45 protein-coding genes, 1 tRNA gene and 1 other RNA gene (2 of these 47 cut by a window edge) are annotated in these 57,671 nt (G+C 73.4%); 16 read left to right on the top strand and 31 right to left on the bottom strand.

All coding sequences use genetic code 11. The features are described from left to right. Together CP973_RS06190 and CP973_RS06185 are read right to left on the bottom strand one after the other, a co-directional pair. Window positions 1-1,691, bottom strand: partial view of a DEAD/DEAH box helicase gene (locus CP973_RS06190; protein ID WP_150238272.1) — the 5' portion only. Its footprint begins 106 nt before the window's first position; only the first 1,691 of its 1,797 coding nucleotides appear in the window; its start codon is at window positions 1,689-1,691; its stop codon lies beyond the left edge, outside the window. A 42-nt stretch (window positions 1,692-1,733) separates the two neighbouring features. Further along, window positions 1,734-3,296 (bottom strand): MFS transporter, encoded by a 1,563-nt coding sequence (locus CP973_RS06185; RefSeq protein WP_167538273.1) that lies wholly within the window; start codon window positions 3,294-3,296, stop codon window positions 1,734-1,736. Between the two features lie 150 nt (window positions 3,297-3,446). Here CP973_RS06185 and CP973_RS06180 point away from each other — a divergent pair, with 150 nt between their 5' ends. Further along, window positions 3,447-4,049, top strand: a complete 603-nt coding sequence (locus tag CP973_RS06180; RefSeq protein ID WP_167538272.1) for a chemotaxis protein CheB — start codon at window positions 3,447-3,449, stop codon at window positions 4,047-4,049. An 89-nt stretch (window positions 4,050-4,138) separates the two neighbouring features. Continuing rightward, window positions 4,139-4,210: transfer RNA gene (locus tag CP973_RS06175), tRNA-Cys, on the top strand. A 62-nt stretch (window positions 4,211-4,272) separates the two neighbouring features. Here the strand turns inward: CP973_RS06175 and CP973_RS06170 are convergent. From CP973_RS06170 to CP973_RS06140, 7 genes are all read right to left on the bottom strand, one after another. Next, complete coding sequence (locus CP973_RS06170) at window positions 4,273-6,600, bottom strand: xanthine dehydrogenase family protein molybdopterin-binding subunit (RefSeq protein WP_150238270.1); 2,328 nt, start codon at window positions 6,598-6,600, stop codon at window positions 4,273-4,275. Beyond that, window positions 6,597-8,852: a 2Fe-2S iron-sulfur cluster-binding protein gene (locus CP973_RS06165; protein ID WP_244409297.1), complete on the bottom strand. Its 2,256-nt coding sequence runs from the start codon at window positions 8,850-8,852 to the stop codon at window positions 6,597-6,599. The genes CP973_RS06170 and CP973_RS06165 overlap by 4 nt, the downstream gene beginning before the upstream one ends. Then, complete coding sequence (locus tag CP973_RS06160; protein WP_030184521.1) at window positions 8,849-9,745, bottom strand: FAD binding domain-containing protein; 897 nt, start codon at window positions 9,743-9,745, stop codon at window positions 8,849-8,851. The genes CP973_RS06165 and CP973_RS06160 overlap by 4 nt, the downstream gene beginning before the upstream one ends. Before the next feature lie 378 nt (window positions 9,746-10,123). Further along, entirely contained in the window at window positions 10,124-11,836 is a 1,713-nt protein-coding gene (locus tag CP973_RS06155; protein WP_150238268.1) for a beta-N-acetylhexosaminidase, read from the bottom strand. Window positions 11,837-11,900: 64 nt separating this feature from the next. Further along, a complete protein-coding gene (locus CP973_RS06150) occupies window positions 11,901-12,767 on the bottom strand; it encodes a carbohydrate ABC transporter permease (protein WP_150243187.1) in 867 nt (288 codons plus the stop codon). Window positions 12,768-12,817: 50 nt separating this feature from the next. Further along, a complete protein-coding gene (locus CP973_RS06145) occupies window positions 12,818-13,777 on the bottom strand; it encodes a carbohydrate ABC transporter permease (RefSeq protein WP_150238266.1) in 960 nt (319 codons plus the stop codon). Continuing rightward, window positions 13,774-15,072: an extracellular solute-binding protein gene (locus CP973_RS06140; RefSeq protein ID WP_150238264.1), complete on the bottom strand. Its 1,299-nt coding sequence runs from the start codon at window positions 15,070-15,072 to the stop codon at window positions 13,774-13,776. The genes CP973_RS06145 and CP973_RS06140 overlap by 4 nt, the downstream gene beginning before the upstream one ends. A 298-nt stretch (window positions 15,073-15,370) precedes the next feature. Between CP973_RS06140 and CP973_RS39865 the strand changes: the two genes are divergently transcribed. Continuing rightward, window positions 15,371-15,796 (top strand): SSI family serine proteinase inhibitor, encoded by a 426-nt coding sequence (locus CP973_RS39865; protein ID WP_167538271.1) that lies wholly within the window; start codon window positions 15,371-15,373, stop codon window positions 15,794-15,796. A 160-nt stretch (window positions 15,797-15,956) separates the two neighbouring features. On the opposite strand, the gene CP973_RS06130 is transcribed toward CP973_RS39865, so the two are convergent. Continuing rightward, window positions 15,957-16,250 carry a DUF3039 domain-containing protein gene (locus tag CP973_RS06130; RefSeq protein WP_030184509.1) on the bottom strand — a complete coding sequence of 98 codons (294 nt, stop codon included), beginning with the start codon at window positions 16,248-16,250 and terminating at the stop codon, window positions 15,957-15,959. After that, window positions 16,237-17,418 carry an MFS transporter gene (locus CP973_RS06125; protein WP_150238260.1) on the bottom strand — a complete coding sequence of 394 codons (1,182 nt, stop codon included), beginning with the start codon at window positions 17,416-17,418 and terminating at the stop codon, window positions 16,237-16,239. The genes CP973_RS06130 and CP973_RS06125 overlap by 14 nt, the downstream gene beginning before the upstream one ends. 865 nt (window positions 17,419-18,283) lie before the next feature. On the opposite strand from CP973_RS06125, the gene CP973_RS06120 reads away from it, so the two are divergent. From CP973_RS06120 to CP973_RS06110, 3 genes are all read left to right on the top strand, one after another. Then, a complete protein-coding gene (locus CP973_RS06120) occupies window positions 18,284-19,540 on the top strand; it encodes a helix-turn-helix domain-containing protein (protein WP_150238258.1) in 1,257 nt (418 codons plus the stop codon). 14 nt (window positions 19,541-19,554) lie between these two features. After that, window positions 19,555-19,932, top strand: coding sequence for a hypothetical protein (locus CP973_RS06115; RefSeq protein ID WP_150238257.1), 378 nt, complete (start codon window positions 19,555-19,557; stop codon window positions 19,930-19,932). A gap of 137 nt (window positions 19,933-20,069) precedes the next feature. Next, on the top strand, window positions 20,070-20,990 hold the full coding sequence (locus tag CP973_RS06110) for a LysR family transcriptional regulator (protein WP_150238255.1): 921 nt from the start codon (window positions 20,070-20,072) through the stop codon (window positions 20,988-20,990). Between the two features lie 253 nt (window positions 20,991-21,243). Here the strand turns inward: CP973_RS06110 and CP973_RS06105 are convergent, their stop codons facing one another. After that, complete coding sequence (locus CP973_RS06105) at window positions 21,244-21,834, bottom strand: YqgE/AlgH family protein (protein ID WP_150238253.1); 591 nt, start codon at window positions 21,832-21,834, stop codon at window positions 21,244-21,246. Between the two features lie 298 nt (window positions 21,835-22,132). Between CP973_RS06105 and murA the strand changes: the two genes are divergently transcribed. Beyond that, window positions 22,133-23,479 (top strand): UDP-N-acetylglucosamine 1-carboxyvinyltransferase, encoded by a 1,347-nt coding sequence (gene murA, locus CP973_RS06100; protein ID WP_030600154.1) that lies wholly within the window; start codon window positions 22,133-22,135, stop codon window positions 23,477-23,479. A 602-nt stretch (window positions 23,480-24,081) separates the two neighbouring features. On the opposite strand, the gene CP973_RS06095 is transcribed toward murA, so the two are convergent. From CP973_RS06095 to CP973_RS06065, 6 genes are all read right to left on the bottom strand, one after another. After that, window positions 24,082-24,363 (bottom strand): HU family DNA-binding protein, encoded by a 282-nt coding sequence (locus tag CP973_RS06095; protein WP_004571953.1) that lies wholly within the window; start codon window positions 24,361-24,363, stop codon window positions 24,082-24,084. A 306-nt stretch (window positions 24,364-24,669) separates the two neighbouring features. Then, window positions 24,670-26,103, bottom strand: coding sequence for an NAD-dependent malic enzyme (locus CP973_RS06085; RefSeq protein ID WP_150238251.1), 1,434 nt, complete (start codon window positions 26,101-26,103; stop codon window positions 24,670-24,672). 499 nt (window positions 26,104-26,602) lie between these two features. Beyond that, window positions 26,603-29,032: a HelD family protein gene (locus tag CP973_RS06080; protein ID WP_208853137.1), complete on the bottom strand. Its 2,430-nt coding sequence runs from the start codon at window positions 29,030-29,032 to the stop codon at window positions 26,603-26,605. Between the two features lie 327 nt (window positions 29,033-29,359). Beyond that, window positions 29,360-30,100 carry a zf-HC2 domain-containing protein gene (locus tag CP973_RS06075; protein WP_150238249.1) on the bottom strand — a complete coding sequence of 247 codons (741 nt, stop codon included), beginning with the start codon at window positions 30,098-30,100 and terminating at the stop codon, window positions 29,360-29,362. Continuing rightward, window positions 30,097-30,681: a sigma-70 family RNA polymerase sigma factor gene (locus tag CP973_RS06070; RefSeq protein WP_167538270.1), complete on the bottom strand. Its 585-nt coding sequence runs from the start codon at window positions 30,679-30,681 to the stop codon at window positions 30,097-30,099. Before CP973_RS06070 ends, CP973_RS06075 begins: the two co-directional genes overlap by 4 nt. A gap of 271 nt (window positions 30,682-30,952) precedes the next feature. After that, window positions 30,953-31,582, bottom strand: a complete 630-nt coding sequence (locus tag CP973_RS06065) for a CGNR zinc finger domain-containing protein (protein WP_150238245.1) — start codon at window positions 31,580-31,582, stop codon at window positions 30,953-30,955. Window positions 31,583-31,724: 142 nt separating this feature from the next. Between CP973_RS06065 and CP973_RS06060 the strand changes: the two genes are divergently transcribed. Next, the gene (locus CP973_RS06060) at window positions 31,725-32,501 is read left to right on the top strand and encodes a methyltransferase (protein WP_150238243.1); all 777 of its coding nucleotides are present in this window, start codon (window positions 31,725-31,727) and stop codon (window positions 32,499-32,501) included. Between the two features lie 153 nt (window positions 32,502-32,654). Here the strand turns inward: CP973_RS06060 and CP973_RS06055 are convergent, their stop codons facing one another. Together CP973_RS06055 and CP973_RS06050 are read right to left on the bottom strand one after the other, a co-directional pair. Further along, window positions 32,655-33,911 (bottom strand): uroporphyrinogen-III synthase, encoded by a 1,257-nt coding sequence (locus CP973_RS06055; protein ID WP_244409296.1) that lies wholly within the window; start codon window positions 33,909-33,911, stop codon window positions 32,655-32,657. Window positions 33,912-34,050: 139 nt separating this feature from the next. Further along, complete coding sequence (locus CP973_RS06050; protein WP_150238241.1) at window positions 34,051-35,451, bottom strand: nitrate/nitrite transporter; 1,401 nt, start codon at window positions 35,449-35,451, stop codon at window positions 34,051-34,053. A 314-nt stretch (window positions 35,452-35,765) separates the two neighbouring features. Here CP973_RS06050 and CP973_RS39860 point away from each other — a divergent pair, with 314 nt between their 5' ends. From CP973_RS39860 to CP973_RS06030, 4 genes are all read left to right on the top strand, one after another. After that, on the top strand, window positions 35,766-35,909 hold the full coding sequence (locus CP973_RS39860; protein ID WP_167538269.1) for a lasso RiPP family leader peptide-containing protein: 144 nt from the start codon (window positions 35,766-35,768) through the stop codon (window positions 35,907-35,909). A 307-nt stretch (window positions 35,910-36,216) separates the two neighbouring features. Beyond that, window positions 36,217-38,094 carry an asparagine synthase-related protein gene (locus CP973_RS06040; RefSeq protein WP_150238237.1) on the top strand — a complete coding sequence of 626 codons (1,878 nt, stop codon included), beginning with the start codon at window positions 36,217-36,219 and terminating at the stop codon, window positions 38,092-38,094. A gap of 5 nt (window positions 38,095-38,099) precedes the next feature. Next, window positions 38,100-38,357: a lasso peptide biosynthesis PqqD family chaperone gene (locus CP973_RS06035; RefSeq protein ID WP_150238235.1), complete on the top strand. Its 258-nt coding sequence runs from the start codon at window positions 38,100-38,102 to the stop codon at window positions 38,355-38,357. Continuing rightward, complete coding sequence (locus CP973_RS06030; RefSeq protein WP_150238233.1) at window positions 38,354-38,764, top strand: lasso peptide biosynthesis B2 protein; 411 nt, start codon at window positions 38,354-38,356, stop codon at window positions 38,762-38,764. Before CP973_RS06035 ends, CP973_RS06030 begins: the two co-directional genes overlap by 4 nt. Before the next feature lie 33 nt (window positions 38,765-38,797). On the opposite strand, the gene CP973_RS06025 is transcribed toward CP973_RS06030, so the two are convergent. Both CP973_RS06025 and CP973_RS06020 read right to left on the bottom strand, forming a co-directional pair. Beyond that, window positions 38,798-39,325, bottom strand: a complete 528-nt coding sequence (locus tag CP973_RS06025) for a DUF4232 domain-containing protein (protein WP_167538268.1) — start codon at window positions 39,323-39,325, stop codon at window positions 38,798-38,800. Between the two features lie 91 nt (window positions 39,326-39,416). Further along, window positions 39,417-40,439, bottom strand: coding sequence for a LysR family transcriptional regulator (locus CP973_RS06020; RefSeq protein ID WP_425281938.1), 1,023 nt, complete (start codon window positions 40,437-40,439; stop codon window positions 39,417-39,419). 133 nt (window positions 40,440-40,572) lie between these two features. Between CP973_RS06020 and CP973_RS06015 the strand changes: the two genes are divergently transcribed. Continuing rightward, complete coding sequence (locus CP973_RS06015) at window positions 40,573-41,877, top strand: MFS transporter (protein ID WP_150238227.1); 1,305 nt, start codon at window positions 40,573-40,575, stop codon at window positions 41,875-41,877. Window positions 41,878-41,970: 93 nt separating this feature from the next. On the opposite strand, the gene ssrA is transcribed toward CP973_RS06015, so the two are convergent. The 5 genes from ssrA to ftsE form a co-directional block, all read right to left on the bottom strand. Beyond that, window positions 41,971-42,340, bottom strand: a transfer-messenger RNA (tmRNA) gene (ssrA, locus tag CP973_RS06010). Between the two features lie 110 nt (window positions 42,341-42,450). Beyond that, window positions 42,451-42,960 carry an SsrA-binding protein SmpB gene (gene smpB / locus CP973_RS06005; RefSeq protein WP_150238225.1) on the bottom strand — a complete coding sequence of 170 codons (510 nt, stop codon included), beginning with the start codon at window positions 42,958-42,960 and terminating at the stop codon, window positions 42,451-42,453. Between the two features lie 18 nt (window positions 42,961-42,978). After that, window positions 42,979-44,163: a S41 family peptidase gene (locus tag CP973_RS06000; RefSeq protein WP_150238223.1), complete on the bottom strand. Its 1,185-nt coding sequence runs from the start codon at window positions 44,161-44,163 to the stop codon at window positions 42,979-42,981. Between the two features lie 67 nt (window positions 44,164-44,230). After that, window positions 44,231-45,142: a permease-like cell division protein FtsX gene (gene ftsX / locus CP973_RS05995; RefSeq protein WP_150238221.1), complete on the bottom strand. Its 912-nt coding sequence runs from the start codon at window positions 45,140-45,142 to the stop codon at window positions 44,231-44,233. 32 nt (window positions 45,143-45,174) lie between these two features. After that, complete coding sequence (gene ftsE / locus CP973_RS05990) at window positions 45,175-45,864, bottom strand: cell division ATP-binding protein FtsE (protein ID WP_003986514.1); 690 nt, start codon at window positions 45,862-45,864, stop codon at window positions 45,175-45,177. A gap of 294 nt (window positions 45,865-46,158) precedes the next feature. Between ftsE and CP973_RS05985 the strand changes: the two genes are divergently transcribed. Next, window positions 46,159-46,347 (top strand): hypothetical protein, encoded by a 189-nt coding sequence (locus CP973_RS05985; RefSeq protein ID WP_003986515.1) that lies wholly within the window; start codon window positions 46,159-46,161, stop codon window positions 46,345-46,347. Between the two features lie 174 nt (window positions 46,348-46,521). Here the strand turns inward: CP973_RS05985 and CP973_RS05980 are convergent, their stop codons facing one another. The 4 genes from CP973_RS05980 to CP973_RS05965 all read right to left on the bottom strand — a co-directional run bounded on the left by CP973_RS05980 (window position 46,522) and on the right by CP973_RS05965 (window position 52,362). Beyond that, a complete protein-coding gene (locus CP973_RS05980; RefSeq protein WP_150238219.1) occupies window positions 46,522-47,457 on the bottom strand; it encodes a hypothetical protein in 936 nt (311 codons plus the stop codon). 347 nt (window positions 47,458-47,804) lie between these two features. Continuing rightward, window positions 47,805-48,917, bottom strand: coding sequence for a peptide chain release factor 2 (gene prfB / locus CP973_RS05975; protein WP_150238217.1), 1,113 nt, complete (start codon window positions 48,915-48,917; stop codon window positions 47,805-47,807). 110 nt (window positions 48,918-49,027) lie between these two features. Next, on the bottom strand, window positions 49,028-50,368 hold the full coding sequence (locus tag CP973_RS05970) for a serine/threonine-protein kinase (protein WP_150238215.1): 1,341 nt from the start codon (window positions 50,366-50,368) through the stop codon (window positions 49,028-49,030). 227 nt (window positions 50,369-50,595) lie between these two features. Continuing rightward, window positions 50,596-52,362: a serine/threonine-protein kinase gene (locus tag CP973_RS05965; RefSeq protein WP_150238213.1), complete on the bottom strand. Its 1,767-nt coding sequence runs from the start codon at window positions 52,360-52,362 to the stop codon at window positions 50,596-50,598. A gap of 479 nt (window positions 52,363-52,841) precedes the next feature. Between CP973_RS05965 and CP973_RS05960 the strand changes: the two genes are divergently transcribed. Beyond that, a complete protein-coding gene (locus CP973_RS05960; RefSeq protein ID WP_150238211.1) occupies window positions 52,842-56,249 on the top strand; it encodes an FtsK/SpoIIIE domain-containing protein in 3,408 nt (1,135 codons plus the stop codon). A gap of 233 nt (window positions 56,250-56,482) precedes the next feature. Further along, window positions 56,483-57,671: the 5' portion of an ABC transporter substrate-binding protein gene (locus tag CP973_RS05955; RefSeq protein ID WP_150238209.1), read on the top strand. It continues 245 nt past the right edge of the window; 1,189 of the gene's 1,434 nt are visible here — the first part of the coding sequence; its start codon is at window positions 56,483-56,485; its stop codon lies beyond the right edge, outside the window.

Below are 57,671 nucleotides of genomic sequence, written 5' to 3'. Positions count from 1 at the left end.
GTGTGGATCACGCCGTGCGGCTTGCCGCTCTGGTGGACATACGCGCCGACCAGGGTGTTCAGCTGCTTGCGCAACTCCAGCAGCTCCTTGTGCGTGACCACCGGGCGCCGCTCGGCGGGCAGCTCCAGCAGGTCGGCCTCCTCGGCCGGCTTCTTCTTGCTGTGCGCGATCTGCCGCGCCTGCCGCTTCTGGAGCAGCATCTGCACCTGGTCCGGCTCCAGCAGTCCGGGGATGCCGAGGTAGTCCTGCTCCTCCTCGCTGCCCGCGTGCGCCTGCATGCCGAACTCGGCGCCGTCGTAGAGCACCCGGTCGAAGACCGCCTCGGACTCCAGCGCCTCGAACGAGAACTGCTCCTGCTCCCCGGTGTCCTCGTCCTGCTGCTTGTTGGCCTCGTCCATCTCCTTCTCGGACTCGGCGTACGGGTCCTCCTCACCGTCCTTCTTCGGCTTGTCCAGGACGTGGTCGCGCTCGACCTCCATCTCGTTGGCGAAGGAGAGCAGCGAGGGCACGGTGGGCAGGAAGACGGACGCGGTCTCGCCGCGCTTGCGGGACCGTACGAAGCGGCCCACGGCCTGCGCGAAGAACAGCGGGGTGGAGATGGTCGTCGCGTACACGCCGACCGCGAGGCGCGGGACGTCGACGCCCTCGGACACCATGCGGACCGCGACCATCCACCGGTCGTCGGAGCGCGAGAAGTCGTCGATGCGCTGCGAGGCGCCGCTGTCGTCGGACAGGACGAGGGTGGCGCCCTCGCCCGTTATCTCGCGGATCAGCTTGGCGTACGCGCGGGCCTGCTCCTGGTCGGAGGCGATCACCAGCGCGCCGGCGTCCGGTATCGCCTTGCGGACCTCGGTCAGCCGCTGGTCGGCGGCCTTGAGGACCTTGGGCATCCAGTCGCCGCGCGGGTCCAGCGCGGTGCGCCAGGCCTGGGAGACGGCGTCCTTGGTCATCGGCTCGCCGAGCCGGGCCGCGATCTCGTCGCCGGCCTTGGTGCGCCAGCGCATGTTGCCGCTGTACGACAGGAAGATCACCGGGCGCACGACGCCGTCGCCGAGCGCGTTGCCGTAGCCGTACGTGTAGTCGGCGGCGCTGCGCCGGATGCCGTCGTCGCCCTCCTCGTACGTCACGAAGGGGATCGGGTTGGTGTCGGAGCGGAACGGTGTACCGGTCAGCGCGAGCCGCCGGGTGGCCGGCTCGAACGCCTCCAGGCACGCCTCGCCCCAGGACTTGGAGTCACCGGCGTGGTGGATCTCGTCGAGGATGACCAGCGTCTTGCGCTGCTCGATGCGGTTGCGGTGCAGCATCGGACGCACGCCGACACCCGCGTACGTGATCGCGATGCCGTGGTACTCCCGGCCGAGCGGACCCGCGCTGTACTCCGGGTCCAGCTTGATGCCTACGCGGGCGGCGGCCTCCGCCCACTGCTTCTTCAGGTGCTCGGTGGGCGCGACCACGGTCACCTGCTGCACGACGTGGTGGTGCAGCAGCCAGGAGGCGAGGGTGAGCGCGAAGGTGGTCTTGCCCGCGCCGGGCGTCGCGACCGCGAGGAAGTCGCGCGGCTGCGTCTGGATGTACCGGTCCATCGCGGCCTGCTGCCAGGCGCGCAGCTTGTTGGCGGTACCCCAGGGGGCCCGTCCGGGGAAGGCCGGGGACAGGTGGTGGTTGTTGGTGGCGCTGGTGGTGGTAGTCACGGTCTCCGTCGGGCTGGCTCGGCGATCGGCAACCGCGTCAGCCTAACGCTCCGCGGAGGCCTCCGGCGTGCGCGGCCCGGGCACCGGCGCCGTCCTCCCGCCGCCGCGGGCGGCCGGCGCGCGCCCGTCACCGGCGGGCTTCAGACGCGTGGCCACCCACGATCCGGTGAGGGCCACGGCCGCCATGGTGACGAAGACCGCGGCGAAGGCGGCGGGCTGCCCGGATGCGGCGTTGGTCACGTCCGGCGTGGCGTGCGTGTCGACCGCGCCGCCGCCGAAGGCGCTGAACAGCAGCCCGCTGATCCCGACGAACGTGATGTTGCCGAGGGCGTCCGAGACCTGGAGCGAGGCCGAGTTGCTGCCCGCCTCCTCCGGCGGCGACAGCTTCAGCAGCAGCACACTCCCGCTGGAGATGTTCAGCCCCATGCCGTACCCGGCCACGACCCACGCCACCGCCACGATCCACACCGGCACGCCGGGGACGAGCACCAGCGGCACGATCAGGATCGCCGCCGTCATCAGCACCATCCCGATCCCCATGATCCGCTCCCGGTACGGTTCCAGGCGCGGCCGGCTCTGGGTGTACGAGCCCAGGGCCCAGGTGAGGCCGCCGCCGGTCAGCGAGAGCCCGGCCAGCGTGGTCGACAGACCGCGCTCCGTGACGAGCATCAGCGGGATGAAGCTCTCGGCGGCGAGCAGTGAGCCGGCCGCCAGCCCGCGGATCAGAACGACGGACGGCAGCCCGCGGGCCGCCCGGAACGTCCCCCTGGGCAGCAGCCGTACGACGGCGGGCACCAGCAGGGCGAGCCCGGCGGCCACGGGCAGCACGGCGATCCAGTCGCGCCGCTGCGCCGCGTACTGAAGGAGCCCGGCGCCCACGGCCACCGCCAGGGCGAGCAGGATGCGGCGCCGGTCCATCCGCTCCTCCCCCTTGCGGGGCGGCAGCTTGCGCAGCGCGGGCAGCATGACCGTGAGCGGCAGCAGCACGAGTACGGGTATGGACAGGAACACCCAGCGCCAGCCCAGCTGCTCGGTGACCGACCCGGCGACGAGCGGCCCGACGATCACGGGCAGCACCCAGGCCGCCGAGAAGGCCGCGAGCACGGACGGCCGCAGCGCCTCCGGATACGCGCGGGAGACCACGACGTAGAGGGCGACGATCACCAGCCCGCCCCCGATCCCCTGCACCCCGCGCCCGGCCACGAACAGCCACATCTGCTGCGCCGACCCCGCGACCACCAGCCCCGCGCCGAAGGTGGCGATCCCGGTGAACAGGGGTGCGAGCGGCCCGCCCCGGTCGCACCACTCCCCCGACAGCGCCATCGCGAACAGGCTCGCCGTGAAGTACGCGGAGAAGGCGAACGCGTACAGCTCGATCCCGTCCAGGGCCTGGCCGACAGCCGGCATGGCGGTGTTCACCGCGCTCGCCTCGAAGGCGATGAGCGAGACGACGGAGATGATGCCGAGCGTCAGCGCCCGGTAGCGCCGCCCGAGCACACCGCCAGGGGACGGATCGGGCGGCGCGGCGGCCTGGGCCGGAACCGGGGTCCGGCCCGGAGCCGGCCGGGGATCATCGAGGGCATCACGCGGGTCCACGGCAGTCATGCGGTCAGCGTAAGAGGCACAACCCGACCGCGCCCCTGTCGCGGGACGGAGATCGTCTCGGCCGTTGGAACTAGGTGCGCCGCCCCGGGGGGCACTCGGGTACGTCGCCTGGGTGTGTCGCCCCGCAAGGCACTCCCCTAGGCTCCCGATATGGCGCCGCCGGAACGCATCGACGAAAGCTGTGCCGTAGTGGCCATCGCCGCCTCCGCGGGAGGGGTGTTCGCGCTGCTGGAGCTGTTCGGCTCGTTCACCTCGGGCCCACCGGTACCGATGCTGGTGGTACAGCACCTGAGCCCGCGGCACCGCACGGTGCTCGACTCCGTCCTCCAGCGGAAGACCCGGGTGCCGGTCACCATGGCCCGGGACGGCGAACGGGCCGCCCCCGGCCGCGTCTACCTGGCACCCCCCGACCGCCACCTGCTCATCGAGCCGGACGGCACACTGCGGCTGGCCGACACGGCGCGCGTGAACAGGGTCAGGCCCGCGGCTGACCGGCTGTTCACCTCACTCGCCGAGCACTACGGGCAGCGCGCCTGGGTCTTCGTGCTCAGCGGTACGGGCTGCGACGGCGCCCAGGGCGCGCAGGCCGTCAAGGACCGCGGCGGCACCGTGGTCGTCCAGGACCCGGACACCGCCCAGTACCCCGGCATGCCCGAGGCCACCCTGCAATCCGGCGCCGTGGACCACGTACTCCCGCTCCACGCCATCGAATCGATGATCCGTTCCTTCGCCCACCCCGCCCCGGACCCGTGAACACCACATTGCAACCTCATGGCACCCCGCCCGGAACCCTTGCCCCTCCCCCGGCCCCGCGGCCTAGTCTCGAACCAGCTCACCAACACGGCCGTGTGCCCGAGCGGTTGAGGGGCCGGACTGCAAATCCGGTTACGTCGGTTCGAATCCGATCACGGCCTCGGTCATGGATGAAGGCGGCCCCGTACGCGTACGGGGCCGCCTTCACGCGCGTTCGGCGCGGCTACTGCTGCGCCACCTGCGCCACCGCCGCCTGCGGGCGGATCGGGAGGCGGCCTATCGGGCGGCCGGTGGCGGCGCGTACGGCGGAGGCCACGGCGGCCGGGGAGGTGACGACGGGGACGGCGCTGGCCGGTTTGGCGCCGAAGGGGGCCACCACGTCGCGTTCCTCGACGAGTTTGACGATGCGGATGTCGGGGGCGTCGAGGGCCGTGGGCAGGGCGTAGCCGGTGAGGTCGGGGTGGCGGATCTGGCCGCGGGTGGTGCGGAGGTTCTCCATGAGGGCCGCGCCGAGGCCTTGGGTCACGCCGGCTTCGATACGGGCGCGGAGCTGGCGGGGGTTGAGGACCCGGCCGACGTCCTGGGCGACGGTCATCTCGACGACGCGGACGGTGCCGAGTTCGATGTCGACGTCCGCGACGCAGCGGATGGCGCAGAAGGCCAGACCCACGAAGGCGTCGCCCTGGCCGGTCTCGTCCAGGGGCTCGGTCGGGTGGGGGCGGCACTGGGCGGTGGCCCAGAGTTCCTTGCCGTCGAGGGCCTCGGCGACGGTGGTGCTGAGCACCCCGTCGTACGAGGTGATCTTGCCGTCGGCGATCTGGAGGAGTTCGGTGGACATGCCGAACTTGTGGGCGAGGGGCTGGAGGAGCTGGGTGCGCACCATCTTGGCGGCGCGTTCGACGGCGCCGCCGGAGACCCAGGTGTGCCGACCGTGGCAGGCGCGCCCGGCGGGCGGCTGGTCGGTGTCCACCGGGGCCACGTGCACCTCGTCGATGCCCAGGGTCTCCTGGACGATCTGGCGCGCGAGGGTGGAGAAGCCGGAGCCGGTCTCGACCGCGGCGCACAGCACGGTGGCGACGGAGCCGCTGACCTTGACCGTGGCGGTGGAGACCTCGTCGGCGCCCTCCGCGCCGAGCATGTGGACCATGCCGAGCGCGTAGCCGACGCCGCGGCGCACCGCGGACGGCTCGCCCGCGCCCTCCAGGCCGCCGGGCAGCAGCCAGTCCTCCTCGGGGGTGTCCTTGGGGAGTTCGGGCAGCGGCTCGTCCTTGACGGCGCGCAGCAGTTCGGCGACCGGCGCCGGGCAGGTGACGGTCTGGCCGGTGGGCAGCAGGTCGCCGGTGGCCATGACGTTGCGCAGCCGCAGCTCGGCCGGGTCCATGCCGAGCTTGGCGGCCAGCTTGTCCATCTGGCCTTCGTAGGCGGCGCACACCTGCATCGCGCCCTCGCCGCGCAGGTGCCCGGACGGCGGGTTGTTCGTCCGGACCGCCCAGCCCTCGACGAAGGCGTGCGGGACGACGTACGGACCGCAGGCGAAGGAGACGGCGGCGGCCAGCGCCTCGGCGGAGGTGTCCGCGTACGCGCCGGCGTCCATCAGGATCTGCGCCTCGACCTTGACCAGCTTGCCCTCGGCGTCCGCGTGGTGGCGGTAGCGCAGGAGGGTGGGGTGGCGGTGGGCGTGGCCGAGGAAGGACTCCTCGCGGGTGGCGGTCAGTTTGACCGGGCAGCCGGTGCGCAGGGCGAGCAGTCCGAGGGCGAGCTGCATGCCCGGGTCCTCGCGGTCCGCGGTGGCGCCGGGCACGCCCGTCACGACGATACGGACCCGTTCCGGCGCCAGCCCGAAGCAGGCGGCGGCCAGGTCGCGGTCGGCGTGCGGGTCGGTGGAGGCGGTGTAGATCTCGACGCCGCCGTCCGGGCGCGGCACCGCGAGCCCGGCCTCGGCGCCGATCGGCGCCGGGTCCTGGCGGCCGATGCGGTACAGGCCCTCGACGATGGTCTCGCCCACCACCTCGGGGTCGCCGAAGTGCAGCGGGATGTGCCGGATCAGGTTGCCGTCCGGGTGCAGCGGCTCGGCCTCGAAGGCGAGTTGCGGGTCGGTGACCGGCTCCAGTACCTCGTACTCGACGGCGATGGCGGCCGCCGCCAGCCGGGCGGTGTCGGGGTGGTCGGCGGCGACGGCGGCGATCGGCTCGCCGTGGTGGCGGACCACGTCGTGGGCGAAGACCGGGCGGTCGGGCGTGCCCCGGCCGTGCCCGGGGTCGCCCGGCACGTCCGCGTGCGTGACGACGGCCCGTACGCCCGGCATCTCGGCGGCCGGTCCGGTGTCCACCGACAGGATGCGGGCGCTGGCGTGCGGGGAGCGCAGCACCGCCGCCCACAGCAGGCCCTCGGCCCACAGGTCGGAGGCGTACGGGAAGACGCCCTCCGTCTTGGCGGGGGCGTCCGCGGACGGCAGGGAGACGCCGAGGCCGTGCGGCGGCGGCTCGGCGGGGAGGGGGACGCCCGCGGCGGGCGTGGCGGTGACGGCGCCGCCCTCGGGTGTGCCGGTCATGCGGAGCCTCCGGACTGCGGATCTGCGCCCGGGCCGTGGGGGTGCGGCCCGTGGGGGTGGTGGCCGTGGGATGCGGGGCCCTGCGGATCGGCGGGGCCCGCCTGGTGCGGGATGCGCGGGGTGCCGGGCTCGTCGGGGGCGGCGGCCGCGGCCTCTTCGGCGGCCGCCGCGGCGTCGGCACGGTTGCGGACGACCTCGTTGACCGCGTCGAGCACGCCCCGGTAGCCCGAGCAGCGGCACAGGTTGCCGCACAGCGCCTGACGCGTCTCCAGCTCGGTGGGCGCGTGGTTGCCCTCCAGCAGGTCGTGGACGGTCATCGCCATGCCGGGGATGCAGAAGCCGCACTGGACGGCGCCGGACTCGGCCAGGGCGCGCTGCACGTCGGAGGGCGCGCCGTTCCGGGCCAGGCCCTCGACCGTACGGACCTCGCTGCCCGCGGTGGTCGCGGCGGGCACCAGGCACGACGCCACGAGCCGCCCGTCGACCTGTACGGAACAGGCCCCGCACTCCCCCTGCGAACAGCCGTCCTTGGCCCCGGCGAGCCCGAGGCGCTCGCGCAGCACGTACAGCAGCGACTCGCCGATCCAGGCGTCGGTGACCGGGCGGTCGGTGCCGTTCACGGTCAGGACGTAGGAGATGTGGGGGTGTTCGTCGTGGGGGGTGGGGAGGGTGGTGGGGTCAGGGTCGGGGGCTGGTTCGGGGGTGGTGGCGGGGACGGGGTCGGCTGCGGCCGGGTCCGCCGTCGGGGCCGGTGCTTCGGAAGCGGACTCGGGCTCGGGCTGCGGGGTCGCGTCCTGCTGATCCGTGGGTTCGGCGGGAGCTTCCTCGGGCGCTTCCGTTACGGGCACGTCCGCTTCCGGCGCGGCGGGCGCGCCCGGGACCGCGACGGGCTCCGGAGTCGGCAGGGCGTCGGAGGCCGGAACGTCGGAGGCAGCCTCGGAGGCCGCGGTGTCGGAGGCCACCTCGGGGGCTGCCTGGGGGGCCGCCTCGATGTCGTCCGGGGCCGGGGCGGGGGCGGGTTCCGGCGCGGCTTCGGGGACGGCCTCGTCGAGTACGTCCGAGGCGTCGCCGGTGTCGGCGGTGGTGTCCGTACGGGCTTCGGCCGGGCCGGGCTCGCCCGTACCGGCCTCCGTACGCACGTCAGCAGGCGCCTCGGGGTGCGCCTCAGCCGTATCCGCCTTAGCCGTACCCGCCTCAGCCGTACCCGCTTCGTCATCCGCAGGAGCTTTCCCCTGCGCATCGGCCGGGACGTCATCCGGAGCTTCGGCCTCCGGAGCTTCGGCCTCCGGCTCAGGGGCCGGCTCCGGCTCCGGCCGCACCTCCTCACGCGGCGCCGGCGGCCACTGCGCCAGCGCGTCGGCGGGCAGCGACCAGTTGCCGCCGCCCAACGTGCCGCCCTCGTACGGGCCTTCGCTCGCCGGAGGCACCCCGTGGGCCGGGTCGTAACCGGGCGTCACCTGGTCCGCCGGCCGGTGCTGCTGCGGTGACCGGTGCTGCTGCGGCTGGTGTGCGGGCTGGTCGTACGGCAGGTGGCCGGCGCCCGGGTGCTGGTCCGTGGTGAAGTTCCAGTGCCCGGTCGCGGCCGGGTCGGCGGGGAGGTGCCCGTGTTCGACGTGGCCGTACGCGTTCCCGTAACCGGAGGCCGGGTTGCGGTCGTCGCCGAGGAGGTACTCGCCGGACTCCTCCAGCACCTCGTCCGGGGCGGTGGGGATCGCCCACTGGCCGGTGGTGCCGCTGCCGCCGTCCGCGCCCGGCCAGGCGTCGCGGGACGCGGCGTCCTGGCCGGCGTCGGTGTAGTGGCCGTGCGGGCCGGGGTCCGGCATGCCGTGCGCGGGCAGGCCGGTGGCCGGGGCGTCCGCGAACGGCATCGTCCACTGGCCGGTGGCCGCCGGGTCGGTGGCCGCGCCCGGGGCCGGCGGCGCGAAGGAGGACGGCGGGGTGTAGCCGTGGCCGGGCGCGGCGAGCGGGTCGGCGCCGTATCCGTCGTGGCCGGGCACGCCGCCGTGGCCGTCCGGCGCGCCGGGGGCCTGGTGGGGGTCCGGGTAGGCGGGGTAGCCGTAACCGCCCGGGTACGGGCCGCTGGTGAAGCCGTCCGGGAGCTGGACGAAGGCGGTGGCCTCCTGCTCGTACTCGTTGCCCTGGGGCAGCGGCTCCCACCGCTGCCGGTCCTGCGGCCGCACCACGCGCAGCGGCTGGGTGTCCTCGGGGCTGTTGCGCCCGTCGGGACGGTCGGGGCTGTCGGCGTCGCTCACGAGAGCGCCCTCCCAAGTGCTCGGCGGGCCAGGGCCGCCACCGTACGGCGCAGGTGCAGCGCGGCGGGCGGCAGGGTCTGCGGCTCGGTGCCGTCCGGCGGCGGGGGCGGGTCGGGGATGCAGGCGGCGGCGACGTAGTCGCCGAAGGCGGCCAGCGCCTCGGGGACCAGGGTGCGTTCGCCGTCCCAGTCGATGATGGAGGCCACCCACTCCTCGGCCTCCAGGGGCCGCAGCGGCATGGCGGCCACCGCGCCGACCGCGCAGCGCACACCGCGCCGCGCGGGGTCGAGGACGAGGGCCACCGAGGCGGTCGCGCGGCCGGGGCCGGTGCGGCCGGTGGCCTTCAGGAAGGTCTGCGGGGCGTGCAGCAGCGGCACCCGTACGTAGCCGACGAGTTCGCCGGGGCGCAGCATCTCGCGGCCGGCCAGCAGGTGGCTGACCGGGATCTCGCGGCGGGCGCCGCCGGGCCCGGCGATGACCAGGTTGGCTTCGAGGGCGGCGAGCACGGGGAGGGTGTCGCCGGTGGGGGCGGAGGTGACGATGTTGCCGCCGAGGGTGCCCGCGTTGCGCACCTGCGGGGGGCCGGCCGCGCGCGCCGCGGCGGCCAGGCCCGGGATGAGGGCGGCGAAGTCGGGGCGGCCCATCCGCGCGAGGGTCAGTCCGGCGCCGAGGAGGGCGTGGCCGTCCTGGTACTGCCAGCCGCGGATCTCGCTGATCCGGCCGAGGCCCACCAGGCCCGCGGGCCGCAGCAGCCCGGAGTTGACGGCGGCCATCAGGTCCGTACCGCCCGCTACGGGCACGGCGGTGGGCATGGCGGTGAGCGCCGCCACGGCCTCGTCGAGCGAGGCCGGCAACGCCACGGATGACGAAGCCTGCGGTGCGTGCGTGGTCAACCCAGCTGCCCCTTCCCCGGTGTCCCGGCTGTTCCGCTCCGCCGTACGGTACGTGCTCACGGTCCGGACGTGGCAACTCTGGCACATCTTTGCAGGCCCGCGGCGCCAGGGCCCGCCTTCGGGGCGCGCTCGCACGGCATCGGGCGCCGCCGGCGCGGGACATGGCCGGTGTTCGGGACGTACGGGATGTTCGGGACGCGAAGCGGAGTGGGGCTCCGCCGTGCCCGCGGGCGCCGGCGGCCGGGGGCCGTGGAGCGCGCGGGCGGGCGCGCTCCGAGGGACTTACCGGACATACATCACCTTGACCGCCGTGAGTGCGTTGCGCGGGAACCACCGTCCCAGCAACCGGCCGCTCCGGCCGCCCGCATCCGCCCCGGCTCACACGTTTGGGGGCGACCCCTCGATCGGGCGTCCGAGCAACCCGGGGCGCCGCTGCCACGGGAGGGGGCCGCCGGGCGGCCGGTAGTCGACGCCGAGGGCGTCCAGGCGGCGGTAGTGGGCGGCCATCCGGCGGGTGAATCCGGCGTGGTCGCGCTCCGCGGGCGGCGGCAGCTCGGACCAGGCGACCTCGGCGAACGCGGCGAGCCGCGGGAAGACCTGGTAGTCGAGGCGCTGCGGGGTCTCCATCACCTCGGTCCAGACGTTGGCCTGGGTGCCGAGCACGTGGGCGGCCTGTTCCGGGGTCAGCCGGGGCGGTACCGGCTCGAAGCGGTAGACGTCCTCCAGGGTCCGTACGTAGCCGATCGGCACGGGCTCGTCGGGGCCGTCGTGCTGCCGGTGGTCCAGATAGACCTGCTGTTCGGGGCACATGACCACGTCGTGGCCCGCCTGCGCGGCGGCGATGCCGCCCGCGTAGCCGCGCCAGGAGGACACCGCGGCGCCCGGCGCCAGGCCGCCTTCGAGGATCTCGTCCCAGCCGATCAGGCGGCGGCCGCGGTCGGCGAGCCAGCGGTCGAAGTGGCGGATGAACCAGCTCTGCAGGCCGTCCTCGTCGCCCACGCCCAGTTCCTCGATGCGGGCCTGGGCGTACGGCGACGCGCGCCACTGGTCCTTGGGGCACTCGTCGCCGCCGATGTGCACGAAGCGGGAGGGGAAGAGGGCGAGGACCTCCTCCAGGACCCCTTCGTAGAAGCGCAGGGTGTTGTCAGTGGGCGCCAGTACATTCGGATTGACGCCCCACGTGTCCCAGACCTTGAGGGAGTTGGTGTCGATGACGTCGGTGTTGCCCAGTTCCGGGTATGCCGCGATGGCGGCCTGCGAGTGGCCCGGGATGTCGATCTCCGGGACGACGGAGATATGCCGCGCGGCGGCGTAGGCGACGATCTCGCGGATGTCGTCCTGGGTGTAGTAGCCGCCGTGCGGACGGTCGTCCCACAGGGGTGAGGCCCGGTGGCCGAGCTTGGTGCGCTCCCGCCAGGCGCCGGCCTCGGTCAGCCGCGGGTAGCGCTCGATCTCGATGCGCCAGCCCTGGTCGTCGGTGAGGTGGAGGTGCAGGACGTTGAGTTTGTGGGCGGCGAGCAGGTCGATGTAGCGCAGCACGCCGTCCTTCGGCAGGAAGTGCCGTGCGACGTCGAGCATCATGCCGCGCCAGGCGAAGCGGGGCGCGTCCTCGACGCGTACGGCCGGTACGGGCCAGTGGTGGCCGGGGCGCAGGGGCGCGCGGCGGTGCGCGTCGGGTCCGAGCAGCTGCCGCAGCGTCTGGGCGCCCCAGAAGGTGCCTGCCGCGCCGCCGCCGAGGAGGGTGACGCCGTTGTGGTCGACGGTCAGCCGGTAGCCCTCGGGGCCGAGCGCGTCGGCGGTGTCCGCGTCGACGCGCAGGCGGACGACGCCGCTGCCGGAGCCGTCGCGGTCCGTACCGTCCCCGCCGGTTTCCGTACGGTTCCGCCCTCCGCCGCCGGGCGGCAGCGGCAGGCCGGTCGCGGCGCCGACGGTGCCGCGCAGCCAGGCGGCGGTGGTCTCCGTACCGGGTCCCGCGTCCAGGACGGTGCCCGGACCGAGGAGGAACGCGCCGTCGTCCGGGCGGGTTTCGCGTGGCTGCGGTATCAGGCCGGTCGCCGCCCGGGCGGCGTCCGCCGTCACTGCGTCGTCCATGTGCTGAGCCTTCCGTCGTGGGCTTGAAGGGGGGCGGGAGTGGTGCGCGCGGTCAAGAGCGTCGTCAGTCCTTCACCGCGCCGCCGAGGCCCGACACCAGCCTGCGCTGGACGAGCACGAAGAACACCAGCACGGGCACGGTCATCACGGTCGACGCCGCCATGATCCCGCCCCAGTCGTTCTCGTCCGGCTTGAAGAAGACCAGCAGGGCCATCGGGAGCGTGGAGTTCTCCGTCGCGCTGATGATGAAGGACTTGGCGAAGAGGAAGTCGTTCCAGGTGCTGATGAAGGAGAAGACGCTGGTGGCGACGAGGCCGGGGAAGACGAGCGGGAAGAGGATCTGCCACAGGAAGCGCGAGCGGGACGCGCCGTCCAGACAGGCGGCCTCCTCCAGCGCCTCGGGTACGGCCTTGACGAAGCCGCGCAGCATCCAGATCGCGAAGGGCAGGGAGAAGGCGAGGTGCGGCAGGATCAGTGAGCCGAGGGTGTTCAGGCCGATGCCCGGTACGGCGTCGCCGACGTCGCGCATCAGGAAGAAGAGCGGGATGGTCAGCGCTTCGACCGGCACCATCTGCGCGACCAGGAACATGATCAGCAGGGTGGTGCGGAACCGGAAGCGGAATCGGGTGACGGCCGTCGCCGCCAGGAAGGCGATCACCGCGGAGGCGATCACGACGACACCCGCCACGAACAGGCTGTTGAGGAAGTACCGCCCGAAGTCCTGCTGCTGGAAGACGCGCCGGAAGGCGTCCAGCGAGGGGTGCAGCGTCCAGGGCAGCGGCTCGGTGGACTGCACCTCGCCCGCCGGTTTGAAGGCGGACAGCACCATCCAGTAAAGGGGGAAGGCCACGGCTGCGGCGAGCAGCAGCGCGCCCGCCTCGGCGGCCAGCCGCCACGGCCGCCGGATCAGCGGCGTACGGGCCGTGGCCACCCGGTTCCGCGGCGTACGGGCCGTACGCGCCGTTCCCTCACGGGCCGTACTCACAGTTCCTCCCCCTGTCGGCGCAGCAGGCGCAGGTAGACGAGCGTGACGGCCAGCAGGACCAGCAGCATCACGATGCCGATGGCCGAGCCCAGGCTGTACTGGGACGAGGCGAACGCCTTCTGGTAGGCGTACACGTTCAGTACGAGGTTCTGCCCGGCGATGCCGCCGCCGTTGGTCATCACGTAGATCTGGGTGAAGACCTTGAAGTCCCAGATGACGGACTGGATGGTGACGACGACCAGGATCGGCCGCAGCATCGGCGCCATGACCGAGCGCCAGATGCGCCACTGCGACGCGCCGTCCAGGGCCGCGGCCTCCAGGACCTCGCCCGGGATGGCCCGGATGCCCGCGTAGACGGTCACCATCACGAACGGGAACGAGCACCACACGACTTCCATCAGGACCAGCGCGAAGGCGCTGTAGCGCCCGTAGGTCCAGGACAGGTCGCCGAGGCCCAGCACCCGGTTGACCGGCCCGAAGTCCGGGTCGAAGAGGAAGACCCAGACGGTGGAGCCGGTGATGGCGGGGGTGGCCCAGGCGCCGAGCGCGGCCAGCATCAGGGCCAGCCGCGGCACCGCCCGGATCCGGGTGAGCAGGACCGCGAACGAGCAGCCGACCGCCAGCGTGCACACCACGCAGGCCGCGGCGAACAGCACGGTGGCGAGCAGCACCTGCCAGAACTGGCCGTCCCCGAACAGTTCGGCGTAGTTCGCCAGCCCCTGGAAGCTGGTCGGTTCGCCGCCGCTGACCTGGGCCTGGGTGTATTGGAGGAACGAGATCAGACCGAGCTGGTAGATCGGGTAGACCAGCAGTCCGCCCAGGACGACCAGCGCGGGCGCGAGGTAGAGCCACGGTGTCCAGCGGCTCCCGCGGCGGGACGGCGGCCGTCCGCGGCGGGCGCCGGTGAGCGGCGTCCGGCCGCCCCCGGCGCGTGCTTCCTTGACCGTGAGCGTCACTTCTTGAACGCCTCGTCCATCTTCTTGGCCGCGTCACCGGACGCCGTGGCGACGTTCTTCCGGCCGCTGACGATCTCCTGGTACATCGTCGGCAGTACCAGCGAGGCGTCGATGGCGGCCCAGGCCGGGGTGACCGGCACGAACTTGGCACCCGCTTCCAGCGTCCGCACGAAGGGCTTGACGAACGGCTGCTTCTTCGCCGCCTCGGCCCGTACGTCGGCGTACGTCGGCAGGAAGCCCATCGCGTCGAACAGCCGCCGCTGGGTGTCCTTGCCGGCCAGCCGCTTCATCAGGTCCACCGCCAGCGTGCGGTGCGAACTGCTCTTCAGGACACCGATGTTGTTGCCGCCCGCGAAGGCCGGGGCGATCGAGCCCTTGGTGGTGCCGGGCAGCGGCACCACCGCGTACTTGCCCTTCACCTTGCCGTCCTCCATGGCCTGGTGGCTGAAGTCGCCGCCGATTGCCATGCCCGCCTTGCCGGCGGCGAAGGCGGCGACGGTGTCGTTGCCGCCCATCTCCGCGCACTTGGCGGCCGGGCAGTTGGCGTCGCCGAAGAGGTCCGTGTACGCCTTGATGCCCGCCTGCGACTTCTCGCTGTTCACGGCGGCGGTGAAGTCCTTGCCCTGTCCGGTGGCCAGCTCGCCGCCGTGCGCCCAGAGGAAGGGCAGCGCGCCGTAGGTGTACGCGCCGCCGACGGCGATCCCGTACAGCTCGGGCCGCTCCGCGCGGATCTTGCGCGCGGCAGCGGCGACCTCGTCCTGGGTGGTGGGCACGGCGATGCCCAGCTCCTTGAACACGTCGGTGCGGTAGTACAGCGCCCGTACGCCGACGAACAGGGGCGCGCCGTAGATCTTGCCGTCCACGGTCACCGACTGCCTGGCGGTGGGATCGGTGTCCTTGGCCTCCTTCCAGGCGCCGAACTCCTGGCTGACGTCGGCCAGTCCGCCGTCCTGCACGTACCCGGCGGTGTCGGTGTTCCCGTACTCGATCACGTCGGGGGCGCTCTTGGGGTCGTTGAAGGCGGCCTTGATGCGCTGGGCGCGGGTGTCGACCGGGATGTAGTCGACCTTGACGTCGGCGCCCTGGTGCGCGGCCTCGAAGTCGGCCACCGCCTTGCCGACGACCGCTTCCTTGGGCTTGTTGTTGACCTCCTGGAAGAGCCAGACCCGCAGCGTGCCGGTCTTCGCGTCCTCCTTGGCGCCGCCGCCGGAGGTGGACGGGGCGCAGCCGGCGGCGGTGGCGACGGCGAGGACAAGTGCTGCCGCGCGGGCGGCTGTTCGGGCGGAGAGCTGCATTGGGGACCCCCTGAAGGAACGTTGCAGCATACGCAACGGGCGTTTCGCCATGCACAATCCTCAGGAGGCTAAGCGCGCCGACGCTCCCCGACAAGAGCCGATCAGGCAACGGCGCGGGCGACACGCCGCCACTGGCCCACAATCGCGGCCGTTTGGTCCCGGTACGTCTATCTATGAATCAGATGTCCCTCCTCTGCTACCAGAAGCAGCACCGGGCGCCCCGCGAGGAACCGGCTCCCGGCCGCAGCCCCTGACAGCAGCACCCAGCCGCACTTCACACAAAGGACCGACCGCATCCATGCGCGCCAGACCCGTACGCACCGCCCTGCTGACCGCCGCCGCCCTGGGGCTGCTGCCCCTCGCGGCCATCCCCGCCGCCGCGCACGCCCAGCCGCAGACCGGCGGCCGCCAGCACATCGCCGTCCACGAGGGCACCGACCCCTCCGGGCCCCTCCTCGCCGCCGCCCACCTGTACTGCTTCCCGGCCGGCGGCGACCATCCGGACCCGGCGGGGGCCTGCCTCAAGCTGGCCATGGCCAACGGCGACTACACCCGCGTCCCGGCGGAGCACCGCGCCTGTCCGCGGATCTACCAGCCGGTCACGGTCGTCGCCCACGGCACGTGGCGCGGCAAGACGACCTACTACCAGCGCACCTATCCGAACCAGTGCGTCGCCAACGCCGAGAGCGGCGACATCTTCAACCTCACCCCCTGGCGCGACTGACGCGCCCCGCACCGTACGGCCGAGGCCCGGCCCCCACACGGGGACCGGGCCTCGGTACCACGGCACAACGCGCGCGGCCCGCTCCTCGTACGGGAACGGGCCGGACACGCGCAGGGCGGGCGGGAGCCGCGCGGCAGCGCGCCGGCTCCGGCCGGACGGACTACTTCTTGCCGCCGTCCTTGCCGCCCTTGTCCTTGTCGCCACCGGCGCCCATGGACTCGTAGATCTCCTTGCACATGGGGCAGACCGGGTACTTCTTCGGGTCACGGCCCGGGACCCAGACCTTGCCGCAGAGGGCGACGACGGGGGTGCCGTCGAGCGCGCTCGCCATGATCTTGTCCTTCTGGACGTAGTGGGCGTAGCGCTCGTGGTCGCCGTCGCCGTGCGACGTCTGCGGCGTCGGCTCTACGAGGGTCCCCGTACCTGCCCCGCGCTCGGGCTCAAGAGTGCTCATAACCGCCAAGGGTACCGACGCGCGCGGCGTGCCGGGAGCGGCGGCCCGCCCACAGGTGGAGCACGAGTCCGAGGCCCGCGACACCACCCGCCGCCCACGGCAGCATGTACCCCTCGGCCCCCGCCGCGAGGGCCAGCCCGCCCAGCGCCGAGCCGACCGCGCTGCCCAGGTAGAGGGCCGAATTGTTCAGGGCGAGGGCGACCGTGCCGCGGTCGTCACGCAGGGCGAGCAGCCGGTGCTGCTGCGGCACCTGGAGCGCCCAGCCCGCCGCGCCCCAGAGCACCAGGGCCGCGGCCGCGCCCGGCAGCGCGGCGGAGGCCAGCACCGGCAGCAGCACCTGGGCCACGGCGACCGTCACCAGCACCCCGCCGACCAGGGCCGCGGCCTTCCCCGTACGGTCCACCAGCGGCCCGGCGGCCACGCTTCCCGCCACCCCGCCGATCCCCCAGGCCCACAAGTACGGACCGACCTCCCCGACGCCGCCCGCGGAGGCCAGCACCGGCGCCAGGTACGTATAGAGCCCCAGGCTCGCCACCGCCGCCAGAAACGAGACGCCCACGATCGGCGCCACCTCCCGGTCCGCGACGGCGGCCAGCCGGGCCCGCGCCGCCACCGGCGGATCGGCCGGCACCGGCGGCAGCAGCCCGGCCAGCCCCACCAGGGCGACCGCCCCCAACCCCGTGACCAGCCACATCGTCGACCGCCATCCCGCGTGCCCGGCGAGCAGCACCCCCACCGGCACACCCAGCACGGTCCCCGTACTCATCCCGCCCATGACCAGCGCCAGCGCCCGCCCGCGCCGCTCCCCCGGCACCAGCGCCGACGCGGCAGCCGTGGACAGCGCCGCGTAGACCCCTGCCCCGGCCCCCGCGACGACCCGGGCGGCGAGCAGCGCCCCCAGCGAGGGGGCGAGGGCGGTGGCCGCGTTCCCCACCGTGAAGACGGCCAGCGCCACCACGATGACCGTCCGCGGCCGCACCCCCGCCATCAGCCCCGCGACCAGCGGCGCGGCAATCGCATACGCCAAGGTGAAGACCGTCACCATCTGTCCCACGAGCGACACGGACGTCCGGAGATCACCCGCGACCACGGGCAACAGCCCCGCCATCACATACGCGTCCAGCCCGAGGGCGAACGCCCCCAGAGCCAGCAACCAGACCTTGCGCATTGCCGTCAACTCCCCTGGTTTTCCTGCTACGGCGCATCGACCGGGGAAACGTAGGGGGCCTCCGGGGGGTGGGGGAAATGTTGGTGGGGGTGATTTATGCGTGGGGGGAATGAGTGGGGGGATGGACAAGGAAAAAGAGGCCCGTGGCTGCGTCACCAGCGAGGCACTTCCCAGGTGTGGCGCTCGACGTGACCGGCGAAGAGACAGCACCCTGCCGGGCCGGGCCCTGGGCCGGTCGCCGTACAGTCGGGCAACCCCAGCAGCTTCGTCCCGGTTCCCAACCAGGTGGCCCACAGGGCATGCCCGCACTCCAGGGAGTCCAGGAAGCCGAAGTGGGTCCCCCTCATGGCGACCGAAGAAGAGGCACTGCACCGCATCATGCACGTGGCCCGCAGGCGCTCTGCTCTGCGCTGCCACGATCAGGTCGTACGGCAGTCGGCGCCGGTTCGTGCAGCGCATCACGGAGCCGGATACGGCGAGCGTGCGGGGGCTGCATGACGGCCGGTGCAGCGTCGGCACTCGCACATCGGATACTGCGGGCCCTCCATGAGCACTACTGGGTCGCCCTCGCGGACCGTAATGGTCCGCTCCCACGTACGCCCGGAGTCACGGGACACGCGCAGCGTCATCAGCACACGCTGCCCAGCGTTCGAAACAAGCGTTCGCGAGTTTTCTTCAGGCTTGCGCTCTTGCCCAGCGTTTCGGATTGCCATGTACGGGCCCTTTCGCCGTTCTTTGCCGCACCACGTGCAGCAACTCCGAGTAAATAACGGCGTTTCGGGGAAACCCATGGCATCGATGCGGCAGTCTTGACGCAGCTCCGTGCACGGACATCCACGAAGCCCGGACCGCAGGGAGGAGTCTCATGGGACTCGCAAACCGGCGCAGGGCCCTGGGCCATAGCCAGGAGACATTGGCTGAACTGCTCGGCGTGGACCGCACGACGGTCTGCCGCTGGGAAAGCGGCAGGATCGCCCCGCAACCACCCCAGCGACGAGGCTTGGCGATCGCCCTTGAGATCGGTCTCTCGGAGCTGGACGGCCTTCTGGCATCGGCACAAGCGGCAGCACAGGAAATCACCGGGCCTCCTCGGTCCGGTTCCCCTCCGAACACGGGAGATGCCGACGAAATGATCCGCCGCGAATTCCTTCGCATACTGACCGTCAGCGGGGCCTTGTCCGCTCTGCCGGTCGATGAGGCAGACGCCCTCACGGAAGCTGCCCACCGGGGAACGGCCGGCAATTTCGCCAGAATGAACGGCCACCTGTGGCAGGTCTACCAAATGGCCCGGTCCAAAGGTTCGGTGTACCCCGTCGTTCGCGACCGGCTGGCAGCACTGACGCAGGCTCTCGCGGGAGATCGTGGTGGCGCTCGTCAACTGCTGAACGCAGCTGCCGACCTCTTTCAACTGGCCGGTGAAGTGGCGTTCGACGGTGACCGATACTCCGACGCCGTCACCTCGTATGCGCTCGCAGCGTCGGTCGGCAAAGACGCGGGATCGTATGACCTGTGGGCCTGCGCCCTCGTACGCCACGCGTACGTGGAGATGTCCGAACAGCGCTATCGCCAAGCGGCACAGTTGCTCACCGCGGCCGAAAAGCTCGCGGTAAGGGGCGACAGCGGCCTCTCCACCCGTCACTGGGTCGCGTCGGTCCAGGCCGAGGCGTACGCCGGTCTCGGTGATCTGGACGCGTGCGAACGTGCGATGGGCCGGGCCGAGACCGTCCGTGACCTCACCGGGGACAGCGCCAACGGTGGATGGCTTCGGTTCGACGGTACGCGCCTGGAGGAAGAGCGAGGGGCGTGCTACGTCCAGCTCGGCCGCCTCGACCGCGCGGAGGAGGCTCTGCAGGGCGCGCTGGGGCAGACAGCTCTGGCTTCCGGACAGTCGTACCGGCGCAGAGGCGCAGCGCTGACCGGACTGGCGGTCATCGCCGCGAAGCGCCGGAACGCGGAACAGGTCGTCGCGTACGGCCGCGAAGCCCTCGATCTGGCGCGAGCCTCATCATCCGGCTACGTCGCCCGTAGACTCCGAGTCCTGTGTGACGAATTCGGCCCCTCGCACCGCGATCACCGCGTAGCGGAGCTGGGGGCGGAGATCGCCAGGCTGAGCACACCGTGACTAGAGAGGTTGGCATGTCGCAGACCGAAGGTGCACGACTGTTCCGGGAAGCCTGGATCACGGGAGTGCGTCGGCATTTCCCCGGTGAGCCCAAGGCGGGCTACGTCACTCCGTGGGATGACACACCGCAATGGGAACGCGATGCCGCTGGGGCCGTTTACGAGCAGGTGCGCCGATTCGTCGAGGTCAGCGGCGGCCGTACGTCGAAACTGTCGCGCGAGCAGAAGAGCCGGTTCGTCGCGATCTGCTGGACGGCTCAGATGTTCAAGCACTTCGAGGACCCGAAGCCTGGCTATGTGGCCGACTGGCCGGATCTCCCGGTCTGGCAGCAGGAGACGGATGCGGACATCTTTGAAGCCATCGAGGAAATCGGGGAAAAGGCGCTGGGCTGACCACTCGTCCAAGCCGGCCCGGGAAGTCGAAGCATCCTCCGGATGTTCGGGAAGGTGACCCGCACAAAGGCATGCGTGCTCGACAGGAGCAGCTGCGGATGAGTGCCGGACCGTTCCAGCGGAGGGTGAAACACGTCATGAACGAGACGGTGAACGCGGACCCGGCCCCGGTCGGACCCCGAGGTGCGGACGGCCTGGACGGTATAGAGCTACGGCATCTGCGGGCCTTCATGGCCGTGGCCGAGGAACGCAGCTTCACGTATGCCGCCGACCGGCTGCGGGTCGGGCAGCCGACGCTGACCCGGACCGTACGGGCTCTGGAGGAGGCCCTCGCCACCCGGCTGCTGGACCGCACCACCCGGCGGGTCGAGCTGACCGACGACGGCCGTCGGCTCCATGCCGAGCTGGCGCCCCTGCTGTCCCGCCTGGCCGCCGCGCTGCGGGCGCCCGGCGGGCAGCCACTGTTGCGGCTCGGTTTCACCTCACTGCTGCCTGCCGCCTGCGCCGGGCTGAACGCGGCGTTCGAAGCGGCGACCGGGGCCGGGGTGCGGCTGGTGCGCCGGGACACGCCGCTGGCGGGGCTGGACACCGGGGAGGCGGACATCGCGGTGCTGCGCGGGGACGCCCCGCCGGACGCGGATGTCCGTACCCGGGTGCTGCTGCACGAGCCGCGGGTCGCCGCCGTCGGCCGGCTCGGCGCGGCCGCGCCCTTGGCGCGCCGCCGCGTACTGGACTGGGGTGAGCTGGCGGATCACCCGCTCGTGGTGAACACCGTCACCGGCAGCACCCGTCCCGAACTGTGGCCCGAGGACCGGCGTCCGCGACTTGCCTGCACCGCGGACAATTTCGACGAGTGGCTGGAGGCGGTGGCCGCCGGGCACGGGATCGGGGTGGCGCCGCAGGAGGTGGCCCACCGGCACACCCACCCGGGCATCCGCTTCGTACGCCTGAAGAACGCGCCGCCGGTGACCGTACGCCTGGCCCTGCCCGCACGCGGCGCCCATCCCCTGGCGGAACGGTTCTTTGGGATGGGTGGGGAGGGGAGGGCGGTGAGTTAGGGGGCGAGGGGGTGGGGTGGGGTGGGGGCGCGGGCAAACCGGGCCGCTCTACAGGCCGTTCGGCCACATCCCCCCCAGCGGGGGCTTACCCAGGGGTGGCCGCACGGAACCCCCGCCCCAGCCCCCCGTGGCGGCCCGTCGGTTCACGGTCGGCTGGGCCGGCAGTGCACAATCGGCCAAGCCCTCAGCTCGCAGTCGGCCCAGCCGTCAGTTCACAGTCGGCCCAGCCCTCAGTTCACAGCCGGCCCGGCCGTCAGTTCAGCGACGGGTCGTCCGGGTACGTCGCCACCATCGCCAATTCGTTTCGCTGGCGCCGCAGAACCGCTCTCCAGAGCTGTTCCGGGTCCGGGGAGGAGACGTCGCCCGGTTCGGACTCGACGACGTACCAGGCGCCCTCGGCCAGTTCCTCTTCCAGCTGGCCGGGGCCCCAGCCCGCGTAGCCGGCGAAGATGCGCAGGCTGCCGAGGACCGTGGAGAGGAGTTCGGGGGGCGCCTCCAGGTCGACCAGGCCGATCGCCCCGTGCACGCGGCGCCAGCCCAGCGGTCCGTCGCCGCCGGGCGTGCTCTCCGGCGATTCCGGGCCGCCCGGCACCACGGCCACGCCGAGGGCCGAGTCCAGGGAGACCGGGCCGCCCTGGAAGACCACACCGGGCTCGCCGGCGAGGGGCGCCCACGGCTGGAGGATGTCGCCGACGCCCACGGGCGTCGGGCGGTTGAGGACCACGCCGAGGGACCCCTCCTCGTCGTGGTCGAGCAGGAGCACCACCGCGCGGTCGAAGTTCGGGTCGGCGAGCGCCGGTGTGGCGACGAGCAGCCGCCCGGTGAGCGAGGACACCTCGGTCATGGGGACATGATCCCGCACATCGCGCCGTGGCGGGGAGTCAACAGCGGGACCCGCACGAGAGCAGCGCAGGGCGTACGACGGCAGCCCCGGCGCACGGTTCCGCGCCGCGGGCGGCACACCGGGACACACCCGTACGGACCATCCCGAATGTCGATTACAGAACAAAGGCGGACGGTAGCGCAGGGTGTTGTGACAAAGCCATTACATGCCCCGGACCGGCTCCGGCCTACGGGCAACCCCTCCGGCGCGCTTACCATTTCCCCTTGGCCCCCTGTCCGTCTCCAGGAACGCGAGATCCATGACCGTCTCTACCGACGACGTACTGCTTGTCCACGGCGGCACCCCGCTGGAGGGCGAGATCCGGGTTCGCGGCGCGAAGAACCTCGTGCCCAAGGCCATGGTCGCCGCCCTGCTCGGCAGCAGCCCGAGCAGACTGCGCAATGTGCCCGACATCCGCGACGTACGCGTCGTACGCGGCCTGCTGCAGCTGCACGGCGTCACGGTCCGCCCCGGCGACGAGGCGGGCGAACTCATCCTCGACCCGTCGCACGTGGAGAGCGCCAACGTCGCGGACATCGACGCGCACGCCGGGTCCTCGCGCATCCCGATCCTCTTCTGCGGCCCGCTGCTGCACCGCCTCGGCCACGCCTTCATCCCGGGCCTGGGCGGCTGCGACATCGGCGGCCGGCCGGTCGACTTCCACTTCGACGTGCTGCGCCAGTTCGGCGCGACCATCGAGAAGCGGGCGGACGGCCAGTACCTGGAGGCCCCGCAGCGGCTGCGCGGCTGCAAGATCCGCCTGCCGTACCCGTCCGTCGGCTCGACCGAGCAGGTGCTGCTGACCGCCGTCCTGGCGGAGGGCGTCACCGAGCTGTCGAACGCGGCCGTGGAGCCGGAGATCGAGGACCTGATCTGCGTGCTGCAGAAGATGGGCGCGATCATCTCCATGGACACCGACCGGACCATCCGGATCACCGGTGTCGACAAGCTCGGCGGCTACAACCACCGCGCCATCCCGGACCGCCTGGAGGCGGCCTCCTGGGCGTCCGCGGCGCTGGCCACCGAGGGCAACATCTACGTGCGCGGCGCGCAGCAGCGCTCGATGATGACCTTCCTGAACACCTACCGCAAGGTCGGTGGCGCCTTCGAGATCGACGACGAGGGCATCCGCTTCTGGCACCCGGGCGGCTCGCTGGACGCGATCGCCCTGGAGACCGACGTGCACCCCGGTTTCCAGACCGACTGGCAGCAGCCGCTGGTGGTCGCCCTGACGCAGGCGTCCGGCCTGTCCATCGTCCACGAGACGGTGTACGAGTCCCGGCTCGGCTTCACCTCGGCGCTCAACCAGATGGGCGCGCACATCCAGCTGTACCGCGAGTGCCTGGGCGGCAGCGCCTGCCGCTTCGGGCAGCGCAACTTCCTGCACTCGGCCGTGGTCTCCGGGCCGACCAAGCTGCAGGGCGCCGACCTGGTCATTCCCGACCTGCGCGGCGGCTTCTCGTACCTGATCGCCGCCCTCGCGGCGCAGGGCACCTCCCGGGTGCACGGCATCGACCTGATCAACCGGGGCTACGAGAACTTCATGGAGAAGCTCGTGAGCCTGGGGGCGCACGTGGAGCTGCCGAACGGGGCGCTCGACGCCTGATCGGCGCGCCGGAGGATCTGACGCAAGGGGCGGCCACCCACTCGGGTGGCCGCCCCTTCGTGCTCGGTGCGACCGATGCCCACATTTGCGTGAGCGAATGATTGAATCGGAGCCTTTCGGTCGGTTCCCGGCGGCCCCTCCAGCTCCGGCGCGTTGCGCTTGCGACGGGACGGCGGAGCGGCCGAGCGGATTGGGTGGCCCTCGACGGGTATACGGCTCGGGCCGATCGCCCCGGGCCCGGGCGGCCCCCTCACCGCCGTACGGCCCCGGGCTGGGACCGCCGTCCCACCGCCATACGGCCCCGGGCCGCCGCCCCACCGCCGTACGGCCCTGACCCGGCCGCCCCGCCCGGCCTCCACCCGGCCGCCCCGCCCGGCCTCGCACCCCCTCGTACGCACCCCAGGCCACCCCCCCACACCCGAACCCCCTCATCGCCCTCTACGGCCCTGTAGAGCAACAGGCGGCACAAGGGCCCCACAGGCCCCATTTCCGGCCCTCCTGGGGCCCGCCGCGGGCTCCGGACACGCAAAGGGGCGGCCGTTCCCCCGGGGGGAACGGCCGCCCGCACGCCTTTGGTGACCGGGGCCTGCGGCCCCAGCGGCTTACTTGCCCTTGGCGGCTTCCTTGAGCTTCGAGCCCGCGGAGACCTTCACGCTGTAGCCGGCCGGGATCTGGATCGGGTCGCCGGTCTGCGGGTTACGCGCGGTACGAGCGGCACGGTGGGTGCGCTCGAAGGTCAGGAAGCCGGGGATGGTGACCTTCTCGTCGCCCTTGGCGACGACCTCGCCGACGGTCTCGGCGAGCGCGGCCAGAACGGCGTCGGCGTCCTTGCGGGTCACCTCGGCGCGGTCGGCCAGAGCGGCCACCAGCTCACTGCGGTTCATGTTTGTACTCCCGTGTTCTTCTTGCCAATGAGGCGTGAGATCGAAGCCGATGCTGCCAGGGCCCTTGGACGGTGCCCGGACCCGGGTCTGCTGACAGACCCTCGCGCCCGGGTACGCATCCTGCCCCCACCTGCGGCGGTAAAGCCAATCCGGCACCCAGGAGGGTCACACGAAAAGCGCCACTGCCTCATAGTGGTGACGTCCCGCACCGTGCCTCACCGGGCCGGCCCCGCAGGGTGGCGACCGTTTGCTGCCCGCCACCCTATGGGGGGCCCACAGGCCCGGTGGCACGCGACGCGCCGGGCGTCAGGCCGTCGTGGCGGCCGTCACAGCCTCCCCGGCGGCCTTCGCGGCTTCCTTCACCGCACCGGCCACCGCGCCCGCGACCTTCTCGTTGAAGACGCTGGGGATGATGTAGTTCGCGTTGCGCTCGTCGTCCAGGACGACGTCCGCCAGGGCACCGGCCGCGGCCAGCATCATGTCCGTGTTCACCGTACGGGACTGGGCGTCCAGCAGGCCGCGGAAGACGCCCGGGAAGACCAGCACGTTGTTGATCTGGTTCGGGAAGTCGGAGCGGCCGGTGGCCACGACGGTGGCGGTCTGCCGCGCGATCGCGGGGTCCACCTCGGGGTCCGGGTTGGCGAGTGCGAACACGATCGCGCCCTTGGCCATCTTGGCCACGTCGTCGCCGTCGAGGACGTTGGGCGCCGAGACGCCGATGAAGACGTCGGCGCCGACGATGGCCTCCTTGAGGGTGCCGGTCTCGCCCTCCGGGTTGGTGTTGTCGGCGATCCAGCGCAGCGGCGAGTCGGGGTCGGCGCCGACGAGGTCCTCGCGGCCCGCGTGCACCACGCCGTGGATGTCGGCGACGACGGCGTGCCGGACGCCGGCCGCGATCAGCAGCTTGAGGATGGCCGTGCCGGCCGCCCCGGCGCCGGACATCACGACCCGTACGTCCTCGGTCTTCTTGCCCACCACGCGCAGCGCGTTGGTCAGCGCGGCGAGCACCACGATGGCGGTGCCGTGCTGGTCGTCGTGGAAGACCGGGATGTCCAGGGCCTCGCGCAGCCGGGCCTCGATCTCGAAACAGCGGGGCGCGGAGATGTCCTCCAGGTTGATGCCCGCGAAGCCGGGGGCGATGGCCTTGACGATCTCCACGATCGCGTCGGTGTCCTGGGTGTCCAGGCACAGCGGCCAGGCGTCGATGCCGGCGAAGCGCTTGAAGAGGGCCGCCTTGCCCTCCATGACGGGCAGCGCGGCCTTGGGGCCGATGTTGCCCAGGCCCAGCACGGCGGAGCCGTCGGTGACGACCGCCACGCTGTTGCGCTTGATGGTCAGGCGGCGGGCGTCGTCGGGGTTGTTGGCGATGGCCTGGCAGACCCGGGCGACGCCGGGGGTGTAGACCATGGACAGGTCGTCACGGTTGCGGATCGGGTGCTTGGACTGCATCTCGATCTTGCCGCCGAGGTGCATCAGGAACGTACGGTCGGAGACCTTGCCGAGCGCGACGCCCTCGATGCCGCGCAGCTTCTCGACGATCTCGTCCGCGTGGGCGGTGGAGGTCGCGGCGATGGTGACATCGATACGGAGCTTTTCGTGGCCGGAGGCGGTCACGTCGAGGCCGGTGACGGAGCCGCCCGAGGACTCCACGGCCGTGGTGAGCTGGCTGACCGCCGTACCGCTCGCGGGAACCTCCAGCCGCACCGTCATCGAATACGAGACGCTAGGCGCCGTTGCCATGGCCGACTTCCTCTGCTTTCCCTTGTTTCTCTCTGCGCGCCGCTCCGGGGTCCACGGCGGGACCGGGCCGGAGCGCGAGGACCGATCGTCCCACCTACCAGCCGGTACACGGTAACCAGCCCCCGTTTACGGAAATGTTCTTCCACATTACGAGAGAACCTCGGCAGGCGGAAGACCCGGCCGCCAACCACGGATGAACGGTGCGCGAACGGCGACGACGCTGGTGCGCGAACGGCGACGGGCGCCTTCCGAAGTGATCGGAAGGCGCCCGTCGGGGTGCTTCAGTGACACCGACCCGCCATGCTCGCCTCGCGGCAAGTGGTCGCTCGTAGCGACTATGGTTGGGCCCGGGGGCTTGGATCGGGCCGGTGCCACCACCAAGGCTAACAAACCATCCCTGGAAGCGAATCCCGTCCCGCCACCTTCTTTCCCGGCGGCGCGGGACTCCCCCGCCCGGCCCTGCGGAGACTCCCCGCCCGGCCCGGTGGATCGTCCGCGGTCAGTCCCTCAGCAGGTCCGGCACCCCGTCCTCGTCCGGTTCGTCCCGCGCTCCGGACAGTACGGTCAGCTGCTGGGTGGCCCGGGTCAGCGCCACGTACAGCACCCGCAGCCCGGCCGGCGACTCGTCGGCGATCTCGGCGGGCGAGACCACCAGCGTCGCGTCGTACTCCAGGCCCTTGGCCTCCAGCGAGCCCAGCGCCACCACCCGGTCGCCCAGCTCCGCCACCCAGCGGCGGGCCTCCGCGCGGCGGTCCATCGCCACCACGACGCCGACCGTGCCGTCCACCTCGTCCAGCAGCCGCCGGGCCGCGTCCCGTACGGAACCGGCCAGATCGGTGTCGTCGGCGACCACGAAGCGCGGCGTCAGGCCCGTGGAGCGGACCGCCTCCGGCGCCGTCATGCCCGGCATCGCCAGCGCCAGCACGCGTGCCGCCAGCTCCGCGATCTCCGCCGGGTTGCGGTAGTTGACGGTGAGGGTGAAGCGGCGGCGGGGGCGGGTGCCCAGCGCCTCGTCGCGGGCGGCGGCGGCCTCGTCCGGATCGGACCAGGACGACTGCGCGGGGTCGCCGACCACCGTCCAGGTCGCGTGCCGGCCGCGGCGGCCGACCATCCGCCACTGCATGGGGGTCAGGTCCTGCGCCTCGTCGACGATGACGTGGGCGTAGTCCGTGCGCTCCTCCTCCAGGCGCTCGCGGCGGCTGCGCCCGCCCCCGGACATCCGGTCGGCGTACGTGCTCAGCTCCTCCAGGCCGGTGAGCTGGTCCAGCGGGTCGGCCTCACGCGGCCTGGCGGGCCTCGGCGGCGCGCCGAGGATCAGTTGCAGCTCGTCCAGCAGCGCCACGTCGTGCACCGACAGCGGGCCCTGGCCCTTGTCGTCCAGACGGCTCAGGGAGCGGGCCAGCTTGCGCACCTCGCGCTGGTTGAGCACCCGGCGCGCCCAGCGGCCGAGCCGGCGCTCGTCGGCCATGGCGGCCAGGACGCCGCGCGGGGTCAGCTCCGGCCACCAGGCGTCCAGGAAGTCCTGGAAATCGGGCTCGGCGGTGATGTCCTCGTCGAACGCCTGGCGGGCCTCGGCGGCCAGCTCGGGGTCCGTGTAGCGCTTGGGGCCGCCGGACTTGGACCACAGGGCGTCCAGGATGAGGCGGCGGGCGCGCGGGCGCAGCAGGTTGACGGGCGCGGTGCCGCCGAGGGCGGACTGCCGGATGCGGTGCAGCTCGTTGGCGTCCAGTTCGATACGGGCGCCGAAGACGACCACCCGCAGCCGGTCCGGCGGGCCGGCGGGGGCCGCCTGAGCCGCTCCCTCGGCCTCCTCGCCGAAGGCGAGCTGGCCGTCGGCCGGCGTGGCGCCGGCGGCCCCCGCGGCCGCCGCCCCGGCCAGCTCCAGGGCCCCGCGCGCCGCCTTGCGCAGCAGTTTCTGCATCCGGCTGGAGCCCTTGATGCGGGCCACGGCCGGGGAGTCGTAGGCGGTGGCTTCCGCGCCGTCCACCAGCGAGCCCAGCGCGCGGATGGCGACCTGCCCCTCCTCGCCGAGGGAGGGCAGGACGCCTTCGGTGTACGCGACGAGCAGCGGCGTCGGGGAGACGATGAGGATGCCGCCCGCGTAACGGCGGCGGTCCTGGTAGAGGAGGTAGGCGGCGCGGTGCAGCGCCACCGCGGTCTTGCCGGTGCCGGGGCCGCCCTCGACCTCCGTGACGGAGGCGGCGGGGGCCCGGATGACCATGTCCTGCTCGGCCTGGATGGAGGCGACGATGTCGCGCATCGTGTGGCTGCGGGCCCGGCCCAGCGCGGCCATCAGCGCGCCGTCGCCGACCGCGGGCAGTTCGGCGCCGTTCAGCGTCGCGGTGATCTCCGGGCGCATCAGGTCGTCCTCGACGCCCAGGACGCGGCGGCCCTTGGAGCGGATGACCCGGCGGCGTACGACACGGCCGGGGGCGACCGGGGTGGCCCGGTAGAAGGGGGCGGCGGCGGGCGCGCGCCAGTCGATGACCAGCGGGCTGTAGTCGGCGTCCAGCACGCCGAGGCGGCCGATGTGCAGGGTCTCGGCGATCTCGGCGCGGCCGTCGGCGATGGCGCCGTCGGCCGGTTCGACGGAGGTGTACGCGCCGTCCGGGCCCTTCTTGCCGTCCTTGCCGAGGAGCAGGTCGATCCGGCCGAAGAGGAAGTCCTCGTACTCGGAGTTGAGCCGGTTCAGATGGGCGCCGGCCTGGAAGACCTGGGCGTCCCGCTCGGCGAGCGCGCCGGGCGTGCCGACCTGGCCGCGTTTGGCGGCGTCGTCCATGAGGAACTCGGCCTCGTGGATCTTCTCCTCAAGACGCTGGTAGACGCGGTCGAGATGCTCCTGTTCGGACGCGATCTCGCGGTCGCGTGTGCGCTCCGGCAGGGCGTCGTCGACGGAGTCCGGCGCGTGCGTGGCATTCTGCGCGGCCACCCAGGCCCCCTTCTTCTGTGCGTAGGGCAGCCGTCAACCGTACGCGAACCGGGCACCGGGCGCACCTGACCCGAAGGACCAAATCACCACCGGGCGGGACCAAACCGGGCAGCTCGGGTGGGCGTCCCGCGCGGAATCAGCGGCTCCGTTCTGTTATGAGGGCAGGGGTGGGCCCCGATACGGGAGGACATGGGCCGGGAGGCGGGGCCACGGGCTCCGCGCGGGCGGCGGCCGGTGTCGCTCGACCGATGAACCGATGGCGCGTAACCGGTGGCGCCTGCCCGGTGGGGCGCGGCCGGTGGCGCGTGGCCTACGGCGCGCGGCCGGTCAGACCTTGATCTCGGCCAGCCGCCTGCCGTCCAGAGTGCGGACCTCGAAGCGGTCGATGTTGGAGCGGTTCATGGCCGAGCCGCCGTGCGTGTAGAGGGGTTCCTTGTTCCACTTGGCGGCGCCGTCCTTGATGCCGTAGCCGCCCGGGGGCACCGCCCAGGTCGTCACGGTCTGCTCGGCGCCGCTCTTGCCGACCGCGACCAGGTCGCAGGTCAGGGGGCCGCGGACGTTGCCCAGCTTGAGGGCGACGTGGGTGCCCCAGGGCTTGCGCTCCATGGAGACGCTGGCGGCGACCTTGGTCACCGGGTCGACGGTGCCGGCCTTCTCGCCGTGTTCGTACATCGTGCGGGCGTAGCTCGCCAGGTGTTCGGGGGCCTCCTCGGCGTCCCCCGAGATCAGCGCGTACGTGGCGAAGGGGCCGCCGGCGACGAGCACCGCGGCGGCGGCGACCAGGTACAGGCGGCGCCGGCGCCGGGTCCGGCGGGCCGCGCCGGCCTCGGCCAGCAGCCCTTCCAGGACGGCGGGGCCGGGCACCGCGACGACCGCCTCCGTGTCGGGCGCGGACTCCCGGACGTCGGCGAGCAGGGGCGGCAGGTCCATGAGGTCGTCCAGTTCGGCGGCGCACCGGTCGCAGCCGGCCAGGTGCTCCTCGAAGCGGGCCGCCTCGGCGTCGCCCAGGACGCCCAGCGCGTAGGCGCCGACGTCGGTGTGTTCCACGGGTTCGCTGGGCCGCGTCACGCCGTCACTCCTCGTTCTTCGAGCGAGAGCTTCAGGGAGCGCAGCGCGTAGAAGACGCGGGACCGGATGGTCCCGGCCGGTACGTGCAGCACCTCGGCCGCCTCGCTGACGGTACGTCCCTTGAAATAGGTCTCTATCAGGGCCTCTCGGTGGGCTTGGCTGAGGTCGCCGAGCGCTTCGGTGATCGTCATCAGGCGCAGGGCCCGGTCGATCTCGTCGGCGGCCGGCATCGATTCCAGGGGAGCGGCGTCGACCTCCTGAGGGCGGGCCTGACGGCTGCGGTGGCTGTCGATGACGATGCGCCGGGCGACGGTCACCAGCCAGGGGCGGAGGGAGCCGGTCGCGTGCTGGAGCCGGTCGGCGTTGCGCCAGGCCCGCAGCAGGGTCTCCTGCACCACGTCCTCCGCCCGGTGCCGGTCGCCGGCCACCAGGCGCAGCACGAAGGCGAGCAGCGGGCCGGCGTGCTCCTCGTAGAGGGCCCGCATCAGCTCCTCGTCCGGCGCCGTACTGTCTGCCACGACGGCATCCTTGCGCACGCCAACTCCCGGGTCGATAGCGCGGATCGGACATTCGCTGCGCATGCGTATCAGCCCTCACGCGCGTCGCCGGTGTCACAGCGGTCGCCGTCCGCACCGTCGCTCACCTCGTCCCGCCGTCCGTGGCTGGGCTCGCGCATGTCCGGCCTCCTCGTCTCGGTTCCCCTGCTGGGCCAGGCCCTTTCAGCCGGAAGTACGGATACGGACCCGCGCCGACTCAGTTCCGGACGGGCGAATCCGGCGGGTACCGGGGGGAATCGAGCGCGGGGCCCGGCGGGCGTTCGCGCGCCCGTGCGCGAGGTCGTACGGAATGTGCTCAGCCGACCCCGGCGACGGGCGCCCCGCCCACCGCCTTCGCCTCCGCAACCGCGCCGTCCATCCGGCGGGTGGCCCGCCTGCGGTGCCGCGCCACCCGCTCCCGGTTGCCGCACACCTCGCTGGAGCACCACCGGCGCCGCCGGCCGCGCGAGGTGTCCAGGTACACCAGTGAGCAGCTCTCGCCCTCGCACTGCCGCAGTTGGCCGCGCGCCGCCGCGTCGGTCAGCATCCCTATGGCGTCCCGCGCGACCGCCGCCAGCAGCCCGGCGCAGTCGGGCGGCCCGGCGAACGCCCGCACCAGGGCGCCGTCCTCGGCGCGTACGGCGCGGGCGGGCGGCACCGCCGCGGCGGCGGCCGCGTTGAGCAGGCGCAGGTCGGCCTCGGCGGCCCGGCCGCGCAGTTCGTCGTGGACGACGCGGCGCAGCAGTTCGCGCAGCGTCCGGAAGCGCACGACCCAGCCGCGGTCGACGGCGCCGAGCTGGGCGCCGCCGGGGACGACACCCGAACCCACCAGCCAGGCCGCCAAGTGTTCGGGGCCGGCCAGGCGTTCGGTGGCGCGGCCGGTCGTGGCCATCAGGTCCAGGCAGATCCGCCCGCAGTCGAACCGCAGGTCAAAAGGCGCCGCCATGTGCCCGTCACTCTCTGGGAGACAACCCTTGCCCTATCAGAGTGCCCGGCACGGCCCGGGGCCGGAACCCTCGGCACCGCCGCGCGCCGCGCCGCGGACGATCTATACATCGCGCGTATACATCTGCTGTATAGTCCGGGCCATGTCGGCCAAGACCCTGCTCAAGAACCGCTCCAGCCTGACGCACAAGGTCCGTTACGCGATCAACCACCCCGATCGCATCGGGCCGTACCTCAAGCGCACCGCCCGGGACGGCTGGCTGCGCCTGAAGCACCCCGACCACATCGCGTACTACCGCGCCGTGATGGCCTCCGACGCCGGACGCAGCCCGGAGGCGGCGGTCGGCAGCCGCAGCCACGAACGGTGGCTGGCGCTGGGCGAGATGCAGTTCGCCTACCTGAAGGAACACGGCCTGCGGCCGGAGATGCGGATGCTGGACATCGGCTGCGGCAACCTGCGGGCCGGCTGGCGCTTCATCGAATACCTCGACAGCGGCAACTACTACGGCATCGACATCTCCCCCGACATCCTCGTCGCAGCCAAGAAGACGCTGGTCACCTACGAACTCCAGGACAAGCTGCCGCATCTGACGGTCACCCAGGACCTGACGTTCGACTTCCTGCCGGACGCGCACTTCGACGTGGTGCACGCGCACAGCGTCTTCTCCCACTCGCCGCTGTCCGTCATCGACGAGGGCCTGCGGCACGTCGGCCGCATCCTGGCGCCGGGCGGGTTCTTCGACTTCACCTTCGACCGCACCGAGGGCGCCGAGCACCAGGTGCTGCGCGAGGACTTCTACTACCGCACCGAGACGCTGCTCGCGCTGGCCCGCAAGCACGGGCTGGAGGCCCGGTTCATGGAGGACTGGGAGACCCGGCCGCACGGCCAGTCGAAGATCCGGGTGTCGAACCCGGCATAGCGGCGGGCGGGCCGGCGGGCGGCCGGGCACGGCCCTACGGGGCGGTGCCCGGATCCGGGTTGTGCGGGCCGGGGTCCCGGACGCTGACGTACGGCCGGAGCCCCGGACGCAGACGTACGGGTCGGGGCCGGACGCCGGCGTACGAGCGCTACGTCACGTGTCGCCGTACTTGGCCCCCAGCCGTGGGTCCAGCGCCAGCCGGTACCCCCGCTTGACCACCGTCTGGATCAGCTTCGGCGCCCCCAGCGCGCTGCGCAGCCGGGCCATCGCCGTCTCCACCGCGTGCTCGTCGCGTCCGGCCCCCGGCAGCGCGCGCAGCAAGTCGGCGCGGGAGACCACCCAGCCGGGCCTGCGGGCCAGCGCCCGCAGCAGCGCCATGCCCGCCGGGGGCACGGGCCGCAGGTCACCGTCGACCAGGACGGCCTGCCCGCGCAGCTCCAGCCGCCGCCCGGCGACCGTCAACGGGCGGCTGCGGTGCGGCAGTTCCTGGCACAGGAGCTGGACCAGCGGGCCGAGCCGGAAGCGTTCGGGCTGGTACGTGGTCACCTCGTGGGCCTCCAGCGGCAGCGCGGTGACCGGTCCGACACAGGCGGGCAGCACATCGTGCCGCAGCGCGCGCAGCAGCTCGTCGCGCATGCCGCGCTCCTCGGCGCGGCGCAGCAGTGAGGTGGCGGCCGGCGCGCTGGTGAAGGTGACCGCGTCCAGGCCGCGGCCGACCGCCGCGTCCAGCAGCCGGTCGACGGGCCCGATGTCGGCGGGCGGCATCCACCGGTACACCGGGACACCGACCACCTCGGCGCCGCCCGCCCGCAGCGACTCGACGAAGCCGGGCAGCGGTTCGCCGTGCAGCTGGATGACCACCCGCCGCCCGCGAACGCCCTCCTCCAGGAGCCGGTCCAGCACCTCGGCCAGCGATTCGGACGTCGGCGACCAGGTCTCGGTCAGCCCGGCCGCGCGGATGGCGCCCTTGACCTTCGGGCCGCGGGCGAGCAGTTCGACCGCGCCGAGCCGGCCGAGCAGCGCCGTGCCGAGCCCCCAGCCCTCCGCCGCCTCGATCCAGCCCCGGAAGCCGATCGCGGTGGTCGCGATCACCACGTCGGGCGCCCGGTCGATCAGGTCCTTGGTGGCGGCGAGCAGTTCCGCGTCGTCCGGCAGCGGCACGATGCGCAGCGCGGGGGCGTGCAGGACCTGGGCGCCGCGCCGTTCGAGCAGGGCGCCCAGCTCCTCGGCCCGGCGGGCCGCGGTCACCCCGACGGTGAACCCGTCCAGCGGCCGTACGCCGCCGGGTCCGGCCGCCCCGGCCCGCGCCCGGCCGTCGCGCTGCCGCCCGCCGTCCGGTGCGCCGTCCCGTCCGCCGTGCCGCGCGCCGTCGTCCCGCCGCTCGTCGTGCTCGTGCTCGCCCTCGTCCATCGTCCGTCCCTGGCTCGTCCCGGCTCCGGTGCCGCCGGGCATCGTGGAGGTCCGAGCCTGCCAACCGCCGGTGACAGGCTCGCTCCCGCAGTATTTCCCAGCTGTTACGGACCGCCGCGGGCACCCGGGGCCCCGCGCGTCACACCTCCGCGAGTGCGGGCTCGGACGCCTCCGGTGTCCGTACGGGCGCGGTGGGCGCCGCCCGCCTCAGGTATACGGTCCAGGTCACCGCGGAGCACAGCGCGTAGCAGCCGAGGAAGGCCACGAACGCCGGGGTGCCCGTCCCGGCCGCCTCGAACGCCTCGCGGAAGGCGAGGTTGATGCCCAGTCCGCCGAGCGCGCCGACCGCGCCGATCAGGCCCATCGCCGCACCGGACAGCCGCCGCCCGTGGGCCGCCGCGGCCGCTCCCGTCAGGCCCTTCGCCAGCGCCTTGGCGTGGAAGATGCCGGGGATCATCTTGTACGTGGAGCCGTTGCCGAGCCCGGACAGCGCGAACAGGGCGACGAAGCCGGCGAGGAAGACGGGCAGCGAGTGCCGCGCGGACGCCACGATCACCACGCCGGTGGCGGCGGCCATCGCCGCGAAGTTCACCAGGGTGATCCGGGCTCCGCCGTAGCGGTCCGCCAGCCGGCCGCCCACCGGCCGCACCAGCGAGCCGAGCAGCGGCCCGATGAAGGTCAGCGACGCCGCCTGGAGGGGCGTGCGCGCGAACTGGGCCTGGAGGACGAGGCCGAAGGCGAAGCCGTAGCCGATGAAGGAGCCGAACGTGCCGAGGTAGAGCAGCGAGACGAGCCAGGTGTGCGGGTCGCGGGCCGCGTCCCGGGCGGCGCCGGTGTCGTTGCGCACCGGCCGCAGGTTGTCCATGAACAGCGCCGCCAGCACCGCGGCGGCCACGGTCAGCGGCAGGTAGACGGCGAGCAGGAGCCGTGGGTGGGCCGCGCCCGCGGTGGCGATGACGAGCAGGCCGAGCAGCTGGACCACGGGCACGCCGAGGTTGCCGCCGCCCGCGTTCAGGCCGAGCGCCCAGCCCTTCTTCCGCAGCGGGTAGAAGGAGTTGATGTTCGTCATGGACGAGGCGAAGTTGCCGCCGCCGACCCCGGCCAGCGCCGCGACCATCAGGAAGACCGGGTACGGGGTGCCCGGCCGCAGCGCGAACGCCGCGGCGGCGGTGGGGACCAGCAGCAGCGCCACGCTGAACACCGTCCAGTTGCGCCCGCCGAACCGCGCGACCGCGAAGGTGTACGGCACCCGCAGCACCGCCCCCACCAGCGTCGCCACCGCCACCAGGAAGAACTTCCCGGCCGCGTCGATGCCGTACTCCGGCCCCAGGAACAGGACCAGGACCGACCACAGGCTCCACACGGAGAACCCGATGTGCTCGCAGACGATGGAGAGCACCAGGTTGCGCCGGGCGATCCGCCGTCCGTGCTCCGCCCAGAAGACCGGGTCCTCCGGGTCCCACCGTTCGATCCAGCGGCCCGCTCCCCGCGCGGGGGGCGGCACCGGAGGTCCGCCCGTAGCCGTTGCCGTGCCTGTCATCGCGCCTCCCAGCTCGCGTCATGTCGCCGTACCGGACGCTAGGGAGGGCGCGTTTCCCTTCTGTGGCGGTGCGTGACCACCGCGAAACCTTGCTCTCACCGCGCCTGGGAGCGTGCGGTGAGCGAGCCGCACTCCGGCGGCGCACAACCGCCGGAGGTTACGCCAATGCACCCCGCACGCCCCCGATATCACTCGTTAGGGGCAATGGCAGGGGGCGCGGACGCTGGCAGCATCTTCCCCGAAAGCGCTGCGTAATCGCACGAGCACCCTGCGTGTTCGACCGTGCGGCACGGCTAGGAGAAGGGACCGAACCGATGCGGGAAGCGCCGGAAGTGAACGAGACGGCCGAGTACGAACCACCCGAGCTGGCCGACGCCGGAGACTTCGCCGAGCGGACGCTCGGCTTCCACGGTGAACTCTCCGACAGCTGGGGCGGTCTGCACAGCACCTTCTGGTGACACCGGGGTGCGGGCCCGCCGACGCCTCCTGCCGCCGCCCCCTCCCCCGCGTCCCCGGCCCGAAGGCGTCGCGTACCCGCCCCGGACCGGCGGTCCCTGCCCGGGCGCGCACCGCCCGTCCCGGCAGGGGCCGCCCCCACCGGCGCGGCCGGACGGCCACCCGGCGCCGCCGCGGGCCCCACCGCTCCGCGGCGCACCGGACGCCGCGCCCGGCCCGCCCGTCCCTGTCCCCGCCGATCCGGACCGGCCACCCCGGACCGGCCGTCCGTCATACGCCCGAACCGCACGCCCAGGGTGGTAAGTCATCGTGGATCTCGTCATCTTCCCCGACCATCCCGCGACCGATCCGCTGTGCCTGTGTCTGAGGCGCGATCCCACCGTGCGGACGGTGCGCCACCCCTCCGGGCGCCCCTGGATCATGGGGCACTGGGCCGATGACGAGGTCGTGGCGGCCGAGGCCGGACCGGACCGGCTGCTGCTGTTCGGCACGACCTCGGCCGACGCCGGGACCCTCGACCGGCTGCTGCGCCGGCTGCGCGGCCCGGACGACCTGGACAGCCGGGTCCGCGAACTGTCCGGCAGCTTCTTCCTCCTGGCCGCGATGGGCCCGCGGATCCGGTGCCAGGGCAGCCTCTCGACGATCCGGCAGGTCCACCACGCGGGCATCAACGGCGTGACGGTCGCGGGCAGTCGTCCCCAGGACCTGGCCGCGCTGGCCCGCGAGGCGGCGGCCGCCGGCCTGCCCACCGGCGCGCCGGGCCTCGGCTCCATCGACGCGGACTCCCTGGCGCTGCGCCTGCTCACCCCGTTCCCGCCGTTCCCCCTGGCCCGCCGCCCGGCCTGGCGCGCCGTCCACGCTGTGCCTCCCGGACACTGCCTGACCCTCGGCCCCGACGGCCGGCACGGCACCGCGCGCTGGTGGCATCCCCCGCGGCCCGACCTCTGGCTGGAGGACGCCGCCGAGGCCGTACGGGACGCGCTGACCGAGGCGGTGCGCGTACGGGCCCGCCACCCGACGCTCAGCGCCGACCTGTCCGGCGGCATGGACTCCACCAGCCTGTGCTTCCTCGCCGCCCGCGAGGACACCCGGCTGATCACCACGGCCTGGGTGTGCCGCGACGAGGCCAACGACGACAACGTCTGGAGCGAGCGCGGCGCGGCCCTGCTGCGCTCGGCGGAACACCTGGCGCTCCCCCACACCGAGGCCCCCACCTGGTACGCCCCGCCGCAGTCCGCGCACGCCGACCCGGCCGGCCCGCTCGCCGTGGTCCGCGAGAGCGTCCGCCTCGCGCATCAGGCCCGGCTCGTCGCCGCCCGCGGCTCCCGGGTCCACCTAGTCGGTGTCGGCGGCGACGAGCTGTTCGCGCCGCGCCCGGTGGCGCTGAACTCCCTCGCCCGTACGGACTTCCGCTCCGCCGCCCGGCGCGCGTGCGCCGCCCGCCGCCTCGGCCGCTGGACGCTCGTCGACACCCTGCGCACGCTGTTCGGCGGCACCCCGTACCCCCAGTGGCTGGAGTCCTGCGCCGACCGGATCGTGCCCGGCGTGCGGTACGGCGTCAGCGGCGCCGACTGGGAGGTCGTGCCCAGCATGCCCGCGTGGGCCCATCCGGACGCGGTGGCCACCGTCCGCCGCCTGGTGCGCGAGGCCGCCGCCGGGGAGCCCGAGCCGTTCGCGCCGCTGCGCTCCCAGCACGAGACGCTGCGGGCCGCCGCGCGCGCCGGGGAGATCGTGCGCGGCGCGGCCGCGCTGACCGCCCGGCACGGCGTCGCCTTCGAGGCCCCGTTCCTGGACGACAACGTCATCGAGGCGGCGCTGACCGTCCGCCTCGTGGACCAGGTCGCGGTCGGCTCGTACAAACCCGTGCTGGGCGCGGCCATGGACGGCATCCTGCCGGACGCGATGCGGTCCCGCGCCACCAAGGGCGAGCACAGCGCCGAGGTCTACGCGGGCCTGCGCCGGCACCGCCGCGCGCTCACCGCGCTCTGCGACGACTCGCGGCTGGCCGGGCTGGGCCTGATCCGGCCCGAGGTGCTGCACACGGCCCTCACCTCCCTCCAGCCCCACTCCCATCTCCTGCAACCCCTCGACCCCACCCTGGCGGCCGAGTACTGGCTGCGCTCCCTCCAGGAGACGCAAGCCCCCGCCCCGGTCCGCCCCACCGTTCCCGCCGCGGAAGGAGCCTGAGCCCGATGACGTTCACCCTCGCCCCCCACGTCAGCAGTGTGCGCACCCCCGGAGGAATGGTGCTGCTCAACGCCCGTACGGGCCGCTACTGGCAGATGAACGACACCGGAGCGTTCGTCCTGGAGCACCTGCTGGCGGGCGGCACCACCGCGTCGGCCGCCGACGAACTGCGCAACCGCCACCCCTCGGCGGCCCACCGGGTGGCCGCGGACGCCGTCGCGCTGCTGGAGTCGCTCCAGTCGGCGAAGCTGGTGACCTGGTGAGCGTGCCCGTCGCCCTGGGCGAGCGCGTGCGGCTGCCCTTCGCGGAGCGCTGCGCCGCCCTCGGCTGCGCGGCGGTGGCCCGCGTCCTGGTGACGCGTTCGCCGCGTACGCTCTGCCGCGTCCTGGAGGCCGTACGCCGGGGAGCCCGCCCCGCCACCGAGCCGCAGGCCGCCCGCGCCCGGCACGCCGTCGTCACGGTCAGCGTGCGCTGCGCGGGCAACGGCTGCCTCCAACGCTCGGTGGCCACCGCCCTGTTGTGCCGTCTGCGCGGCCGGTGGCCGCAGTGGTGCACGGGCGTGCGGACGGAGCCGTTCCGCGCCCATGCGTGGGTGGCGGTGGACGGCCGCCCCGTCGGGGAGCCGGACGACACCCGGCTCTACCGGCCGCTGTTGTGCGTCCCGCGCTGAGCGCCGGGGCCCTCCGGTCCGGGCACGGGCCGGTCAGCCGGCCGCCGCCCGCGGCGGTGCCATGGTGATGCGGTAATCGCACAGGACCATGTCGGCCTTCCGGCCCTTCTCGTCCTGGGCCTTTATCGCGGTCCGGCCGCCGTCGCGGGGCGCCCCCACCACGACGTCGTCACCCTTGGCCCAGCACCCGCCGTCTTCCCGGTGCTTCACCTCGGCGTCCCGGTAGCGCAGGTCGACCACGACGCCCTTGCCGCTGGGCAGGCTCACCGGACGCGTCCGGCCCTGCCCCACGGCGTCCGCCTGCCAGGCCTTGCCGCTGCGCACCACGACGTCCGGGTAGCCGCGGAAGACGCAGCCGTTCGCGCCGGTGTTGACCGCCGAGAGGCGGGCCTCCCGGTGCGGGGTGCGGGCCTTCTTCTTCAGTACCGTGACCTTCCACTTCAGGGCCTTGGTCGTACAGTTCGCCTGGAACGCGTCGACACGCGGATCGTCACAGGCGACCAAGCCACCGCTCAGCACGAGCACGGCCAGAGCCGCCACGGTCAGCGGACGCTTTCGCACGGGGACCCCCAACAGTCCGGCTATGGTTCTTGCCGTCGATAAGGATGGGTTCCCGCGCTTATCGGTTGCTTATACGGCAAAAGTTCGGCCATCAGCCCCACTGCGCCATCACGGCCGCGTCCTCCTCGGGCAGCCACACCGGGCCGTCCGGCCGCCGCAGCCAGCCGCGCCCGGCGGACAGGTCCCGGCAGGCGGCGCGCAGCGCGTCCAGGCCCGCGTGGCGCAGGCCGCGCCGCCACACCAGGGATATCGGGGACAGCGGTACGGGGTCGGTGACCGGCCGCAGCACCATGCCCGGCACGTCGATGAACTCGACGCTCGCCAGCACCGACCAGCCCTGTTTGCGGACCACCCGCAGGAACTCCGCCGCCCCGTCGATCTCCGGGAACGGCTCCGCCATCGCGATCCCCCGGCCGGCGAAGAGGCGGGCGGCCAGGTCGGTCCACTCGGCGGTGTGCGGGTTCCCGGCGCCGGCGTACAGCGTCTCGCCCGCGAGCGCGGACAGGGGGACGGTGGGGCGGGCCGCCAGGGGGTGACCGGCGTCCAGCAGGACGGCCATCGGCTCGTACCGTACGGGCTGGTGTGCCAGGCGGGACCGCAGTGACGCGGGCAGTCCGGCGAAACGGCCGAAGGAGACGTCCAGCCGCCCGGCGGCGAGTTCGGCCGCCGCTCCGGTCAGGCCGCTGTGGAAGCGCGCCACGAGTTCGCGGTCCGGGGCCCGGCGGCGGGCCTCCTCCAGGGCGGTGTGCGCCGTGCCGATGGGGACGCCGACATCGACCAGCAGGGGGCGGTCCTCGGGCACGCGGAAGGCGGCGGCCAGCTCGTCGTGGGCGGCCAGCACCCGGCGCGCGTACGGGAGCAGACGGGTGCCGCCCTCGGTGAGGGCGACCCGGCGCGTCGTACGGTCGAAGAGGTCCGTGCCCAACTCGCGCTCCAGGCGCCGGATGTCGCGGCTGAGCGCCTGCTGGGCGATGTGGAGCCGGGCGGCGGCACGGGTGAAGTGCAGTTCGTCGGCGACCGTGGTGAAGGCGCGGAGCAGGCGCGGGTCGAGGTCTCGGGACACGGGCACATCGTGCCACCGGCTCGGGGCGCCGCTGACGGCTCTCCGCGGCATCACGCCTCCCCGGCCACCGCTGGGAGGCGCTTCCAGGCAGGCGCCCCGCCGGCCATGACTGACAACAGGGGTGCGTGAATGCGCGCGCATCAGGTGTTGGACGGGGAGCGGGCCGCGCCGCGACCGTATTCGTGTGATCCTCTTCCTCGCCTCCCGGCCCGTGACCGCCCCGCCCGTCCGCCCCGCCCGTCCCGTCCGCCGTCCGCACCGCCGCTGCCCCGCCGCGCTCCGGCGCGTCCTCGGGCCGTACGGACGGATCTTCACCGTCCCCGGCGCCCGTGCCTTCACCGCCGCCAACCTGCTCGCCCGGCTGCCCATGGGCATGTTCAGCGTGAGCGCGATCCTGATGATCGCCGGGTCGCGCGGCTCGTACGCGCTGGCCGGGGCGGTCACCGCGACCGGGCTGGCGGCGACGGCGGTGGCCGGGCCGTGGACCGCGCGGCTGGTCGACCGCTACGGACAGGCCCGGATCGCCGTACCCGCGACGGCACTCGCCGTCCTCGGTTCGCTGGCCCTGGTCCTCTGCGTCCACCTGAGCGCGCCGTCCTGGACGCTGTTCGCCGCATACGCCTGCACCGCGACCACGCCGAACACCGGCGGCATGGCCCGCGCGCGCTGGGCCCACCTCCTGCGGGACGACCCGCGCGCGCTGCACACCGCCAACTCCTTCGAGCAGGCGGCCGACGAGGTGTGCTTCATGCTCGGGCCGGTACTGGCGGCTTTTCTGTGCACCGCGCTGTTCCCGGAGGCCGGCACGCTGACCGGCGCGGTGCTGCTGCTGAGCGGAGTGCTGCTGTTCGCCGCCCAGCGCCGCACCGAGCCGCCGGCCACACCCGCGCCCGGCCGGCACGGTGCCGGGCAACTCGTCCTGGCGCTGCTGCCGCTCCTGCTGACCTTCCTCGCCACCGGCGCGGTCTTCGGCTCGCTGGAGGTCGTCACGATCGGGTTCACGGACGCGCACGGGCAGCGCGCGGTGGCGGGCGCGCTGCTGGCCCTCCAGGCGGCGGGGTCCTGTGCGGCGGGACTGCTGTACGGGGTGCTGCGCCCGGCCGGGCCCGCGGAGCGCCGGTTCGTGCGGTGCGTCGCCGCGATGGCCGCGCTGATGTGGCTGCCCCTTACGGCCGCGGGCACGGGCGGCGTGCTCCTCCTGGGGGCGGCCCTGCTGCTCGCCGGGATGGCCACCGCGCCGACCATGGTCACCGGCATGGGGCTGATCCAGTCCCGGGTGCCGGCGGGGCGGCTGAACGAGGGCATGACGCTGGCCGTCACGGCGCTGCTGACCGGCATCGCGGCGGGTTCGGCGACGGGCGGCTGGGCCGTACAGCACCTGCCGGCGGGCACGGCGGCGGGTTACGGCGTGCCGGCCTCGGCCGCCGCCCTGGCGCTGGCGGCGGCCGGCACCGCCCACGCCGTACGGGCGGCCCGGCGTCCGGCATGAGGGGACGACGAAGGCCCCGCTGCCGGGGCAGCGGGGCCTTCGCCTCACATGGGGTGACGGGTCCGGGGGCCGGGGCCTCCGGATGTCTCCGTCGAGTGGAGATGGCGGGAATCGAACCCGCGTCCAACGGTGCGGAAACAGGGCTTCTCCGAGCGCAGTCCGCTGCGATTTTCTCGGCCCCGGAGATCTCGCGGACAAGTCTCCGACGGGCTCAGTCACTGTGTGATTTCCTTCTAGGACCCGTGACCGGTCCTAGAAGTTTAGTTCCCTAGCTGATGCCAGGATCCGGGTCGGGAACAGCCCCGGGCTGACACTTCGCAGGTCGCTACTTAGGCAGCGAGGGCGAAGGAATCGCGCTTGGTGTTGGCGATTATTTTTTGCGACATATGGTTTACGAGATCATTGCCGCTTCCTCGGCTCGCTTCCCCTGCTTCGACATCCGCTGTCGAAACCGATCATCCCCATGTTGTTTTATCAAGGTGGTGCCTGCACCGGCGTGCGGTGCGTAGCCCATCGTACGTGACCAACGCACGACGATGCCAGCGTATTCCGGCGGCCCCGGCCGGGCGGTCCTCAGGCCCGCTCGCGCCGCTTGGCCGCCGAGATCGCCCGCTGGGCCTCACGGCGGTCCTGCTGCTCACGCAGCGTCTGGCGCTTGTCGTACTCCTTCTTGCCCTTGGCGAGCGCGATCTCGACCTTCGCGCGGCCGTTCTTGAAGTACAGCGACAGCGGCACGATCGTGTGGCTGGTCTCCTGCGACTTCGACTCCAGCTTGTCGATCTCCAGACGGTGCAGCAGCAGCTTGCGCTTGCGCCGCGCGCTGTGGTTGGTCCACGTGCCCTGGGCGTACTCGGGGATGTGCACGTTGTGCAGCCACGCCTCGCCGCGGTCGATCTGCACGAAGCCGTCCACCAGGGACGCCCGGCCCTGGCGCAGCGACTTGACCTCGGTGCCGGTCAGCACCAGCCCGCATTCGTACGTGTCCAGGATGAGGTAGTCGTGCCGCGCCTTCTTGTGCTGGGCGATGAGCTTGCGGCCGGTACCGTCGTCCTTCTTGTCCTTCTTCTTGTTCGCCTTAGCCATAGTGGCGCCATTTTCGCACTACGCCCCGCCCCCGAGGCCACTCAATACCGTACGGGCGCGGGCCTGGGCGTCGTCCTCGGCGATCAGGTCCGGGGTGATGCCGCGGTCGTCCACCGTCCGGCCCGAAGGGGTGCGGTAGCGGCCGACGGTCAGCTCGGCGACCGAGCCGTCCGGCTGCCGGCTGGGCAGCTGCACCGAGCCCTTGCCGAAGGTGGGGGTGCCGACCAGCACCGCCCGGCCGCGGTCCTGGAGCGCCCCGGCGAGGAGTTCGCCCGCGCTCATCGTGCCGCCGTCCACGAGGACCGCGAGGGGGATCTGTGTGTTGCCGCCGCCCTCGGCGTACAGGGCGCGCTGGCTGCCGCGGACGTCGTACGTGGCGACCAGGCCGCCGTCCAGGAAGGCCGAGGCGGCGGCAACCGCCTCGCGCACCAGGCCGCCGGTGTTGCCGCGCAGGTCCAGCAGCACCCCGCCGCGCGGGGAGGCGGCGCGCACCGCCCGGCGGATCTCCTCGCCGGTGCCGCTGCTGAAGGCGCCGACCCTGATGCGGGTGGGGCCGTCCGGGCCGTCGGGGTGGTCGGTGATCACGTTCTGGGCGCGCAGGTGGGCCCGGCGCAGGGTCTCGGTCCACTGCCGCGCGCCGCGCCGCAGCTCCAGCTCGACGCGGCTCCCCGCGCCCGGCGGGGGTCCTTCCGCGGTCGCGCCGGCGCTGCCGCGCAGCCGCGCCACCACATCGGTGACCTGGGCGCCCCGCGAGGCCACGCCGTCCACGGCGCGCAGTTCGTCACCGGGCCGGACGCCGGCCGCCGCGGCGGGGCCGCCGGGCCGCACCCGGGAGACCAGGACACGGCCGTCCGCCGCCTGCCGCAGCCACAGGCCCACGCCCACGTAGGCGCCGTCCAGCTCCTGCTGGAACTCCTCGTACTCGCGCGCCGAGAACGCCGTCGACCAGCGGTCGCCGCTGCGGCCGACCACCTCGCCCGCCGCGCCGGGACCGGCGGCGTGCCGGTCCGCGCGCTTTTGGTGGTGGACACGGTCGGCCTCGGCGGCCACCCGCTCCGGTATCCGCCGTTCCTCCGGCCGCTGCCCGCTCTCCTCCCAGGTGCCCGCCGCGGCACCGGTGGCCAGGACGCTCACGAAGACCAACGTCAGGGCCGCCCCGCGGCGGCTGCGGCGGGGCCGGACGAACAAACACGGGCCCGTCATGCCGGTGAGTGTAGGCCAGAAAGAAGCGCCGTACGGGGAGTTGACCGTACGGCGCTCTTGGCATGAGTCACACCTTGAGGTACTTGCGGAGCGCGAAGAACGCGGCGAGCGCCGGCATCAACAAGCCGATCAGCAGCACCAGCGGCAGCACCGCCACGACCGAATCCCAGCCAATGAACTGAATGACCTGGATCCGCGTGGCCAGCCAGTTGTTGATCAGCACCCACTTGCCGCCGACGATCAGCACACAGGCGAACACCGCGCCGAGCAGGCCCGCGATGGCCGCCTCCAGGATGAACGGCATCTGGATGTAGAAGCTCGACGCGCCCACCAGGCGCATGATCCCGGTTTCCCGCCGCCGGCTGAACGCCGACACCCGCACGGTGTTGACGATCAGCATCAGCGCCACCAGCAGCATCAGCGCCATCACCACCAGCGCGGCGATGTTCATGCCGTTGAGCAGGTTGAACAGCGGCTCGACGGTGTCCCGCTGGTCCTGCACCTCCTGCACGCCGGGCCGCTCGGAGAACGCCGACTTGATCACTTCGTACTTCGTGGGGTCCTTGAGCTTGACCCGGAAGGACTCCGGCATCTGGTCGGGGGTGACCAGGCCCGCGATGGGCGTGTCGCCGAACTGCTCCTTGTAGTGCTTGTACGCCTGGTCGCTGGTCTCGTGCTGCACGTTCTGCACGATCGGCAGGCGGTCCAGCTCGGCCTTTATGTCGTCCTTCTGCTGCTGGGTGGCGGGACCCTTGGCGCAGTGGGCGCCGGTCTCGCTGTCGTTCTTGTTGCAGAAGAAGATGGAGACGTTGACCTTGTCGTACCAATAGCCCTTCATCGTGCTGACCTGGTCGCGCATCAGCAGCGAGGCGCCGAACAGGCCGAGCGAGAGGGCGACGGAGACGATGACCGCGAAGGTCATCGTGAGATTCCGGCGGAGACCGACGCCGATCTCCGACAGGACGAACTGGGCGCGCATGGCGTCCTTTCAGTGCTGGGGGCCGTACACGCTTAGTGCTGGTAGCCGTACACGCCGCGCGACTGGTCGCGTACGAGCCGGCCTTTTTCGAGTTCCATGACCCGCTTGCGCATCTGGTCGACGATCTGCTGGTCGTGGGTGGCCATGACCACGGTCGTACCGGTGCGGTTGATCCGGTCCAGCAGCTTCATGATGCCGACCGAGGTCTGCGGGTCGAGGTTGCCGGTGGGCTCGTCGGCGATGAGCAGCAGCGGGCGGTTGACGAACGCCCGCGCGATGGCGACGCGCTGCTGCTCACCGCCGGACAGCTCGCCCGGCATGCGGTCCTCCTTGCCGCCGAGTCCGACGAGGTCGAGGACCTCGGGGACCGTCTTGCGGATCTGGCCGCGCGGCTTGCCGATGACTTCGAGGGCGAAGGCGACGTTCTGCCCCACCGTCTTGTTGGGGAGCAGCCGGAAGTCCTGGAAGACGGTGCCCACCTGGCGGCGCATCTGCGGCACTTTCCAGTTGGAGAGCTTCGCGAGGTCCTTGCCCAGTACGTGGACGGCGCCATGGCTGGCGCGCTCCTCGCGCAGGAGCAGGCGCAGGAAGGTGGACTTGCCGGAGCCCGAGGAGCCCACCAGGAAGACGAACTCGCCGCGCTCGATCTCCAGGGAGACATCCCTGAGGGCGGGGCGGTTCTGCTTCGGGTAGGTCTTGGAGACGTTGTCGAATCGGATCACTGATGCACCACGGTCGACCTGGGTAGCGGCACGGGATGCCCCTGTCGTGGCTCCCGTCGGTGAGCGTGACCATACGCGAGTCTCGCGCGACGGCGCAGTCGCCGTTCGGGGTTGGTGCGTTTATTCACGGCATCTACGGGGACAAAACGAGCACATTCCGGCCCGTCGGCCCGGTGGATGACGCCGAAAAGGCCGGAAGGTGACCGGGGCGCGCCGTTCCGCCGACGAGCTGGCACAGTGGTAAGGGAACCATCGTGGTCGCCCGCGCGTTGCAGCGGTTGAGGAGGAGGTCGCATGACGTACGACCGGCTGGTGTGCGCCAACTGCGCGGCCCCTGTGAACGAGGGCCGCTGCCCCGTGTGCCGGGCGAGCAGGGAACGGCTGCAGGAGACCGGGCTGTTCGGCCAGGTGACGCCCGCGGCCCTGGTGGCGCTGCTGGTGGCGCTCATCGCGCTGGCGGTGCTGGTGCACCAGGCCGCGTGAGCGTGGCCCGTCGGCTCCGGGCCGGATGACACGCCGCGTACGGCGCGTTGCTCCGCGTGATGCGGATGGTCGCCCCGTGTACCGCTGAGATGAGAACGCCGGAGGGCCCGGAGCGCCGAGTGCGCTCCGGGCCCTTCGTCATGCGCCGCCCCGGGAGCGGGGCGAGGCCTGGTGTCAGGCCGCGGCCGCGCCGCCGCCCTTGTTGATCAGGCGCGGCATCAGGCGGAAGCCGATGCCACCGGCGATCATCGTCGCCGCGCCGACGAGCAGGAAGGTGGTGCCGGAAGCACCGGTCTCCGCCAGCTCGCCGCCCTTGGCCTGCTGCTGCGGCTGGCCGGGCGTGTTGACGATCTGCTCGTTGCCCTCGCCGGGCTGCTCGATGGGCGCGGTGCCCTCGTTGTCGGTACCGGTGCCGGTGCCGTCGCCGCTGCCACCGGTGCTGCCGCCGGTGCTGCTGCCGCCGCTGTGGCCCGAACCGCCGGAGTCGCCGCCACCGGTCTGGGAGCCGGACTGGCCGCCCGACTGACCGCCGGTCTGGCTGCCGCCCGAGTGCGAACCACCGGTCTGGGAGCCGCCGGTCTGCGAACCGGACTGGCCGCCGGACTGCGTACCACCGGACTGCGTACCGCCCGACTGGGTGCCACCGGACTGCGTACCGCCCGACTGGGTGCCACCGGACTGCGTACCACCGGACTGGGTACCGCCCGACTGCGTACCACCGGACTGCGTGCCGCCCGACTGCGTACCACCGGACTGCGAACCGCCCGACTGCGTACCACCGGACTCGCTGCCGCCGGTCTGCGAACCACCGGTCTGGCTGCCACCGGTCTGGGAGCCGCCGGTCTGGCTGCCGCCGGTCTGCGAACCGCCGGTGTCACTGCCGCCGGTCTGCGAACCGCCGGTCTGGCTGCCACCGGTCTGGCTGCCGCCGGAGTCGGAGCCGCCGATGATCCCGCCGATGACCCCGCCGATGATCCCGCCGTCCGGGGCGCCCGCCGTCTGGTCGGAACCGACCGCCGAAGCGGCCCCGGCCGCGGTGAGCGACGCACCGGCCGCGATCACCGCACCGGCCGCAATGCGCGCTACGCGCAGCCGCGTCTTCTTCGTCATGTGCCTGCTACCCCCAGTAGCTCTACTCGTTTGTGGAGCATCGCTGTTCGGGGCAGCGGCCGACCCGGGTACACGAGTCGCAGCACCGCCCGGCGGCCGTTGCACTCAGATCCCCGTTCACACACACGCCCCGAGACATACGCGTGCCGCGTACCACCCTTCCCAGTTCTCACATCATCGTCAAGGTCAAATAAAGGTGCGATGACCGAATTGAGGGGAGTTGCGGGGTCCATGGACGTATGACTGTGACCAAATTGCCACAGAGGGGCCGGGCAGCAAAAAACAACTGCCGCACAGAATGCGGCAGTTGTTTTTCACGGGATATTCGGGTGGCTTTTCACCGGTGCTTACTTCCCCTGCTCCTGCTGCTTGCGCCAGCGGATGCCCGCCTCCAGGAAGCCGTCGATGTCGCCGTCGAGCACGGCCTGCGGATTACCGACCTCGAACTCGGTACGCAGGTCCTTGACCATTTGGTAGGGGTGCAGGACGTACGAACGCATCTGGTTGCCCCAGGAATTGCCGCCGTCGCCCTTGAGCGCGTCCATCTTGGCCTGCTCCTCCTGGCGGCGGCGTTCGAGCAGCTTCGCCTGGAGGACGTTCATCGCGGTCGCCTTGTTCTGGATCTGCGAGCGCTCGTTCTGGCAGGAGACGACGATGCCGGTCGGGATGTGCGTCAGGCGCACCGCGGAGTCGGTCGTGTTGACGCCCTGGCCGCCGGGGCCGGAGGAGCGGTACACGTCCACCCGCAGGTCGGACTCGTCGATGTCGATGTGGTCGGTCTGCTCGACCACCGGCAGCACCTCGACGCCCGCGAAGGACGTCTGGCGGCGGCCCTGGTTGTCGAAGGGCGAGATGCGCACGAGGCGGTGGGTGCCCTGCTCGACGGAGAGCGTGCCGTACGCGTACGGGACCTGGACGGCGAAGGTGGTCGACTTGATGCCGGCCTCTTCGGCGTAGGAGGTCTCGTACAGCTCGGTCTTGTAGCCGTGCCGCTCGGCCCAGCGCAGGTACATGCGCTGGAGCTTCTCGGCGAAGTCGGCGGCGTCCACGCCGCCGGCCTCGGCGCGGATGTTGACCACGGCCTCGCGGGAGTCGTACTCGCCGGACAGGAGGGTGCGCACCTCCAGCTCGTCGACCGCCTTGCGGACGTCGGCCAGCTCACCCTCGGCCTCGGCACGGGCCTCGTCGTCGCCCTCGGCCTCGGCGAGCTCGAAGAGCACCCCGAGGTCGTCGACCCGGCCGCGCAGCTCCTCGGCCCGGCGCAGCTGGCCCTGGAGGTAGGACAGCCGGCTGGTGATCTTCTGCGCGTTCTCCGGGTCGTCCCACAGGGACGGCGCCGCGGCCTGCTCCTCAAGCGCAGCGATATCGGCCCTCATCTTGTCGAGGTCCAGGACGGCCTCGATCGACCCCATGGTCGAGGAGAGGGACTTCAGCTCTTCGGATACATCGACGACTGCCACGCACCCCAGCCTAACGGCTGCCGCCGCATCCATGTCCCGACCCTCGCGCGGCGTCCCGGGCGCGGGCGCGTGGCCGCAGGTGGGAACGGGTGCGGCGGCAGGACCGCGGCTCAGCGCACGGGCCGCGGGGTCGACGTGTCGGAGTGCTGGACGCCCGGCTTGGCGTCGCCGGAGTCGCCGTGCTGGGAGGCGAACCAGCCGCCGATCCCGGCCGCGGCCACCACCGCCGCGGCGGCCAGGCCCAGCTTCACCCGGCGGCGGCGCACCGCCTCGCGGTGCCGGGCCGATCCGGCGCGGCGCTCACCCGCGGCGCGCGGCGCGCGGGCCGTGCCGTGGGCGCCGCCCGCCAGCTCGTCGGGGCCGGGGACGCGCATGCTCGTGTGGGTCTCGCGGTTCGAGTCGGGGGCGGCGGAGCCGTGTACGAGCGGTACGGCGCCGCGGGGCCGGGTGCCGCCCGGGGCGACCGGCGGGTAGAGGGCTTCCTCGTACGGGCCGGAGGGGGCCGCGGCGCCGGACGCGTACGGACCGGTGGCGCTCTCCCCGGACTCCTGGCCGGTCTGCTCGGACGTTTCGTCGTCCGGCTCGTCGATGTCCAGCGGCGGGTGACCGGCCAGGCCCGGCAGGATCTCGCGCAGCCGGGAGGCCAGTTCGGAGGCGCGCAGCCGGGAGGCGGGCGCCTTGGCCAGGCACTGCAGGAGGAGCTGCCACAGCTCGTCCGGGATGCCGGGCAGCGGCGCCACGGACTCGGTGACGTGGCGGCGCAGCACCGCGCCGGGGTGGCCGCCGCCGAACGGCGTGAAGCCGGCGAGCAGCTCGTACAGGACCGTGGCGAGCGCGTACACGTCGACGGACGCGCGCGGCGGCAGGCCCTCGATGATCTCCGGGGCGAGGTAGTCGGGGGTGCCGATCACCTTGGCCGAGCGCGGTCCGCCGGCCGGCGGCTGGTGGAGGCGCGGCGCGTCGACGAGGCGGGCGATGCCGAAGTCGGTGAGCAGCGCGGGGTGCGCGCCGCCGGGGCCGAGCGGGCCCTGCATGTCCAGCAGGACGTTCTCCGGCTTGACGTCGCGGTGCACGATGCCCGCCTTGTGGGCGGCGGCGAGGCCGTCGGCCACGTCGGCGACGATGGCGACGGCGGCCTCGGGGGCGAGCCGGCGCTCCCGCTCCAGGCGGGTGCGCAGGTCCGTTCCCCGTACGAGGTCCATGACCAGGGCGAGGTCGTTGCCGTCGACCACCAGGTCGCGCACGGCGACGACGTGCGGGTGCTCCAGGCCGAGCAGCGCCGCGCGCTCCTGCACGAAGCGGCCGACCAGCTCCTGGTCGGCGGCGAGGTCCTCGCGCAGCAGCTTGATGGCGACGGCCCCCTCGGGTCCGTCGCCGAGCCATACCGTGCCGGCGCTGCCGCGACCAAGGATCTGGTGGGTGGTGTACCGGCTGCCGATCTTCCGTGCCAAGACTGCTCCGACGTGTCGGGCCCGCTGAGCGTCCTCAGGGGGCTGAAGGTGGCGTCAAAGCTACGCGGGTCGCAGGGGGCTGCGTGCCCAGGATCGCCCGGGACGGCACTTCTGTGGGGGAAATCGCCCGTTGGAAGTCGACAAATCTCCTTGGTCGCGTGCCGTGGGCGGGCGGGCCGCCCGCCGGGCGCGCGCCGGAGCCGTCCGCACGGCCCGGCGCGCCACCGTCACTTGAACCAGTTGCCGATGTCCTTGACGAAGTCCCGGACGCCGCCGATGACGTCGCCGATCTGCTCGAAGTAGCCCTTGGTCGTGCCGATCCACTCCTGGAGCGGGGAGAACTCCCAGACCGCCCAGCCGCCGACGAACAGGATCACCAGCACGAACAGACAGCCCTTGAGACAGCCCAGGCCCGGGATGCGCATCGGGTTGGCGCTGCGCCGGCGCGGCTCGCGGGGCGGGCGGGGCTCCCGCTCGCGCGGCGGCTCGGGCTCGTAGTGCCGGGGCGGCGGCTGCTGGCGGCGCGGCGCCTGCTGCGCCTGCTGCGGCCGGCGCTGCGGGGGCTGGTAGGGCGCCGGGGCCTGCTGCTGGTAGGGCGCGGGGGCCTGCTGCTGGTACGGCTCCTGGTAGCGCGGCGGCTGCTGGGGGCGCTGCGGCGGCTGCGCGGGCTGCCGCTGCGGGCGGCGGCGCAGCGGGTCCTCGCCCGGGTCCAGGTACTGCGTCTGCTCGTTGCGGTCCCGGGCGGCCCGCATCTGGGACTCCCAGGGGTGCGGCCCTTCGGGCTGCTGACCACCGGGCGGGCCGGACGGTACGGGGGGCATCGCGCGGGTCGGGTCGGCGCCGCCCCGGCCGTTGCCGAAGCCCTGGCCGCCGGAGCCCGAGGCGAGCACCTGGGTCGGGTCGGCGTCGGGGCCGCTCCCGGCGCCCTGGCCGCCCTGGCCGCCGGTGGACGGCAGTACGGCGGTCGCCGCGGCCGGGTCGTACCCGCCCTGGCCGCCGGTGGACGGGAGCACCTGGGTGGGGTCGGCGTCGCCGGAGCCGTCCGCGCCGGTGCCGGGCACCGTGGCGGGCGACGGGTCGGGCGCGAGCAGGGCCGCGACGCCGAGCGCGGCCTCGGCCTGGGCCGGGGTGGCGTGCACGCCGACGCCCGCGGCGACCGTGCGCAGCGCGCGGGCCAGGTTCTCGGCGCTGGGCCGCTCGCCCGGCTCCTTGCGGAGGCAGCGCTCGATGACCGTCCACAGCGGCTCGGGGACGGTGCTCGGGCGGCGCGGCTCCTCGCTGAGGTGGCGGTGCAGGACTTCGAGCGCGCTGGCGCCGCCGAACGGCGGGCGGCCGGTGACCAGCTCGTACAGCAGGATGCCGGCGCCGTAGATGTCCACGGCGGAGGTCTGCGGGCGGCCCTCGGCGGACTCGGGCGCCACGTAGGCGGGGGTGCCGACGAACTCGTGGGTGCGGGTCAGCCCCGGCGAGTCCGCGAGGCGGGCGATGCCGAAGTCGGTGAGCATCGGGTGCAGCTCGGCGGTGTCGCCCTCGCCGGTGCCCTTGAGCAGGACGTTGGCGGGCTTCAGGTCGCGGTGCACCACGCCGTCGGCGTGGCTGGCGGCCAGCGCGTCGGCGATCTGGGCGGTCAGCAGGGACGCGGCGACGGGGCTGAAGGGGCCGTTGTCGCGGAGGTGGCGGTGCAGGTCGGGGCCGTCGATCAGGTCCATGACCAGCGCCAGCAGATCGCCCTCGACGACCAGGTCGCGGGTGCGCACGATGTTCGGGTGGGTCAGCCGCAGCAGGACCGAGCGCTCCCGCAGGAAGCGCATGACGACGTCCGCGTCGTGCGCCAGCTCCTCCTTGAGGACCTTGATCGCGACCGTCTCGCCCGGCTCGCCGGCCACCGCGGCCTCGGCGCCCGCGGTCTCCCTCTGACGAGCCCGCCAGACGGTGCCCGTGGCACCGCGTCCCAGCGGCTCCTCAAGCAGGTACTTGCTGCCTACCGGCCGCACGTGCGCTCCCTGGTCGTGGTCGATCCTTGCCGGGCCGGTGGGTCGCCGCGGCCCTTCGCCCCACTGTAGTGCCGCCGTACCGGCCGTACGCCGGGACGATCGGGCGGGGCTTGCAGGAAAGACGCGCATTCAGGACAGATGGTTGCCGGCGCTTCCGGATCGATGTCCACGTCAGGCCGAACAGCGAGCACCGATGATCGAAAATTGGACTTTCGCAGGGCACGATCAGGTGGTTTTGCGTCCGGGGCCGACCAATCAAGATCACTGAGTGATGGTCGGCGGGCGTGTTGTCGGTGGCAGGTGCGAGGATGCACCCAGCACGGGAGCGGTGGGGGTGCGGGGTCCCCGTCGCACGCGTGCGGCGCGGGAGCCCGGTGCTCCCCGCGTCGGGACTTGTACGTGCCGAAGTGCCCGGGTGCGGTGGGGGAGGTCACGGGGCCCCCGCCGAACGGTCCGGGCGGAAGGGACCGTTGACGGCGATGCAGATCCGGCTGACCGTCCTCGGGCCGCGCAGCGGCCACCCCACGCGGGCCTGTGACGTCCTGGTCACGGCCCCCGCCGGGACGGCGCTCGCCACGGTCGCGAGCGGCCTCGCGGCGGCCGTCGCCGGGTCCGGCGCGGACATCGGCGCCTCCGGCAGCAGCAACAGCGGCAAGGGCGGCGCCTCGGCGGGCCCGGCGGGCGGCCCCGTGGTGCTGTACGCCGGCACCGACCGCCTGGACCCGCAGCGCGCCGCGGTCGGCGAACCCCCGCTGATAGACGGCGCGGTGCTCTCGCTGGGCGCCCCCGGCCCCGCCCCCGCCCACGGCCTGCCGCACGGCGCCCCCCGCCTGCGGGTCGTCTCCGGCCCCGACGCCGGCGGCGTCCACCTCCTGCACGCCCGGGGCGGCGCGATCCGCGTCGGCCGCTCGGCGCAGGCCGACGTGCCCCTGGACGACCCGGACGTCTCCCGGCTGCACTGCGCGGTGACGGTCGAGCCGGACGGCTCGGTGCTGGTCGCCGACCTCCGGTCGACCAACGGCACGGCCGTCGGCGGGGCCGAGGTCGGCGAGCGCCCGGTGCCGCTGCCGCCCGGCGCGCTGCTGCGCATCGGCGAGTCCGCGCTGCGCCTGACGCCCGCCCCGGCCGAGCCCGACCCGGCCCTGGTGTGCGCCCCCGACGGCGAGGGCCGGCTGCGCGTCTCCCAGCCGGAGGCGGCCGCCCCGGGGACCGGCGCCGGCCCGCTTCGCCCCGGCGTCCCCGGCGCCCGGCCCGGCATCCCGCGCCCCGCGACGCCGGACCACGCCTTCCCCACCGCCGCCGCGCCCCCGGCCGCCCCGGAGGCCGCGGGCCCGTATGCCGCCCCGTACGGCGCCGGGCATCCGCGCGAGGAGTTGCCCGCTTCGTACGACAGCCCGGGACGCCGGGGCACCCCCCTGCGCGGCACCCCGTATCCCGGCAGTCCGCAGGAGCAGTACGGTCTGGGCGACGGGTCCACCCATGGCGGCAGGCAGAGCCTCGCCCCCGCCGGCCTGGGCGCAGGCTCGTACGAAGACCCGCACCACACCCCCTGCGAAGACCCGGGCCAGGACTCTTCAGCCGCGTCCCCCAAGGCCGCGCGCCGGAGCGGCGGCCTGGGCGCCTGGGCGCGCCGGCTGACCGGCGCCCGGCCCGCCGCCGAGCGTCCCGGAGCGGCGCCCGCCCCCGCGCCGACGGTGTGGGAGGAGCAGCAGCGGCGGTCCCGGGAGGCCGCCGGGGAAGCGGCGGCCGAGGCGTACGGTCCCGTGGCCGAGCGGCTGAGCCCGGAGGCCGCGGACGAGCGCTGGCCCGACCCGGCGACGATCCTGCTGACCGCGCTCGGCCCGGGCCCCCGCCTGTGGGAGCGCGGCCCGGACCACCCGGACGCGCTCACCGTCCGGCTCGGCACGGCCCCGCAGGACGGCGGCCGGTCCGCCGCGCCCGTGACGGTCGAGCTGCGCAAGGCGGGCGCCCTGGGGCTGGCCGGGCCGCGCGCCCGGCTCGGCGGCCTGGCCCGCGCCGCCGTGGCGCAGCTCGCCGCGCTGCACTCCCCCGCCACCCTGGAGATCGTGCTCCTGACCACGGACCGCGCCCGCTCCCTCGAAGAGCGGCTGGCCGACTGGTCCTGGCTGGGCTGGCTCCCGCAGGTGCGCCCGGCCCACGCCCAGGACTGCCGGCTGCTGCTCGCGTACGACAAGGAGCAGGCCGCGGCGCGTACGGCCGAGCTGGCGCGCCGCCTCGACGACGGCCCCCTGGGCCCGCACTGGGCCGCCGCCGAGCGGTCCGCCGTGGCCTCCGCCGCCGCCCGCTACAACGGCCCGTACACCCTCCTGATCGTGGACGGCGACCCCGGTTCCCCGGCCCTGCGCGAGACGACCGCCCGGCTCGCGGCGAGCGGCCCGGCGGCCGGCATCCATGTGCTGTGCCTGGCCGAGACGCCGGCCGCCACCCCCGCCTTCCCGCTCGCCGCGACGTACGAGGCGGCCCGCGCGGCCTCGCCCGCGTTCGGCGAGTGCGGCGCGGTCGCAGTGCTGAGCGGCGATGTCGCCACGGCGCTGCGCGTCGTCCAGCCCGGCACCGGCCCGAACGGCACCGTCGCCGCGGTCGACGCGGTCTCCACCGCCTGGGCCGAGCGGTTCGCGCGCGCCCTGGCGCCGCTGCGCGAGGCCGACACCGGCACCGGCCTCGGCGGGCGCCCGGCGCGCAGCGCTGCCGTCCCCCTGCCGGACACCTCCCGGCTGCTGGACGAACTGGGCCTGGCGCGGGCCACCCCGGCCTCGCTGATGGCCCGCTGGGCCGCCGCCTCGGACGCCGACCGGTCCCGGGCCGCCGCTTCGGACACCGGCCGGTCGGGGGCCGCCGCGGTGCTCGGCGCGGGCCCGCACGGCCCGGTCCGCGCCGACCCCGCCGCCGACGCCTGCCATCTGCTGGTGACCGGCGGCCCGGGCAGCGGCAAGACGGAGCTGCTGCGCTCGCTGGCCGCCTCGCTCGCCGCCGCCGACCGCCCGGACCTGCTCTCCCTGGTCCTGGTGGACGGCGCGGGCCCGGAGCGCGGCGAGGGCCTGCGGCTGTGCACGGACCTGCCGCATGTGACCACCCATCTGACGGCCTCCGACCCGGTGCGGATGCGGCAGTTCGCGCAGGCGCTCAGCTCCGAGCTCAAGCGCCGCGCCGAGACCCTGGCCGGCACGGACTTCGCCGAGTGGCGCGCCGCCCACCTGCCCGCGCCGCGCACCCCGGCCCCCCGCCGCTCGCCCGAGGCCGCGTCCGGCTCCTCCCCGGCCGAGCGGGACAGCACGTCCACGGGCACGCTGCGGCTGCGCGCGCGCAGTGCCCCCGGCTCCGGCGCGGAGGTCCAGACGGCGCAGGCGGTGCCGATGCCCCGGCTGTTCGTGCTGGTCGACGACTTCGACGCGCTGGTCGCCCCGGCCCTCGGCAGTACGGGCCGCCCCGCGGCCGGTTCGGTGGTGCGCGCGCTGGAGGCGGTGGCCCGGGAGGGCGCGGCGCTCGGCGTCCACCTGATAGCGGCCACCGGCCACCCGGACCGTACGAGCGACACGGCCACGGACCGGGCGGCCGGACTGCGCGTGGAGCTGGGCCCGGCGGGGGACGCGGCCGAGCCGGTGCCGCCGGGGCGCGGGCGCCTGCACCGCGCGGCGGACTCCTCCGTCACCCCGTTCCAGGCCGGCCGGGTGACCGGGCGGATACCCCGCACGTCCACGCTCCGCCCCACGGTCGTACCCCTGGAGTGGGAGCGGATGGGCGACCCGCCGGCCCGCCGCCCGCTGCGCGAGCTGGGCAACGGCCCCACCGACCTGGCCCTGCTGGCCAGCGCCCTCCAGCGGGCCGCCCAGTCCTCCGGCGCGTCCGCGGCCCCGCCCCTGCTCTGACCGGGCCGTCCCGGCCGCCCCGGCCGCCGCGGGAGCCGGACCGGGCCGTCCGCGGGCGCCGCCGCGAGGTGTACGCGAGGGGTAACGGGCCGGTCACGAAAGGCCAGTTGGGGCGGGAGGCGGTATTGCGGGGCCGGTGATCCGGGCGTAGACCTGAGCGCGGCGGGCCGCGCGCCGCGCGCGGGAGGCCGCCACACGGCGCTCAGCGCACCGCACGGGAGGGGCTTACGGGGATGGGCACTTCACGCATACGGCGCACCGCGACGACCGGCGGCACGGCCCGCGGCACGACCGGCGGCACGTCTGCCGCCCGCACCCGCACCGCGGTGACCACCCGGGCCGCCCTGGCGCTCGCCGCAGCGGGCGCGCTGACGCTGACGGCGTGCAGCGGCAACGGCGACGGCGGCAAGAAAGAGGGCGGCGGGGAGACCAGCAACGGGACCTCCGTCCAGCTGCCCAAGCTGAACGGCCAGAAGATCCAGGTCGCCGCGGTGTGGACCGGCCCGGAGCGGGCGAGCTTCCTGAAGGTGCTCGACGAGTTCGAGAAGCGCACCGGCGCCACCGTCAACTACGTGCCCACCGGCGACGACATGGCCGGCTTCATCGGCTCGAAGGTGGCCGGCGGCGGCCAGCCGGATGTCGCCTTCCCGCCGCAGGTCGGCGTGTTGCGGGAGTTCGCCCGCAAGGGCTGGCTCAAGCCGCTGGGGCCCGCCGCCAAGGAGCAGCTCGCCAAGAACTTCTCCCCGGGCTGGCGGCAGCTGGGCGCGTACAAGGGCACCGAGTACGGCGTCTATTACAAGGCCAGCAACAAGTCGCTGATCTGGTACAACACCAAGGCGTTCGAGAACGCGGGGGTGGCCGAGCCGAAGAACTGGGCCGAATTCCTCAAGACGGCGCAGACCGTCGCGGACTCCGGGGTGGAGCCGGTCTCGGTGGGCGGCGCGGACGGCTGGACGCTGACCGACTGGTTCGAGAACGTCTACCTCTCCCAGGCCGGTCCGGAGAAGTACGACCAGCTGGCCCAGTACAAGATCAAGTGGACCGACCCGTCCGTCACCAGGGCGCTGACCGCGCTCGCGCAGCTGTTCGGCAAGCCCGGTCTGCTGACCGGCGGCAACAGCGGCGCGCTCCAGACGCAGTTCCCCGCCTCGGTCACCCAGACGTTCAGCGGCGGTGACCAGCCGAAGGCCGCCATGGTCTCCTCGGGGGACTTCGCCGCCACCAACATCCAGCAGACCAAGGCCAAGATCGGTGAGGACGCCAAGGTCTTCCCGTTCCCCGCGGTGGGCTCCCGGTCGCCGGTGGTGACCGGCGGCGACGCGGCGGTGGCCCTGAAGGACACCAAGGGCGCGCAGGCACTGCTCACCTTCCTCGCGTCCACGGACGCCGCGAAGATCTGGGCGCAGGCCGGCGGGTTCATCT

This window comes from Streptomyces albofaciens JCM 4342 (assembly GCF_008634025.1).
Taxonomy (GTDB): domain Bacteria; phylum Actinomycetota; class Actinomycetes; order Streptomycetales; family Streptomycetaceae; genus Streptomyces; species Streptomyces albofaciens.
The sequence above is the reverse complement of the archived record's forward strand: the minus strand, read 5'-3'. Positions and strand labels throughout refer to the sequence as shown.

Coding starts and splice junctions, on each gene's coding strand:
- CP973_RS06185 (WP_167538273.1), bottom strand. CDS start 3,296: ATGACTGCCGTGGACCCGCGTGATGCCCTCGATGATCCCCGGCCGGCT.
- CP973_RS06180 (WP_167538272.1), top strand. CDS start 3,447: ATGGCGCCGCCGGAACGCATCGACGAAAGCTGTGCCGTAGTGGCCATC.
- CP973_RS06170 (WP_150238270.1), bottom strand. CDS start 6,600: ATGACCGGCACACCCGAGGGCGGCGCCGTCACCGCCACGCCCGCCGCG.
- CP973_RS06155 (WP_150238268.1), bottom strand. CDS start 11,836: ATGGACGACGCAGTGACGGCGGACGCCGCCCGGGCGGCGACCGGCCTG.
- CP973_RS06140 (WP_150238264.1), bottom strand. CDS start 15,072: ATGCAGCTCTCCGCCCGAACAGCCGCCCGCGCGGCAGCACTTGTCCTC.
- CP973_RS39865 (WP_167538271.1), top strand. CDS start 15,371: ATGCGCGCCAGACCCGTACGCACCGCCCTGCTGACCGCCGCCGCCCTG.
- CP973_RS06130 (WP_030184509.1), bottom strand. CDS start 16,250: ATGAGCACTCTTGAGCCCGAGCGCGGGGCAGGTACGGGGACCCTCGTA.
- CP973_RS06125 (WP_150238260.1), bottom strand. CDS start 17,418: ATGCGCAAGGTCTGGTTGCTGGCTCTGGGGGCGTTCGCCCTCGGGCTG.
- CP973_RS06120 (WP_150238258.1), top strand. CDS start 18,284: ATGGGACTCGCAAACCGGCGCAGGGCCCTGGGCCATAGCCAGGAGACA.
- CP973_RS06115 (WP_150238257.1), top strand. CDS start 19,555: ATGTCGCAGACCGAAGGTGCACGACTGTTCCGGGAAGCCTGGATCACG.
- CP973_RS06110 (WP_150238255.1), top strand. CDS start 20,070: ATGAACGAGACGGTGAACGCGGACCCGGCCCCGGTCGGACCCCGAGGT.
- CP973_RS06105 (WP_150238253.1), bottom strand. CDS start 21,834: ATGACCGAGGTGTCCTCGCTCACCGGGCGGCTGCTCGTCGCCACACCG.
- murA (WP_030600154.1), top strand. CDS start 22,133: ATGACCGTCTCTACCGACGACGTACTGCTTGTCCACGGCGGCACCCCG.
- CP973_RS06095 (WP_004571953.1), bottom strand. CDS start 24,363: ATGAACCGCAGTGAGCTGGTGGCCGCTCTGGCCGACCGCGCCGAGGTG.
- CP973_RS06085 (WP_150238251.1), bottom strand. CDS start 26,103: ATGGCAACGGCGCCTAGCGTCTCGTATTCGATGACGGTGCGGCTGGAG.
- CP973_RS06070 (WP_167538270.1), bottom strand. CDS start 30,681: ATGCGCAGCGAATGTCCGATCCGCGCTATCGACCCGGGAGTTGGCGTG.
- CP973_RS06065 (WP_150238245.1), bottom strand. CDS start 31,582: ATGGCGGCGCCTTTTGACCTGCGGTTCGACTGCGGGCGGATCTGCCTG.
- CP973_RS06060 (WP_150238243.1), top strand. CDS start 31,725: ATGTCGGCCAAGACCCTGCTCAAGAACCGCTCCAGCCTGACGCACAAG.
- CP973_RS06055 (WP_244409296.1), bottom strand. CDS start 33,911: ATGGACGAGGGCGAGCACGAGCACGACGAGCGGCGGGACGACGGCGCG.
- CP973_RS06050 (WP_150238241.1), bottom strand. CDS start 35,451: ATGACAGGCACGGCAACGGCTACGGGCGGACCTCCGGTGCCGCCCCCC.
- CP973_RS39860 (WP_167538269.1), top strand. CDS start 35,766: ATGCGGGAAGCGCCGGAAGTGAACGAGACGGCCGAGTACGAACCACCC.
- CP973_RS06035 (WP_150238235.1), top strand. CDS start 38,100: ATGACGTTCACCCTCGCCCCCCACGTCAGCAGTGTGCGCACCCCCGGA.
- CP973_RS06020 (WP_425281938.1), bottom strand. CDS start 40,439: ATGCCGCGGAGAGCCGTCAGCGGCGCCCCGAGCCGGTGGCACGATGTG.
- smpB (WP_150238225.1), bottom strand. CDS start 42,960: ATGGCTAAGGCGAACAAGAAGAAGGACAAGAAGGACGACGGTACCGGC.
- CP973_RS06000 (WP_150238223.1), bottom strand. CDS start 44,163: ATGACGGGCCCGTGTTTGTTCGTCCGGCCCCGCCGCAGCCGCCGCGGG.
- ftsX (WP_150238221.1), bottom strand. CDS start 45,142: ATGCGCGCCCAGTTCGTCCTGTCGGAGATCGGCGTCGGTCTCCGCCGG.
- CP973_RS05985 (WP_003986515.1), top strand. CDS start 46,159: ATGACGTACGACCGGCTGGTGTGCGCCAACTGCGCGGCCCCTGTGAAC.
- CP973_RS05980 (WP_150238219.1), bottom strand. CDS start 47,457: ATGACGAAGAAGACGCGGCTGCGCGTAGCGCGCATTGCGGCCGGTGCG.
- CP973_RS05960 (WP_150238211.1), top strand. CDS start 52,842: ATGCAGATCCGGCTGACCGTCCTCGGGCCGCGCAGCGGCCACCCCACG.